Below are 57,671 nucleotides of genomic sequence, written 5' to 3'. Positions count from 1 at the left end.
CTTTAGGTAATTCTTCTTTTTTAACAAATCTTGAAGTTATAATTGCCATTATAATAATAGATATTGTAGTTAAACTCCATCGAATCACCATAAATTTAGGACCTAAAAACTTAGATTCATTTGCTAACATCGGAATCTTAATTACTGCCCAAGCACTTAAGATTATTACTATATTTGCTATACTGGCTCCTTTTTTTATAAGCATCTTACATACAGGAAAAGCTGCATAAATAGGACCTGCTGAAAAACTACCTAGTAAAAAGGAAAATATATATCCTTTAACCCCTGAACCTTCACCTAGTGCATTTTCTATAGTTTTTTTAGGAACCCATCCCTCAATGAGAGATGTTAGTAGAAGTATTACTGGCATTATTATAATCATTTCTTTCACATAATATAAGCTATTATTTAAAGCTATAATTCCTTTATCCGGCATAAAAATCAATAAAAACAAATAAGTTAAAATAACAAAAGTTAATAATATATTATCTTTTACTTTTTTAATAATTAAGCTCATATTATCACCCCCATGAAAAGTGCTATAACCACAGCAAATATAAAGCTTAATGAGTTTCTAATCAATGCAAACTTAACACCAAATTCTCTTTTTTCAAGAGGAAATGTAACAAAACCAACCATGGTAAGAGTTGTTAAAAATGCCACTATAGGAACTATACTAGCTCCTGCATTTACTAGGGAACCTACCAGTGGAAAAGCAACAAAAGCTGGTATTAAAGTGATGCTTCCTACAAATGCAGAAATAATTGTAGAAATAAAAATATTAGATTGCCCTAAATAATATTTAATTGTATCTGGTGGAATGAATGTAAGTATTAATCCTATAAGAAAAAGTATTCCTATAATTTCTCCTATCATGCTTTTCATTAGTCCCGTTGACATTTTAATGGAGTTAAAAGTTTTCTTTTTATCTTTAATTATGGACCAAATAAACCAAGTCAATGTAATTACCCAAAGAATTATTGTGAAAATATCCATTTTATTCTCTCCCTTCAACATCTTTACTTGTATTATAATTTGTTTTAATATTATAATCAGTTACCAAGGTAACTAATTTTGAAAAAGGGGAAATAATAATGATAGATTTTATTTCTATTCTTGAAAATACAGAATTATTTAAAGATATTTCTTTGAGCACTATTAATCATTTATTTGTACAAGATTCTTTCAATATAAAAACTTATAAAAAAAATTCCGTAATTTATTTTCAAAATGAAAAATGTGTTACTTTTGATATAGTCTTGAAAGGAATTGTCTCTGTACAAAGCACTGATGAGAAAGGAAACTATATTTCAATAAGTGATTTTACTATCGGCAGTGAACTAGGAGGAAATCTTCTTTTTTCCCATAAAAACTTTTATCCAATGATGGTTCTAGCCAAAACGGAAGTAACACTTATACACTTAAAAAAAGATTTAGTTTTAAGCCTCTGCCAAAGTAATACTACTTTTTTATCTAAATTTCTTCACTCCATCTCAGACAAAACCTTAATTTTAACAGATAAAATAAAAACACTTTCTCTTAAGTCTATAAGACAATGCATAATTGACTTTCTAATGTATGAAAGCTATGTTCAAAAGAGTAATATAATTAAACTAGAAGTAACTAAAAAGGATTTAGCAGAAAAATTCGGGGTACAAAGATCCTCATTATCCCGTGAATTAAATAAAATGAGAAAAGATGGGTTAATAGAATACGATGCATATTCTATTACCATAGTAAACCTTGATAAATAGATAAGTGGTAGACCTTTATATTTAAAAAGTCTACCACTATTTTTATTTTAGTATATCAATGGTATTTGCACTCGCAGCCTTATTAGCAGGAATTATACTAGATACTATACCTATAAATATGGAAATTCCTATAGCTACAGATGCAGTAAATAGACTTGGGATTATTGCCATATGCATAAAATAAGATATGATATTAGCAATTATTATTCCAAATACATATCCTATCACTCCACCAGTGACAGTAATAACAACTCCTTCTACTAAAAACTCTCGCTTTATATCTTTTCTTCTGGCTCCTATTGATCTCTTAATTCCAATTTCTAAAGTTCTCTCAGAAACAGAAGTATAAACCATGTTCATAACCCCTATTCCCGCAATAAATAATGATATTCCAGCAACTCCAGCAATAAATAAAGTTAATGTATTTAGTACTGAACCCATGATTTTTATTATTCCACTGGTATCCATCACCATATATTCTCCTTCAGCTTTTTTAGAGCCTTCCTCATTAAGGGTGTTTTCTATACTCTTAATAGTATCCTTAACATTTACTCCATTAACTAAGGTAATGCTCATGCCTTGAACTACATCACTAGAAGGGAAAAACTTATCATAGGTATTCTTTGGAATTTGAATATCTGGTTTAAAGCTAAAGCTAAATTCCTCATCTTCATCAGATTCTATAATACCTACAATTTCAAAGGTAATACCCTTTAAGGTTGCAATACCTCCAATTAACTCTTCTTTTTCTCCAACCTTATCACCAATTACGCTTTCTCTTAATACCATGGTTCTTGTTGAATTTTCATTATCTTTTTCACTTAAATTTCTTCCTATAATCTTTGGAGAATCAGTTTTTTCTACCTCTGAAGCCATTCCTTGAATGGTAGCTCCCCTCACCTGTAAATCTACAAGCTCACCATATTCATTGCTAGAATATATATACTCTACTGATTCAATTCCTTGTAATCTTTCTACAGCTCTTTTATCATTATTATTAAAACTATTTCCTGTAGCATTAATATGTTCCGCATTTGATGGAGTAAACATGGCATTTAATACAACTTTACCTTCGTTTTCCCCTGTAAAGTCTTTTATAGTTTTATTCTTATACCCCTCACCTAATGCAACTATGGTAATTACTGCTGCTATTCCTATTATTATACCTAACATAGTTAAGAAAGATCTTTTTCTATTTCTTATAAGATTTCTTAAAGCAGAAAAAATTAGAACACTAAGCTTCATCTAAAATTCTCCTTCCTTAAGCTCACCATCGAAAATAGACATTACTCGATTAGCTTGTCTTGCTACATTTATATCATGGGTGATTAAAATTATAGTAATTCCTTCATCATTAAGTTCTTTAAACATACCCATTATTTCCTTAGATGTATGGCTGTCTAAAGCACCTGTAGGCTCGTCTGCAATTATTATATCCGGATTATTAATTAATGCTCTAGCAATGGATACCCTCTGTTGTTGTCCTCCTGATAATTCAGTAGGATACTTATTTATTTTACTCTCAAGATTAACCTTTTTTAATAGTTCTACAACTCGCTTCTTGGTTTCCTTTATTCTATGACCTCTATAAAGCATAGGTATTTCAATATTTTCTTTTATTGAAAGCCTTTTTATAAGGTTAAAATCTTGAAATACAAATCCTATCTTTTCATTTCTAAACTTACTTAAAGCATCATCTGAAAAAGAACTTATATTTTTATCTAAAAATGTGTAACTTCCATCAAACTTTTTATCCAGCAATCCTAATATTTTCATAAGTGTTGATTTTCCTGATCCAGAGGGTCCCATTATTGCTAGAAACTCACCCTTATTTATCTCTAAATTAACATTCTTTAATGCCTGAAGAGTTTCATCCCCCGTAACATAAAACTTATTTATGTCTTTTAATTTAATCATAATTATTTGCTCCCTTCTAGTACCGTAGAAGGATTTTTAATCAACCTATCTCCTATCCCTATAGCTCCATCTAATAAATAATACTTATCATTTTCTAAAGTTGCTTTTATTTCTATATCTTCATAAGATTCGCCTTTTTCCTTAAGTATATGTATCTTAGAATCTTTTTCATATACATAATCTTTAGGTATTTCTATTCCTTTGTAATTGCACTTAACCTCTAAGCTAAACCCTATTCTGATACTCTTTTCTGGTTTTATGTAAAAATTGTATCCTGTTGTAGTTCTTCCTGGTTCTTCAATAGGTAGCTCGTCAATTTCAGTTATAGTACCTTTAATATATTCTCCACTACTAATAACCTTTAACATTACTTCATCATCTATTTTTAAATTCTTTACATCAAATTCAGAAACTTCTGCTTTAACTAAAGGCTCTTTAGATATTATTCTCATATAGGCTACAGTTGGATCATCTATACCCTTGCTATTTACTTTCACTACTCCATCTATATCTGCAATTATATCTTTACCTATTTTTTTCTTTAAAATATCCCTTTCAGTTACTATTGACTTGTTTCCCTCTTCATAACTTGCTACTTCAGTTTCTATGCCATTAACTTGACTCCTTAATATTTCTATTTGTTGAGAAACTTCTAGTTGCTTACCTTCAAGGACATCTTTTGTTTTCAATAATTCATTATATTGACTTTGAGCTTCTTTTTCTTGTGATGTACTAAGCTTAGATATTTCACTCTGAACTTTATTTAGTTCACCACTTATAGCATTTAAATCTCCTTGTAGCTTATTAATGCTTGAGTTAACTTTATCCTTTTCCTTCTTCACTCTAGATACTTTGCCATTATTTGAAGTTACTTCCCTATCATATTGTGCTATTTGATCTTCAACTGCAGTATTAAGATAAGAAAATAATACATCGCCTTTCTTTACCTCTTGTCCATCTTTAACTTTTATATCTTTTAATTCTCCTTGTGACTTATCTACAATAATAATTTGTTCATCACTTATAATACTAATACCATTAAATTTTAATGTTTCTTCTCCTTTGATTTCATAACTATCTTCATGAGTAATTGTTGTCTTCTCTTTTGGTCCTTTTAACTTTATAGCAATTATTACTGCTGAAAGTATTATAAATAATACTACTGCAATGACAATCAGTATATACTTTTTCTTCTTTGAAAGATTGAAATCCATCTTCAAATTCTTCACTCCTTGTCCTATTTTATAATAAATAAAGAAGATAGAACCTATCTTCTTTATTTACTACACACTAATTTTATACATTCATTGTATTTTCTACTTCTTCATTATATTTTATTTTTTTAAGTAGGCTGAATACTATTAGATATGATATTACAATGCTTATTATTCCACCAATTATTATACCTATTGCTATTGGTCCCATACTAAAATCTATTGTAATTAAATTTACTAGAAATGTCACGGGATAGTATACTGCCAAAGCATATACCGCCATCTTTTTCCACATAAAAATACCTATAGAAATAAGAATAATTATTATTCCCAATATAACTGAAAACACTACCATTCCATTGCTAAGGGCAAGTTCTGGATATATTTGGGCTGTATTCTTATTTGTAAGTGGAGTAAAAAGCGAATTAATTCCTCCAAGAATGTAAAGTACTAACACTAATGTAGTCCAAAATCCCCTTGTCTTTTTTTCCATTTTATAATTCCTCCTTATATAATTATATAAAATAATTTCTAATATTATTTTAACAGAAACTTATACTTTTTTATATAATTTACTTAAAATTACTATTTTAATACCTGAAATTATGAGAATGGGGATAATATTTATATTTTGGGATTTATGATAAATTTATATTTAAGGGATGAATAAATAATTTTTCATGAATTTATATAAACATCTAGTACCATTGATAGTTCTCCTTAATATAATAAATTATAACAATGATTTTTTCTCAAAGGAGGGAAAATATTATGGCAGATTCAGTGGAGCTTAATGGTATAAGAATAACATTAGTTGAAGGTTATCCAATATGTGTAAATAATGTTCAGACATGGAGGTATAGGGTTGAATTTGTTGCTTGTCCACCAACTCCTGGAATTAGCAACTTTGCTTTCCAACTTTGCAACCCACAGCATAATGTGATTAATTTCACTCCTATAGAGGGAGCTGAATATACTCCTAATAATGCTCAGCCATGTCTTTCTAATATAGGAGCAACAAGACAGATGAAGTGGAATAGAAATAATGAGAATGTTGTTGGTGAATACCAATTTTCACTACAGGGATGTTTTCAAACTACTCAAATAAATGTTGCAGTTCATGCTGGTAGAATTTGTGACTTTGGAATTATAACTGGACCTGATTGTGAATTGTTACCACCACCAAATGGTAATTCAAGGGGAATTGATTTTTCTATATTAAAAGAATCAATGAACTAATATTTAATAGAAAGTTCTCCCAACCTTGGGGGGCCTTTCTTTATTGAATCTTAAGTTATTTATTAAGAAATAATATAATACATAGTAGAATTCTATGTTAGGATAAAGCAATAGAAAGGAGGTATACAATTGAGTAATTGGACAATATTAATTTATGCTAATGGAAATAATGAACTTGAACCAGAAATATATGAAAGTCTAATAAATTGTGAGAAAGTTGGTTCAAATGATGATGTAAATGTTATTATGCAAATAGGAAGAGCTAACAGAAAAATTGCAGAGATAATGAGACCCAATGAAATTTTCACCGAGGAAAGTGAACAATGGTCTGGAGTTAGACGTTATTATATATCTAAATCAAATTCAAGACTAATTCAAGACTTAGGTAAAATAAATATGGCAGATCCCAATAATTTATATGATTTTATTAAATGGGGAATGGAAAGTTATCCATCAGAACATTATATGGTGGCACTTGGTGGACACGGAATATCTTTTGTTGGAAATACAACAGATTTAACTCAAGAGGTACCTTACATGATGGGTACTCCTGAAATGTGTAAAGCTATTGACTTAATAAAGAATTCTATGGATGTAAAAATTGACATTTTAGTTCTTGATATGTGCTATATGAACTCCATAGAGATCATTTATGAGTTTGGAAAAAGTAAAAATAACGTAGTGTCAAATATACTAACCTATATTGGCGAAGGTCCTTTTAAAGGATTACCCTATGACACTATTATTGAGTTAATACAAAATTACAGTGATTTTAATAATATAGAAAAAATTTTAGAAGATGTGATAAACATTCTGAATTTAGATACCATAGCATTTCAAATAAATCATGAAAATTTAGAAAGTATAAAGAATAGATTTAGTAATTTAGCATATTGCTATTTAATCAACAAGGATAAATATAAGCTAAATCCTTTCCACTTATTCACAAAAACCAATCCTAATTATCCATGGTATAATATAATAAATGAATTAAATGAAAGCTTAGCCTCAATAATTATTCATCATAAAAACAACAGCAATAATAAGGAATCCTTAATAAAAGTAATCTGCGAAGAACTTGGTAGCTTAATTAATATTTATAGTAAACTAGCCTTTATTAAGAATAACTACTGGATAAATCTTTTATCTAATAAAAAAATTGGTGACAAAGTAAACTACTATGATAATTTTGATTTAAAGCCTATGAAGTTATCAAAGGAAGGTATTTTATACTCAATATTAACAACTAACCCAACTCTAAGTATAGAAAAAGCAGAATCAATCATTAATGAAATTTTTTTCGTATAAAAAGGTTCATCCTGAATTTTCAGAATGAACCTTTTTTTAAACAAATAAAATATAATATAGAGGCAAGGTTCTTTTAAAGAATCTTGTCTTTATAAAAAACCTTATATAATTTTTTTACTCTTCATTACCATTTGGACATGGACAAACGTCATCTCCAGTACCTACATTATATAAAGCATTACCTAATTGTATCTTTTGAAAAATTATTGTCTCGATATCTCTAATTGCTTCGAATGCATCTGTTGCATCTCTATTTACTTGAATTAACTCAGCCGGTGTAATCTCTGGTGTATCTGCAACTAGTGGTACTAATGCCTCTATCTTTTCACTTTCTGCTTGAACAAATGATGCAAGTCCAGCTTCCATTAAAGCTCCTGATAACATTAATTTTTTTCCTATTACACAAATTGGTTCACAATTTAATACTGGTGCTCCCATTTTTTTACCCCCTAAATTTATCATAACTAGTTTTTTAATATGAAATTTACTGTTTATTATATTGTATAAACAATATATTATAAGTGTTACTCCATTGTAAAAATCTTTTAACATATATATTGCATTTTGCTTCTATTAATTAGAAAAATTACTAAAATAACATTAAGTATTAAATCATAGTTTTCATCATCACATGAGTTATTTGAGCTAGGAGGAATCGGGCAGTGGCAATTTTTCATTGACATCAACTCTTTTCCTACTTTGATTTTTTCAAAAATAGATTTTTCAATTATTGCAATATGACAAAGGGTACTCTTAATACATTTGTTAACTTCAATCAAATCCTTGCCAGTAATTTTATCACAGCAACAATGATTTTTCTTAGCCTTATCTATAAGACATTCAATCTTCTCACTTTCACATCTTAAAAATTGTGCAAGTCTTCCTTCCTCTTCCGCACCTAAATTGATTAATTCTAATCCTAATTCATAGGGTGTCTTTCTACAACATTTTTTACAATTATTCATATATATTATAAGAAAACTAAATATGAAAAATATACCTAACCCATTACCATCCTCTTGTAAAGCAAACATATACTCACTTCCTTTGTTTATAAACATTAGACTTGTTTATATATATTATGCAAATAATATTAGTATTGATACCTTGCAAACAGTATCTCTTTGCTTTACCATTTTATACTAAATAAACAGAGTTTTTTTCTTAGAAGGAGTTCGCAGGATAAAAAATGACTTGCAACTATAAATCTTACAGTTGCAAGTCATTTTTTAATATTATTTTACTATTTATTCTATGAAATAGACTTTAATGCCTTATCTAAATCATTTATTATATCTTCCACATTTTCAAGACCAACAGCTATTCTTATTAATCCATCACTAATACCAGCCATTTCTCTTTCTTCCTTAGTATATGGAGAATGTGTCATTGATGCTGGATGTTGAATTAAAGTTTCAGCATCTCCAAGACTTACTGCTATTGTACAAAGCTCTGTACTGTTTATAACTTTCTTACCTTCTTCGATTCCACCTTTTACCTCAAAAGCTATTACAGCTCCTGGTAAAGACATTTGCTTTTTAGCTAATTCATATTGTGGGAAGCTTTCTAAACCTGGATAATATACTTTTTCCACTGCACTATGTCCTTCTAAAAATTTAGCTACTTTCATAGCATTTTCACAATGTTTTTCCATTCTTATTTCTAGAGTTTTCATACCTCTAATGATTAAAAATGCATCAAAAGGACTTAAGCTAGCTCCTGTCATATCCTTTACACCAAATAATCTAACATTCTTTATAAATTCGCCACTTCCAACTACAAAACCAGAAATTACATCTCCATGACCATTTAAGAACTTTGTTCCTGAATGAATTACTACATCAGCTCCAAATTCTAATGGTCTTTGAATATATGGAGTACAGAAAGTATTGTCAACCATTACTATACAATCCTTATTCTTGTGAGCTATCTTACTTATAGCTTCTATATCTGCAACTTCAAGGTTTGGATTTGCTGGTGTTTCTAAATAAACTACCTTGGTATTGTCTCTCATAGCCTGTCTTACTTCTTCAAGTTTAGTAGTATCTACAAAAGTTACCTCAACCCCATATCTGCTTATTCCATGATTTAAATAAGCATAGGTACATCCATAAAGAGTTTTTGCTGCTACCACATGGTCTCCAGCTTTTAACACTGTCCAAAATGCTGATGCAACAGCTCCAATGCCAGATGCAGTAGAAATTGCTGCCTCTGCACCTTCTAGCATTGCTAACTTCTCTTCCAATTGAGTATTTGTTGGATTTCCAAGTCTTGAATATATATATCCACCTTCTTCAAGAGCAAATCTTCTACCACCTTGCTCTGCAGATTCGAAAGTAAAGGTTGCTGTTTGATGAATAGGAGTAGCTAAAGCACCAAATTGATCCTTAACGTGTCCACCATGAATTGCTCTAGTAGCAAAGCCCATTGTTTTTAAATTATTCCCCATTAATTTGACCTCCCAATATAAATATTTTCACAATAATATATAGCAATTCTAGTGCCAAATTAAAGGTAATTTAAGTGATACTTAGATCTAGGTGAATATAGTTTTACACAAAGCTTTAATAACAAGGAAAGGAGAATCTCATTTATTTTTATAATATGCAACTCTTAATATTTATACTAAGTTATTGTAAATATTTCTTTACTTATCAGAATTTTTTTGTAAATATTTCTTTACATCTGTAAATTAATTTTTACAGATGTAAATATAAAAATACTTAAATTTTTATATTGTATTTATTAATTTTATTCATTATTGTAGTATGAGAAACTTTAAGTACACTTGCAGCTTTTCTATAACTCTTGTAATTATCTATAGTTTTTTTAATAATTTCTTTTTCACATTTCTCCATTATATCTTTTAATGGTAGCTGCAAATATTCATCAGATTTTTTATCTATAATCTCTTTAGGACCATAGCTATAAATATCATTCTTAAAATTAATGAAAATGTCCTCTGCAGTTAATATATCCCCTTTGCATAAATTCATTGCTCTTTCTATAACATTTTGTAACTCCCTAACATTGCCAGGCCAATGATATTTCATTAACTCGCTAATGAAATCAACATCAGCGCCCTTTATATTTTTATTTAATTTATAATTTAACTTATCTATAAAGAACTGTACAAAAAGTGGAATGTCCTCTAATCGTTCCTGTAATGTTGGAATATACATAGGAACTACATTTAATCTATAATATAAATCTTCTCTAAAAGTTTTATCCTTAATCATGTCTTCAAGATTATTATTAGTCGCAGCTATGATTCTTACATCTATGGCTTCTTCTTTATTACTACCAATTTTTCTAATTTTCCCTTCTTGTATCACCCTTAATAACTTTGCTTGGATAAACATAGGCATTTCTCCTATTTCATCTAAAAATAAAGTTCCTCCACTAGCTTCTTTAATAATTCCATCCTTTCCACCTATCATTGCACCTGTAAAACTTCCTGGCTCATATCCAAACAATTCACTCTCTAATAAGGTTTCTGGTAATGCTGCACAGTTAATAGCAATAAAATTCTTATTACACCTAGGGCTTATATCATGTATTGCCTTTGCAAAAATTTCCTTACCTGTACCACTTTCACCTCTTAATAATACCGTTGAGTTGCTCTTTGCAATAGTCAAAGTCATATTTTTAACCCGCTCTATTGCCTTGCTTGTACCAATTATGTTCTTGAATTCCCTATCCTCTATCGAATCTATTATAGCTTTTAACTTTTTTTCTTTCTGTTCATAATATAATAACTCCATTTCTTTAACAGAAATAATATCTTTAATATTACAAATCTCTTTCATTAGTTCCTTCTTTAACCCATCTTCCATGTCCTCAACCTTTACACATACCTTTTGAAAAAACACTTCCATAGAAATTAAGTTAATTTTCCTATTGTAAATTTTCTCTAATATCTCTACTGTAATCCCCAATCTATCTCTTGTAATTATCTCAAATCTAATCATACAAATCCCCCTTTTGTAAGAAAGTGTTATGTTTAAAAGTGGCGTTACAAGACTTCTATTGTAACGCCACTCAAGCTATACCCTAAATTGTAAAACTTTCTTTTACTTAGATTAACTCTAAATTATTAATATCTAATTTATAAATAACATCTTTTCGTTCCACTATAACATTGATTTTATTCTTTACTTCTTCATTTTCTATTATCTTTGAAATTAGTTCTTTAGTTGGATTTATAGCATATGGATTTCCTACAGATTTAAACATAGTTAAATCCCCAGAAGTATCTCCGTAAGCATAACTTTTACTTAAATCTATATCATATTTTTCTTTTAACTCCATTAAAGCATTTTCTTTACTTATAGAATCCCACATTGGAATAATTTCACCTGTATATTTCCCACTGTCATCGGCTTTATAAATGGTACCCCTAAAATCGTCCATTTCATATTTTCCCGCCATCTCTCTTACAAGCTCTATAGGAGATCCAGAAATAGCAATTACAACATGGCCTTGTTCCTTATGCCATTTAATTTTATCCCTAGAAAATGTATATACCCTATCACCTTTCTGATTAATCACATTTCTAGCTATATGTTCTATATGTTCTTTACTCAAACCCTTAGTTGCCTCAATATAAACGTCAATCATTTTAAGTAAATAGGTATCATAATCCCCTTGTCTAATATCCCACTTGGAAAAAGCTGGCCTAACTTCATTATACCATTTATCTTCTTCAACTAACTCATATTTTATTATTTTTTTAAAAACTTCTGTTATTAAACCTTCTCTATAGATAGTTCCATCTATATCAAAAAATGCTGCAATCTTTCCCATATAAAGCCCTCCTTAAATGACATTTCACCTCTACACTTTTGTTAGTAGATTTACTTCTTCAAACAAATATAAGAAGAAGTTTCCATTATAATATTTTATCTACAATAACATATTTATGATTTAAAGTCTAGTATTCATGCTCGTTATACCCTTAACTTTATTATATTTATTATCATCTACCAATTAATTTTTTTACGAAATCAGTTTTAGGATTATCTATTATTTCAGCTGGTGGTCCAATTTGTATTATTTTCCCCTTATCCATGACAAGCACTCTAGTTCCAAGTTTTAATGCTTCTTTGATATCATGAGTAATAAATACAATGGTTACATTGACCTCTTTATAAATACGTAAGATTTCTTCTTGCAATAACTTTCTAGTTATTTCATCAACTGCACCAAAGGGTTCATCCATAAGTAATATCTCTGGTGATGCAGCTAGGGCTCTTGCAAGACCAACTCTTTGACGCTGACCTCCTGAAAGTTCACTTGGATAACGGTCTAACGTATCTTCACTTAATCCAACAACTTTTATTAGCTCTTCAACTTTAGACGCTATCTTTCTTTTATCATCTTTCTTTATTAGATTAGGTACATAAGAGATATTTTTCCTTATATTCATATGTGGAAATAATCCAACTCCTTGGATAACATACCCAACTCTTCGTCTAAATTCTATTTGATTCACCCTCGATATATCCTCTCCATTTACATGTATCTTTCCTGCCTCTGGTGTAAGTAATCCATTTATCAATTTTAGTACCGTAGTTTTACCACAACCTGAACTACCTATTATCGTTAAAAATTCTCCTTTATTTATCTTTAAATTAAAATCGTTTAATATCAAGTTATTACCATATGCCTTTGACACACTTTCAAAATGTATAATATCTTGTTTTTCCATACATTTCTCCCTCTGCTATAATTACTTTAATAATCCTTTATTTATTAGGAATTCTTTTGCCACTTCTCTTTCATCAAGGCCATTTCCATCTACTTTATGATTTAATTCTGCCATTTCTTTATCAGTTAGTATATTTTCCATTTTAGTCAGAACCGCTTTCAATTCTGGGTATTTCTCAAGGACCTCTTCACGTATAACAGTTCCGCAATAATAAGTTTGATAGAAGTTTTTATCATCTTTAAGTACTACTATATCTGAACTGGCAAGTTGGCCATCTGTTGTGAATATATTCATTACATCAATTTCCTTAGAATTTATAGCTTCATATTTAAGACCAATATCCATATCTAACGCCTTTTTAAACTTTAATCCGTAAGTAGAACATAATGCATCATATCCATCTTCTCTTTCATAAAAGTCATATTCAGCTCCAAATATAAGCTCTGGTGAATATGCTGCAAGATCAGAGTAAGTCTTAACATTATACTTTTCTGCAATATCTTTTCTTATTACTAGCCCAAAAGTATTATTAAATCCATACAATCCAACCCACTTTAAGTTGTACTGACTTTCATATTTTTCTGTAAGCTCCTTATATAAGGTTTCATCATCCGGAATTCTCTCTTCTTTTAGTACAAAGCTCCAACCAGTTCCAGTATATTCTGGGTAAAGATCAAAATCACCCTTTACAATGGCAGGGTGAATATTACTTGTGCCACCGCCTACTCCTTTAGTAATTTCAGCCTCCAAATCAGTATTATCTTCGATAAGTAATGCTAGCATCTCACCTAAGATAAATTGTTCAGTCATTGGTTTTGTTGCTATCTTAATGGTTTTGCTTTTACTTGAACATCCTACCATAGAAACTACGAAAATAAATAACAATAATAGAGAAAACTTTTTACAATATTTCTTTAAATTTTTCATGAATTATAATAACCTCCATTTCCTTTTAATAATTTTATCAATACTTCCAATAATAAAATCAAATATCAATGCTAGTAAAGCTATTAATAAACTTCCTGCAATAGTCATGGTTTTATTATTTGTAGTTATACCTCTATAAATTGCCACTCCAAGCCCACCTGCCCCAATAAATGAAGCAATACCGCCAAGAGCAATTGTCATAACTACCATATTTCTAAGTCCCGATAATATCACTGTAGTAGCAAGAGGAAGTTTAACTTTACATAATATTTCAAAAGGTGTACTACCCATTCCTTTTGCAGACTCAATTATGGAAGGATCTATATTTTCTATACCTGTATATGTATTTCTAACCATTGGTAAAAGTGCATAAATGGTAAGGGTTATTACTGCTGTAGTATTTCCAATACCTGAAAAAGGAATTAAAAAACCTAGAAGTGATATAGATGGAATTGTATAAACAAAATTTGTTATACCAAGAATAAATGGAGATGTCTTTTTATACTCACTAATAAAAATTCCTAATATTAACCCTATTATTGAAGCTATTAATATAGATATTCCTGAAATTTTCAAGTGTTCCATTGTTAGCTTTAAGAAAAATTGCCACCTATCAATATATAATAGAAATACCTCTTTTATCATTTCAACCTCCCCCAATTTTATTCTTTATTAATGCAAATTTAAATACACAAAAAACTCTCCTTTTTTATACATATTCTTCAAAAAAGAAAAAATTCTCTAAAAATATCTTTTAGAAAATTTTTAAATCTTATATTTCTTATATTTCATTTAATAACCAATAAAATATTTTATTAATATACTTAACTACTTTATGTTATATAAGCTTTTTTACATAATATTAAATCAATAACTGAAACTAAAATTGAAACTATTAATAAATTTAGAAATAATAATGACTTATTTAATCCATAAATATATGCAGAAACTATTGGTCCAAGTGCATATCCAAATGCTTCAAAGGCACCTACAACTCCAAATACAATTCCTTTTATATTATCATTATCACCAAATTCTGAAAGCAAACTTTGTAGCGCTGCATTTAAAAACGTAGCTCCCAGAAAGTATATTATAATTATTGAGGTAAATATAATTAATCCTCTTACAAAATATAACCCTAATAATGCTGCACTCATAATCATAAAAGAAATAAGTAATTGCTTTTTATTTCCTATCTTATCACTTATCCAACCAGCTATAGGTGCACCAAAACCAAATACAAATAAATACATTGATATTATTGCTGATGTATATCCAATTGATGCTCCTAATACCTGTTGACCATAAAAGGGAAAAACAGAGACTATGCAACCAAATATGAAATCTCCTAAAAATGCAATAGACCCTAATAATATAATTTTACATCCAAGTTTGTATTTTCTAATATCCTTAAAGATTACTTTAACTCTACTATTAACTTTAATACCTTTCTTTATAGGTTTATTTTTTTTTATTGTTCCACTAGATTTTTTTATTTTAAAAACTGCAAATACAACTGAAAAAAATATTCCGATTGACGTTATATAAAATACTATATTGTAGTTATTATATTTTGAAACAATAAATCCACCTACTGCTGCCCCAATTCCACCACCAAGTGTAAAAACTGCAGAGGCTAACCCTGTACATTCCCCCCTCTTTTCCTCATCTAGTGACCTAGATAATATTGAAAATGTGGCTGGAGCAGCCATTCCAAGTATTCCTCCTTGTACTATGTATATAGCGCTAGCTAATATTTGGGTATGCGAAATAGTATAGAAAAAAGGTACAAAAGTCATTACGCTTAATGATATTATTAACAATAACTTATCTCCTATTGCATCAGATACCATACCAAAAGGTATTTGCGCTAAAGCTTTACTTACTCCATACAATGACATTACTGTACCAATAACTACGGTACTAATTCCTATAGAATCAAAGAAAAGTGGTATTATGGGGATCATAAAACTATAGCTAATACCAAAAATAAATCTTAAATTACAAAACTGTCTCAGTTCTTTTTTATGAAATAAAACATTATTTTTAATATTCATAAATAACTCCTATAATATTTTACTAATATTATAGGCTATTATAAATATAGTATACCCCTTAAATGATTTTTATCTCTTAGCTTAAGGCTATATGTTAGCTTTTTTATATAGAAATAAATAAATAACTGAAACTAAAATTGAAACTGCTAATAATCCCATAAACAACCATGACTTATTTAACTGATATATATATGCTGAAACTATGGGACCAAGGGAGTATCCTAATGATTCAGATGCTCCAACAATGCCAAATACAATACCTTTTATCTTTAGGTTATCACCAAATTCTGAAAGCGAACTTTGTAATGCTGCATTTAGGAACGTAGCACCTAAGAAATACATAATTATTATCTCAGTAAAAATAATTATATCTCTTGTAAAAGTTAATCCTAGCAATGTGATATTCATAACGTTGAAAGAAAGAAATAACTGTCTTCTATTTCCTATTTTATCACTTACCCACCCAGCAATAGGTGCTCCTAATCCAAAAACAAGTAAATAAATTGATATTATTGCAGAAGTATATACAGTTGATGTACCTAAAATATCTTGTCCATAAAAGTGAAAAAGAGCTACAATACATCCATATATAAAATCACCTAAAAATGCAATAGTTCCTAATACTATAATTTTATATTTAAGATTATATCTTTTTATTTCTTCACCTATTACTTTGATTCTACTGCTATTTTTATTTGTATTAAATCTAACTTTACCCTGTGTTAAATTAATTTTACCTATTTGTAAGCCAACGTATATAAATGTAATTAGTATCCCAATTGATGATATATAAAATACCATATTATAATTTCCTAGTTTTGCTACAATACATCCACTGATAGCTGCACCAATTCCACCACCAAGTGTAAAAACTGCAGAGGCTAGTCCTGTACTTTCTCCTCTTTTCCTTATATCTAAGGATCTTGACAATATAGAAAAAGTTGCAGGGGCAGCCATACCAAGTATTGCTCCTTGTATTACATATATACAACTAGCTAATAGATGATTATTAGTTAAAGTATAAGCAAAAGGAACAAAAGTCATTAAAATCAATGCTAGCATTAGCGTTAATTTATCTCCTATTGTATCAGATACAATTCCAAAAGGCATTTGAGTTAATGTTTTACTTATTCCATATAAAGACATTACAGTCCCAATGGTTAGAGTAGTGATTCCTATAGAGTCAAAGAAAAGTGGTATGGTTGGAATCATGAGACTATAACTAATCCCAAAAATGAATCTATAAATACAAAAGTTATGTAATTCCTTTTTTCTAAAAAAAACACTATTTCCAATATTCATATTTATCTCCTATAACATAGTATTAATAAAATAACCCTTTATAAAATCAGTATTCATTATAATTTATTCCGTAAATTAAATATTATTATTCAAATCCAGTTAAATTATGAAATCTCTATGATAAAATATAATTAGGAAACTAAGGAGAATAAAAATGGAAATAAATAATGTAATAAAAGAAAAACTTTCTATATTAGCAGAGCCTAAATATCAAAAATTTTCTAGTGGCTTATTACCTGGTATTCACAACATCCTAGGTGTTCGTTTACCTGAGCTTCGAAAAATTGCTAAAAAACTTGCAAAAGGTGACTGGCAGTGCTATTTACAAAATGCATCTGATGACAGTTTCGAGGAAATTATGCTTCAAGGGATGACCATTGGTTATGTAAAATCTGAGCTTTCTGATATTTTGCCATACATCACAACCTTTGTTAATAAAATTGATAATTGGTCAGTATGCGATAGCTTTTGTAGTGGACTAAAACTTCCTAAACAATATCCAAAGGAAATGTGGGAATACTTGATGCCCTATCTTTCAGATACTGGTGAATATCATATGCGTTTTGGAGTAGTCATGCTTCTTTTCTATTATATAGATGATAATCATATTGATGAAATATTAAAACTATTTGATGGCATTAAACATCCGGGTTATTACGTTAAAATGTCAGTAGCTTGGGCTATATCTATCTGTTATATCAAATTCCCAGAGAAAACAATGGAATTTCTTAAAAATAATACTTTGGATGATATGACTTATAACAAAGCTTTACAAAAAGTTATCGAATCATTACAAATAGATAAGGATACTAAAAGCCTAATGAGAAATATGAAACGAAAATAAACAGAGTTCTTTGCTTCAGAGGGAGTTTTTACTCCCTCTGAAGCTTTAGAAATCGTTATCCAGGGACGTAGCAGCTCTTTACTCCCACTTTGAAGAAGATGGGAGCATTAGAGCTGGTAGTCATTGGATAAATCAAAAAAGTGACCTGTAGCAGTTTATAAACTGTTAGAGATCACTTTTAAACAATTCTTTCTTGGTGTTAAGAGTTTATATAATGCATGCCTCAGATTCTGTACATCACAAATTTATCTATCATTTATATCTTTATTAATTGGTCTTCTCATAGATAATAGCATTGGTGTAAAATGCTTTTTCCAAAACTTATTACCATATAGATTTGCTGTTTCAAAATCAACATGAATATATGGTACATTAAAATCCTTGCAATAATCATTGACGATTTTCAATAGCTCAATACCTATTTTTTTATTTCTATATTCTAATTTTATATAAGCACCAATTTCGTCGATTAAACCACAATTTTTTATAGACATATCTATAAAGTTATTGTTATCAGCAATACTTAAATTAATAAATCCCACCGGAATATCTTCGTGCCATGCAATAAACACATTTCTTTTTAATATTATTTCTTCAATCTCTTCTTTAGTAAACCTGTCTCTCTTAAGAAATAATGGTGCAGACGCATAATATTCATTGGATTCTTCTACAAGCTCATATAAAACATTAGCATTTTCCATGGTAGCTTTTCTAATATCACAAATAGATTTTTCACCAGACTCAATATTACAATCATTAAATGCATCTATCAAATATGACCCATATCCTAAATCAAACAATATGTTTTTTAAATTTATATCATTAAAAAATATTGTCCACATATGATTAAAAATATTTTTATTAATCCATTCCTGTGATATACTTTTATATAATTTTAAATATACACTTTCTTTGTATTCTTCAATAGCAGAATGTCCTATTGCTGGACAAAACACTGTATTCTCTCCATTGAAAGGAAATTCATCATATGCCAAGAATCCAACTACCATGTTGTCTAACTTTGCTACAACTGCACTTTGATTTTTAATTCTTTCAGCAAGAAATTTTTCTAATAATTCTGTATCTTGTTTCCAATGTAATGGGAATTCACTATTATCACAATATAGTTCAAATTGTCTAACCCATATCTTTTTCGCCTCATTTATATCTGAGTCTTCCATATTGGTTACTTCTATCTCTCTAATCATTTTTTTATCTCCTTTTCTATTTTGGTATTGTTTATATCATTTTGAAACTTCCTTCTGTAATCATCTATATGCTGTCCAGCTTTTTCATTTTTTCTCTTTCTCATCTCTCTTGCTACGATACTTTTATTAAGATTATTTGCCATTGCGGCCTCTGAGAAAGAGTACCCTTCCTCTACCATGTCTAATGCTCTTTTAAGTTCCGCATTTGTATATTTTCTAATCATTTATAACCTCCACATTATTTTTTTCTTAAAAATGGGCATAAAGATACCGTAGACAATCAACCCTTTGTACTTGGCTACTATCTACGGCTACAAAAAACACGACCTTCCTGTCGCGTTACTTATCCTTTATAGTCAGTATTATGAAAGGTTAACTACTCTCGCAAAAATGCAACACAAATAATAGACTATGTCTAAGGTTACATTTAAGCCCATTTTAAGTTTTATACTAAAATCACCTTTTTACTTGTATTCATTAAAAACATCTCCTTTCATAAAATATTATTAGTAAATAACTGTTCACCTTGATAATTATACTTTTTTATGAATATTTTGTCAATTGCAAAATGACAACTAAAGATCCAATCAAACATAAATACTTACATTTTGCTTGTGATATAATAAATATATACAAAAATAAAGTAACATCTGTTAATATAAATTATTAGAGTTACTGTATAAAATTTAAGAATATAAAATTCCTTTAACAATACTAATTTAAAATAAGGAGTGGCTTTATAAATGTATGAAAATGACTATATAATGAAAATGATAAAAACAGCCTTACAAGCAGTAGCTTCTATATTTAAAGGAAAAAATGCTATAGAAAATAGTATTGATGAAAACAGTGATGATATTACTATTGCAGAAGACCAGCTACTGGAAATAATGATTAGAAAATATATAATTGAAGGGGAAATCAATAAAGCTGAAAATATGCTGTTTGAAGCTATCGATTCTCATAAATCTCCTAAAAACTTAGAACTAGCACTATTTTTTTATGAAGAAATTAGTAAATGGACTGAAGATAAACTCATCAGTTGTAATTTCTCAAAAATAGAAATATTAGAAGGATTAAATGCTATAAAAAAAATATATAAAAGGAGTTAATAATCAAAACTTCTAAATAAGATTTACAAAATCAGAGAATATACCTAAATTTTTGGACATACATACCCTCTCATCAAACAAAATGAGAGTAGATAAATTTGTGTTTACACAAACTTATCTACTCTCCCTTTTTATCTATTTAACTTAATTCATCTATTATTTTCTTAGCTTCTTTATTGTTAGGATTCAACTCAAAAGATTTCTTATAACTAGCTAAAGCTTGCTTCTTATTACCTTTACATAAGTACATTTCTCCTAAACTATCATAAAGGTTAGCTGATCCTGGAAATATTTTAATTGATAAATTGAGCACATCTATTGCCTCTTTAATTCTTTTTCTCTCCAACAAGTTATAAGCAATAGCGTTAAATTCATCCTCATACACAAGATACTTTTCAATGGAATTTTCCTTTATTTTATTATATTCCTGTAGCGCTATTTCAGAATTATTGTTAAACATTGTTCTTACTATATGACTAGCAAGTGATCTTTTTATATAGTCAACTTCTTCCCCTAAGAGTATATCTAAAATACTCTCGCATAAAACTTTAGTTCCAATATAATCTGAATTAATCATAACAACAACTGCAATACCTCTCTCTGGCAATATTATTAAATTGCTTCTAAATCCTGTATCCATACCACTGTGAGATCTAACTTTATTTCCTTTATATTCTCCCAAAAACCATGCCAATCCAATTTCTAAAGTATAACCACCCCAACCTGTTAAGGCATATTTTCTCCAAAGTTCTAAATAGCTATGGGTTTCTAATATTTTATTTCCTTTAAATTTTCCTTCATTTATATTAGCAATAGCATAGTTGCACATTTCAACTACATTAGAACACAACGTAGAGCTTGGACCATGTGCACGATTATAGGGAAAAACTTCACTAACCGTAGCACCATAGCCATTCTTTGTATCTAAGATATGAGGACTTGTAAGTAGCTCCTTTGAAACTAAAGGTTTTAAAAAATTGCTTTCTTTCATTTGTACAACATTGAGAATATTTTCTTTCATATATTTCTCAAAAGACATACCTGAAACTTTTTCAATAACATTTCCCAAAATCTCATAAGCAATATTGCTATATGCAAATTTTTCTCCTGGCTCCCACATAAGTTCTCTTCCACTAATGCTTCTAACGTACCTTTCTAAAGCTTCTTCATCATATTGAGGTTTATCCCATTCATAATCATCTTCATCTGGCATACCTGATATATGAGTTAATAATTGCCTTATAGTTATTTTTTTATATCTATCATCTTTAAGCTTAAAGTAAGGTAAATACTCTATTAAATATTTATCTAAGTAAATTTTACCTTGCTGAACCAATTGCATTATTCCTGTAGCAACAAAAGTCTTTGATACTGATGCCATGTGAAAAAGGGATTTCTCATCAATAGGTTCTTTTGTATCTACATTTTTTACTCCAAAACCTTTTGTATAAATAACTTCATTATTGTATACTACACCTACTGATAATCCAGGAACAAATTCCCCATTAACATATTCATTTATTATTCTATCTAAATCTTTTATTATTCCTTCTTTAATATCCATACTGATCTCTCCTTTTAAGTGTTATTATATTGTTTAATGCCTATACCAAACTCAAAGCTCCTCCAAAAACCTAGAATTCTACTTATTAAGTTTTTTAATAAAACAAAAAAGACTGTAGAATTGATACCCTTCTTACAGTCCAAAATAAACATTATTTTACATTACAAAATACCCCTAAGAGTATAGGTTCTTATAAATATCTTATGTAAAATTAAGACTTAATTCTGGTTCTACAAAATGACTACCTCTACTTACTAAGTTTCAAAAGAAGCATACTAAAAAACCTAATTGAATAGGCACTTAAAATCTTCCTTTCATATAATTTTCAATTTAGAAAATTAATTAGCAAGCAGTTATTACCATCACATTGTACCTCCTTAATTTTACTAATACAATTATATACAATAAAGTATAATAAATCAACAATTATTTATATATCCCTGTTATTCCATAAAGTATAATGAATTTATATCTATCTCCAAAAATTATAATTTTTATATTAACTTTTGAACTTCCTCTTCTGTTAGCATTCGATAGTGGCCTTTTTCAAGGGTTTCATCTAAGGTTAACTCCCCAATAGAAATCCGCTTTAAATATACCACATAACAACCAACTGACTTTAACATACGCTTAACTTGATGTTTACGTCCCTCAGAAATTGTAAGATATCCACAGACAATAGGTTGATTATAATGTTTTGATTCTATATTATAGAACTTTCCAATATCAGTTTCCTTTTCTAACTCTTCATATTTCCCATATTTTATCACTTCGATTTTGGCAGGCTTTGTTAATGCTTCACCTTCTCCAATGGAAATTCCATTCTCTAATCTCTTCCTATCTTCCTCATCTAATGAACCCAATGCCCAAAAGAAATATTTCTTTTCAACATGCCTTTCTGGGCACATTAATTGATGATCAAAATCACCATCGTTAGTAAAAAGCAATAATCCTTCTGTATCTTTATCTAATCTGCCAACATGAAATATTCCATTTATATTATCCTCATGAAAAAAATCAAAGACTGTTATATTATCAGCATCCTTTCTTGCAGTAATACACCCTGCAGGTTTATGAAACATATAATACACCTTTTCTCTATAAGCAACTACTTTATCAAGATACTCAATAATATCAGTATTCTCCTTAATTTCTATTGCAGGTTCTGTTATCACTTCCCCATTTACTTTAACCTTACCTTCCTTAATATAATCCCTACTCTTTTTGCGTGTCTCGATGAATGATACAGCTAAAAATTTATCTAATCTCATGTTTATCCTCTTCTTTTCATATGTAAAATAATTTTAATTCTCTTTTCATAAGTAATTAATAACTATTTTAATATATAACAGTTTAGTCTATGAGTAAAGCTGTTCATTCCTTTCTTATTATTTTGCCACTCCTAAATATTCTTCTTTTGTAAGTAAATAATATAGTTCTCCATTATAGAAATCAAACTCTTCAGAAGCAATCTAGTGTTCCAATTTAAAAATTTATTGGCATAAACTCACCCCTTACAAAAAATAAAAAGGTTGTAATGAAATTAGATTTCATTTACAACCTTATTAAATTATATTACCTTACAAGGTTTAGAATTAGTTTTTTCATACAATTGTCCTCCTATAAATATATTAAGTATATTTTACATTATTATACTTATGTTGTAAGTAAGCTTGTACATTTAAGCTATATAATTCACATTGAATATGCATGACTATTATTTTGTATTTTCTTAGTTATTATATATAAAAGAGACTAGATTTCTCTAATCTCCATATAGCTAACTGATAATATTGACCTTATTTCTGTTATAAAACATCATTATACTTCTCAAAATAAAAGATATCTTGGTGTCTTATTTACATACTCATTATATTCCTTTTTAAATACTTCTTCCATATGATTTTCTTCTTGAAGTATTTGTAGATGTATACCAACTACAACTAATAAACCTACAATTACGATAATAAGATTTGCATAGGTAATTGCAGCTCCAATAAACATCAAGTCCATTCCAACAAAGGCTGGATTCCTACTGAATCTATAAAGTCCTGAAGTTATAAGTGATGTTCTTGTTGATTTATCTATACCAGCTCTCCAAGAAGTTTTCATGAAAACCATAGCCAATATAAAGAGTGAAACTCCTATTAATGTAATAACCACTCCAATAATGCTTACTGTAAAGCCTTTCCCAAGTCCAACAAACCACTTTTCTGTAAATGATGGAAATAAAGCACTAATAGTCCAAATCCCTATCCCTGCAAAAGTCATTGCTTTTAGAAACCTTTCAATAATAAGACTTTCTTTACTTTTAGTACCTTTACCAAAAACATTAGCTTTAATGTTGTTTTTCTTTGATAATATTATTAGTTTACCCATATATGAAATACCAAATATACATAGTAATGTAAATGAAACTATCTCTATTAACCCCATAATTATTCCCACCTTTAAAATTACTTTCTACTAATATCATTTATATGAATACTTATTCATATGTTCATATAAATATTGTATTCTCACCTCTAATTCATGTCAATAGACTTTAGCAAAAATTTCTTATATAAAGGAAAACACACTGTACAGCAATAGGCAAAAATATATATCATATTATGAAAGTAAGAGTTATTATTATTGTAAATCTTATGTTCATTTTTGCTGGCTGCTCCTAATTGGAATAATCCGAATAATTCTATCATCACCTATATTAGGATTACCTCTTCCATCTCTATTACTTGTTGTTAGGTAAATCGCTCCATCCTTCCCCTGAATAATCTCACGTAAGCGCCCATATCTATTCTTCAACCATGAATCTACGCTATTTACTTTCGTTCCTTTTCCATTCAATGAAATAGTAAGTAGTTGTTCGCCACGTAAAGTAGCAACTAGTAATTTCCCTTGCAACGGTCCTTGTTCTACAAAGGCTATACCAGAAGGCGCCCACGTTTCTTCTTCACTGTGTATTAATGGCTTTTGCACTATAACTTCCTTAGAGTCTTCATTTCCTTGAACCAGAGGCCATCCATAATTAGCTCCTGGCTGTATAATATTTATTTCATCATGAGTGGTCTGCCCATGCTCAGAGGCATACAATATATTTCTTGAATTCCAGGCTAAACCCTGAGGATTTCTATGACCTAAGCTATAAACAGGTGAATTTACATTTGGATTATCTTCAGGAATACTACCGTCTAATTCTATTCTCAGTATTTTCCCTGCTGTGCTTGTGATATTTTGTGCCAATGCAGAATTACCTGCATCCCCCGTTGTAATATACAATTTTCCATCCGGCCCTATCTTTATCCTACCTCCATTATGAATCCGCCCACCAGGAATTTTATCAATAAGCACTCTGTCAATAGATGCCTTGTTATTATTTTCAATCAATCTCACAACACGATTGTGAAGTTGATTACCTTCTGCATATGAATGCATAACATATATATAATGGTTTTGAGAATAATTTGGATCTAATACAATTCCCATCAATCCCCCTTCCCCTTGGCTTACAAAGGGTGCACTAAATCTAATCAGTGGTTGTGGCAGAAGTTTACCACCTTCAATGATTCTAACTGCTCCAGACCGCTCTGTAAAATATAATTTACCTTCATTGCTTATATCTATGGCCCAAGGTACATATAAATTTTCAGCAATAACCTCAACTTCATAGGGAAGTTCCCTTGAAATACCTACCTTTACTTTCACTCTAGATGGGTTATCTCCACGTAATATCATATTAGATAAAACATTGTAAATCTTTCTTTTCATGCTACTATCCTCCAAACTTAAATAAATCATATATCATTGCACGCTTTATTTATATTATTAAGTATTTATGTTAATGTTCCATTTTTACATAAATAAAAAGAACCCTATTTCTAGAGTTCTTCCTTTAATAATTTCAACATGATGTATTTAAAAATTACATTGCTCTTGATGGAAATATAGCATCTATTACACCAATTACTAAAGCTGCTAATATTGCACCTAGAAGAGATACCCTCATATTTGGCACTAAAAATTGTGCTACATATATTATTACAGCTGCAATAATAAAGCCTTTTATTCCTTTTCCAAAAGGTGATGCATCAACTCCCATGAATGCTTCTACGAAATAGTCTAATGCAGTTATTACAACTGCTGCAATTAGATATGACCATAATCCATAAATACTAAATCCTGGAGTTAAAAATGATGTTATACCTAAAATAATTGCAACTAATATCAATCTTCCTGCCCATCTTAAAATACTATTTCCACTAGAACCTTCTTTTCTTACCTCATTATTATCTGGCATAAGAATTCCTCCTTTAATAGAAATTTTAATTTCTTAAAGGTATTATGCCCATAAATTCCAAAAATATAATCTCCTATATACATATGAAATTATTATACTTTTTATATTATCTATTTTCTTCAACTACCTTCTTATAGGCTTTTGTTTCTACAAAAATTTCGTCTTTTAGTGGATTAAGTTTATTTTTATAAATCTTATTAAACTGATAAATTACTAATGCTACATTTGCTATTAAAGATAATAAACTTAAAATAAAAAACGCTTTTGGATTATGTGTAGTAGCTACAGGTGCTATACGATCTGCAAAGGAAGGTACTGTCATAACAAACATAATCCATAGGGCAAGTGTCTGTGCACGATGCTGTAACCATGCTCCTTTTTTGATAAAGAAAGCAGGTATGGTGCAAGAAAGTAACAGTGCCAAACCACAATAAAATGAATGGTCTGCTATACAATTATATGTATAGGCAAAATTCCACAAATCATATGCTATAATCCAAGGCCATATCATATCAGGCCATATCATATCCTTTGTTTTATCTTTAGAAATAAAAATACCAACCCATCCGCAAATGGCAATAATGTTTAGTAATCCAGCTATACCATTCATGATATTCCATGATCCTGACATTACCCAAAGATTGTCTACATATGCTCCGTTCCATGCACCATATGTAAAGCATTGAAAATCACGAATAGCTGCTTCGAGAATATTAATTGCCAAAATAAGTGGTGGAAAGCATAATACCCACTTCTTTTTAGCAAGTGATGGAATATAGCGAATAGCCATAAATCCAAGGCACCCTGCCAGTGCTGAGTAAGTTTTTACCCAGTTAAACCAAGTACCTGTTCCATATTCATTTCCTGGAGCTGCAGTTGTTGGCCAAACAAAAATAGTTAAACCTATAGGAACAATTAAAAAAAGTATAATTCCGCCCCATTTTGTTGAACGACCAAGCTCATTAAAAGCCATTAAGGCAAAAAGAATAAAAAGCCAAATAGCCCAACCTGTAAAATTCGTTGACTCATAAAAAAAGCCCATAATATTTCCCCCTAAAAATAACATTTGACATAATTCTATTATGTCTCTTTATAACAAGCAAAGATATGTATATATTTAAAGTTTAAATATATTTATCTGTTATCTTAGTAATTATATTACATATTGACTCTTTGGTCAAATATTTACAAAGCCCCCAAACCCCCATGAACAGCACAACTATTTAAATAGTTTTATATTTAAATAGTTCCCTATATAACTATTTTCCTATTTAAATATTTTCCTATTTAAATATTTATATAGCTATATAGTTTTATATATCCAATTTCTCTATAGATCTAGGCTTATATTTCACTATAATAATGTAAATGCTCAACACTATTACTCATAACTATTTTCCATTTTCCTTCTATATTCTCAATTTTGTGCATTCCAGTAGTTGATGTTTTAGATAGTTTAGGTGACTTATTTGTCCACTTTATATTATCTAATATATAGTATAAAACATTTATTACTCCCCCATGAGTAAGAATCATTACATCATCTTCTTCCATTTCCGTTGAAATATTGTTGCAAAGTTCCAGAAAAGCACTTTGTATTCTATTGTAAAACTCACTAGGACTTTCCCCATTTGGATATCTATCACTCATCTCTAGTGTATTAAAAAAGAGTCCAGGATATTTTATTAATGCATCCTTGTTATCCATTCCTGCCAGAACTCCATTATTTATTTCTCTCCAATCACTACAATACTTCACTGGTATATTTAATTTACTTTCAATCTCCTTAGCTGTTTCAACAGCTCGTCTTAAATCACTGCTTATAATTTTATTAATGCTGTACTTTTCTTTCTTATAAAAATATATAAAAAAGTACCTATAAGCTAAACACTTTTTGTGTATCTAGCCTATAAGTACTTTTATTCCATTAGTATTTTTATAATGAACTTTATAGAATTTTAAATTTTACCTTTTGCTTTTGTTTCTACTTTTTTTGCTGCTATTAAGAAAATTACCATTGCTACAATTGCACTTACAATTCCTATTGGATATGAAATACTTTGAGAAAGCTTAAAGCCTTCTGGTGCAATTAAAATGTAAGATGTACATACTGCTGTCATAAATGTTGCTGGGATAGTAGCAATCCAGTGCTTTTTACCTTTAGTAACTAAGTACATGCCTGATGTCCATAATACTATTGTAGCTAAAGCTTGATTAGACCATCCAAAATATCTCCATACTATTCCAAAATCCATCTTAGTTAATATGAAACCTATCACAAACAAAGGAATACTAATTATAAATCTATTTTTAATAGGACCTTGGTCAAATTTAAATATATCAGCTATAGTTAATCTTGCACTTCTGAAAGCTGTATCCCCAGAAGTTATAGGACATGCTACAACTCCAAGTATAGCTAGTAATCCACCAACTTTTCCAAGTAGGCTTCCACAAATTTCATTTACTACCCAAGCTGATGTATGACCTTCTATTGCCATAGTAGCATTTAATTCAGCTACTCCACCAAAGAAGCTCATTGCTGCAGCTGCCCAAATTAATGCAACTACACCTTCTGCTATCATTGAACCATAGAATATTTTTCTACCCTGTTTTTCACTAGTTATACATCTTGCCATTAAAGGTGATTGTGTCGCATGGAACCCTGAAATAGCTCCACAGGCAATAGTTATAAATAGCATTGGAAATATTGGGTTTTTATCTGGGTTTGAATGCATATTAACCAAATTAGCTGGTATTACTTCTGGTATATCAAATCCACCAAAAATTAATGCACCTCCAACTCCAATGGCCATAACTAATAAACAAACTCCAAAAATAGGATATATCTTTCCAATAAGCTTGTCTATAGGAACTATTGTTGCAATAATGTAATACGCAAATATAAGGTATATTAATAATGTAATGTTTAATCCTGTTAATCCTTTTAATATACTTGCTGGTCCAGTTACAAATACAACTCCTACAAGAACTAAAAGTATTACTGAGAATACTCTCATAAAGTTTTTGAAGCCTTTTCCAAGGTATTGACCTACAACTTCAGGAATACTTGTCCCATCATGCCTTACTGAAAGCATACCAGAAAAATAATCGTGAACTCCACCTGCAAATATACATCCAAATACAATCCACAAAAATGCTGATGGACCCCACATTGCACCTGCAATTGCACCAAAAATAGGTCCCAAACCTGCTATGTTAAGAAATTGAATTAAGAAAATTTTGTATGCAGGCATTTTTACAAAGTCTACACCATCCTCTAGCCTTACAGCAGGAGTTTGAATTTTTTCATCTGCTCCAAAAGCCTTTTCCACAATTGCACCATAAATAAAATAACCTATAATAAGAGCAATAATCGCTAAAATAAATGATACCATTTGGACCCCTCCTAATTAATTATTTGTTAACAAAATTATAATATGTTTTTTAGGGGTTTATACGGTTTCATACATGAAAAAACAAAAAAAGCACATCAAGTGCTTTTATATGCCCATTATATGCTTAAACTCACCTATATTATTTCTACTTACGGGTATATCAACTTTCTCACCTTGTAATTTTAACATAAAGGTGTTGTTAAACCACGGAACTATCTCTGTAATTTTATCAGTATTAATAATATATGATCTATGACTTCTATAAAAGAGTTCTTTGGGAAGTTTTTTATAAAATTCTGAAATACTACAGTTTACATTATATTGTACTCCATTAATATAAATTAAAGTTTCTCGTTCCTTTGCTTCACAATAGGAAATATCTATTATATTTTTTACAATCATCTTATTATCTTTCCAAAGGGTTATTTTATTATTTATACTCTTTTTATCTGAAAGTTTATCAATTTTCTTTAATGTACTAACTATTCGTTCTTCTGAATAAGGCTTTAATATGTAGTCATAAGCTTGAATTTCAAAGGCATCTACAGCATAATCTTTATGGGCAGTAATAAAAATTACAAGGGATTGCTTTGGAAAATGATTAATAATTTTACATAATGCAATGCCATCTAGTTTTGGCATATTAATATCTAGGAAAATAATATCTGGTTTATTTTCTTCAATATATTCTAAAGCCTTAATAGAATCATCAAACTCATTCACTATTTTTATATTACTGAAATTGTTTATAAAATATTTTAGTTCTTCTCTTGAAGGAGATTCATCATCAACAATAATACAATTCATACCATCACTCCCTTATTTTACTTACATTGAAACTAATTCTAGTACCGCTTTTCAATGTTTCTATCTTTAATCCTTCACCATAAATATATTTTAATCTATTATGAACATTTGATATGCCTATTTTATTTTCTTCCATTTTATCTTCATAGACTTTTTCTATAATATCTTCTGAAATTCCAATTCCATCATCTTCAATTGTTATCATAATGTTGTCCTTGGAAACTTTTTGAACTTCAATTGTCACTGTGCCTTCACCTTTACCTTTTAAAATACCATGTTTTATGGAATTTTCAACTATTGGCTGAATTATAAGACTTGGAATCTTAACATCTAAATCATCTTCAATATTATAAACTACATGAAGTTTCTCTCCAAATCTTGCTTTTTCTATTTCTACATATGCTTTAACCTGCTCTAGTTCCTTATAAATATCTACATGATTTTCGCCTATATCTAAATTATACCTTAAGTAGGTAGATAAATTAATAATTAACTCTCTTGCTTTATTAGGATTAAATCTAATAAAGGAAATTATTGTATTTAGTGCGTTAAATAGAAAATGAGGATTTATTTGGGATTGCAACGCCTTTATTTCAGCCTTATTTGCCATATTTTTCAGTTCTCCAAGCTTACTTATTTCTAGCTGGGTAGAAATAATTTGGGATAAGCCTACAGCTAAATTTATATTTCTAAAGGAAATGGCATTATCAGTGCAATAATATATTTTTAATGTACCTATTACTTCATCTCCTTCTTTTAAAGGAGCAATAATTGCAGATTTTAAACTACAATTCAAATTAGGACACTCTATCTGATTTGCATTTGTTAGAGAAAGTAAATTTCCTCCTTTAATAACCTTTTTTGTAGCCTCTGTTATAATCTTTTGACCCTTTATGTGGTGGTCAGCTCCTACTCCTACGTGAGCTAATATATTTTCTTTATTTGTTATAGATACTGCATCTGCATTAATTGATTCCCTTATTATTCCGCATATCTGCTCTAAGGAATTTTCATTCATTTCTCTAAAATACGGTAAGGTTTTATTTGCAATCTCCAAAGCGATTTGTGCTTGTTTTGCTGCAATTTCTTCCTTTTCTTTAAGTATTTTTTGAATTATCAATATTAGAATTGCAATTCCAATAGCATTAGCAAAACTCATAGGAAAATATATGCTCTTTACAATGGTTAAGGCATTGCTAAAGGGATGTGCCATTGTAAGTATTAGAATCATTTCTAAAATTTCAATTAAAAGTCCTCCAAATAACCCATAAAACCACTTGTTATTTTCATTTGATTTACTATATATTAAACCTGCAACTATTCCCGAAATTATAGTAGTTATTGTGCATGGTATTGATGTAATACCTCCAATATCTACAAGCAATCTATGAACTCCAGCTATAATACCTGCCATTGTCCCTACAAAAGGTCCGCATAGTATTCCCCCAGTCATTACACCAATAATTCTTGTATTAGCAATGGCTCCATTAACCTCTGTTCCTGTGTAGGTTCCCAAAATTCCAAAGGCTCCAAAAATTATTGAAAGCACAATTAGATCTTTCTTTTTAAATTTATCCTTTTGTACTATTTTCTTAAAACTCCCTAGTCTTGAAACAAAGAAAGCAATAAGGATTATATACCCTAAATTATTCGTAAGATTTCTCAGTAATTCAACCATTAAAATTAACTCCATTTCACTAAATGCATATTTTAAAAACATATATCGAATATTTTATCAGTTGTTTTTATATCTAAATAAGTGTCTATAAATATTATATATAAAATTCTAAAATATATAAACAAAGTTATTAATACTTGGGGTGTTAAATAAGAATGAGCACCCCTAAGAGTGCTCATCCTTAACTTAATAAATTATAATATAATTAACCTATTATAATAATTCAAAAGTTCCTTTTAAATCATCATATATCTTCTTATAAATCTCATAATATCTTTTATATACTAGGGAATTTTCTTCTTTTGGAAATTGTACACTATTTTCAGAAATTGCTATGCTACAAGCTTCATCTATATCCTTATATACGCCAGTTCCAACTCCTGCTAGTAATGCTACCCCTAAGGCTGGCCCTTCTGAAGACTTATTTGTAGATACTTTGCAGTTAAACATATCTGCTAATATTTGACGCCATAGTTCACTTTTTCCGCCTCCACCTGACACCATCACATTAGTAGGATTCATTCCTGTGTCTTTAATGATTTCCATGCAATCTAAAAGTGAATAGGATACTCCTTCAATTACAGCTCTTAGCATTTCATTTTTTGTATGAGCAGCTGAAAGTCCAAAGAATACACCCTTTGCCTTAGGATTTAAATGCGGTGTGCGCTCTCCCATGAGATATGGAAGATATATTACTCCCCTTGAACCTGCAGGCACTTTTTCTGCTTCTTTAGTCATAAGTACATATGGATCAATTCCCATACCTTTTGCTACTTCAATTTCATTAGTACAAAAATTATCCCTAAACCATTTTAAAGAAAGTCCTGCACCTTGGGTTACTCCCATCATATGCCATGCACCTGGCACTGCATGACAAAAGGTGTGTACTCTTCCTTTCTCATCAATTATAGGTTCATCTAAATGTGCAAATACTACTCCTGAAGTACCTATAGTGGAAGATATTTGTCCACTTTTTATAATGCCATTTCCTATTGCACCAGCTGCCTGATCTCCTGCTCCCCCAACTACTGGTGTATTCTCTTTAAGACCAGTAACCTCCGCTGCTTTTTTATGAACTTTTCCACTGACTACAATTGATTCATGTACATCTCCTAAATACTCTATAGGAATATCTAAAGCATTAAGGACTTCCTTAGACCAGCACCTATTTTTAATATCTAAAAGCTGCATTCCTGAAGCATCAGATACCTCTGTAGCAAATTCACCTGTAAGCATATATCTAATATAATCCTTAGGTAATAATATTTTCCTACATTTTTCATATATTTCAGGCTCATTATTTCTAACCCAAAGTATTTTAGATGCTGTAAATCCTGTTAGAGCAGGATTTGCTGTAATATCTATTAATCTTTTTTCTCCAACTTTTTCTGTAATCTCAACACATTCCTTAGCTGTACGTTGATCACACCATATAATAGATTTTCTTAATACATTTCCATTTCCATCTAACATAACTAAACCGTGCATTTGTCCAGATAAGCCAATACCACTGATGGATTCCGGATTTATATTACTATCTTTTATAACCTGATTAATTGTTATACATACTGCATTCCACCAATCTTGTGGGTCTTGTTCTGCCCAACCAATCTCTGGCTGATATAATGGATATTCTGCTGTAGAAGAGGAAATCGGATTTCCTCCCCTATCAAATAGCACTGTTTTAGTACCTGAGGTTCCAATATCTATGCCTAATAAGTACTTCATCTTCTAGCCACTCCAATCAAAATTATTAAAGCTTAATAACTGCCTTTACTACATCATTCTTATTTTCTATAACATAGTCAAAGGCTTCCTTTGTGTCACTAAAATCAAATTCATGGGTAACTATTCCATTAACATCAATTTTCCCATCAGAAATTGCTCCTATAGCTGCTGGATATATGTTTCTATATCTAAATACACTTTTTATTTCAACCTCTTTAGTCATAATTTGCATGAAATCAAACTCAATTATATCCTTCGGTGCAAGTCCTACTAATACAATAGCTCCACCTCTTTTTACTAAGTAAGGTGTCTGCTTTATTGTATGCTCAGATCCTGCTGTTTCAATAACCACATTTGCACCAGCATTGTTTGTAATCTCATTTATTACAGCTAGTACATCTTGATTTTTAGCATTTATAACTTTAGTTGCACCTAATTTTAGGGCATAGTCTAATCTCTTATCTATAACATCTACAACAATAACATTTGTAGCACCATATGCCTTACAAGCTAATAAAGTTACTAGACCTATACAGCCTGCACCTAAAACTACAACTGTATCCCCTAATTTCACACTTCCTTGTGATACAGCATGTAATCCTACTGCTAAAGGCTCAACTAGAGCACCCTCCTTAGTTGATACATTGTCTGGTAGTTTAAAACACATATTTTCTGGATATGTTATATAGTTCATTAACGAACCATGATATGGTGGTGTTGCTAGGAACTCAACCTCTGGGCATAGATTATATTTACCACTTTTACAAAATTCACATTGACCACAAGTTTGACCTGGTTCTAAAGCAACTCTATCTCCAACTTTTAAATTCTTAACTCCAGGGCCTACTTGAACTATTTCTCCGGCACATTCATGACCTAAAATAAAATCTCCATCTACTATGAAGTCTCCTATTCTACCATGCTCATAATAATGTACATCTGAACCACATATTCCTACATATTCTAATTTTATAAGTACTTCTTTATCCTTTGGAGCTGAAACCTCAATATCTCTTGTTTCCATATTATGAGTTCCACACATATATACTGCCTTGTTTATCATCTTTATTCCTCCTAAATTAAGTTCAATTATAGACCTTGCACAAAACTGTACAAGGTCTATCTTTTTATTAGTCTATATTACCTGCTTTTTTATGAATTTCTATAAACTCATCAGCATTATCCTTTGTTATTAATGGACAATCTACCATTATAGTATCACGCTCTACTTTACCAGTCATAACATCATATGTTAACTTAACAGCTTTTTCTGCAAGCTCGTAAGCACTTTGAAGAGTAGTTGATGTCATTTCACCATTTTTTATAGCTAAACAAGCTTCTGCTGTTCCATCAACACCATATGATAATATATTTGTCTTTCCTGCTGCTTTAGCTGCTTCAAGAGCTCCTACACACATGTTATCATTCATAGATATTATTGCATCAATTTCTCCATGAGTTTGAATCCAGTCTTCCATTAATCTCATCGCTTCATCTTTATTCCAATTTGCAATTTGCTCATCTAAGATTTTAACGTCTGGTCTCTTTGCAAAGAATTCTTTTTCCCATCCTTCACGTCTCTTATCAGAGTGCATATTACCTGCTGGTCCCATAAGAACTACAACTTTTCCATTTTGAGGAACTTGCTCTAAAGCAAGTTTTGCATTTTTAGCAGCTTGATCAACTGGGTCTGCATCTACTGCAGCTGCTCTATCATTATCATTAATACGGTTGTTTACTGTAATAACCTTAACCCCTTTATCCATAGCTGCCATAGCTGGTGCTACTTGTGCTTCAGAATCAAATGGTTGAAGAAGAATTGCATCATATTTCTTTGTAACCGCATTCTCAATGTGAGATGCTATAACTTCATTCTTGCTATCTCCATCAAATATATCTACCTGTACATCCTTATAGTTTGCAGCTACTTCATCCTTTACTGCATTTGCAAGCCAAGCAGCAAAAGAATCTCCTTGTGCTCTTGCAATATATGCAACTTTATAAGTCTTTTCACCTTCTGCAGCTGGTTCCTCCTTTGAAGTATTAGTACATCCCACAGTAAGTGATAATGCTAGTAACGATGACATGGCTAAAGCTAATATTTTCTTTGTTTTCATATCATTTTCTCCCCCTAATTATATTATTTTTATTATATTTTGATTTTTACTTAACTTGATTTAGTCTAAACAGAACTTCCTTTACTTTCCACTAGTGTTTTGTCTTTAGTTTTATCAGTAATACTACCTAGTTTTTTGCTTTCTCTTTTGTTCTTAGATTTTATATCGTAAATTACTGCAAATGCAATAATTACTCCCTTTACTACTTGTTGCATATAAGATTGTATTCCTACTAGGTTCATTATATTGTTTAAGAATCCCATAATGAACGCTCCTGCAAGGGTTCCACCTGCACTTCCAATTCCACCAGTGAAGCTTGTTCCACCAATTATTGCAGCGGTCATTCCTTCAAATTCTGCTCCTATACCAGCATTAGGAAGCCCAGCATTAACACGAGACATAAATAACACACCTGCGATTCCAACAAATATACCATTTATAAGATAAGCCTTCATCTTAGTTTTATTTACATCTATTCCAGAAGCTCTTGAAGCCTCTTCACTACCACCTACAGCATAAACACATCTACCTAGCTTTGTATGTTTTAAGATGTACCAAGTTAAAAGAGTAATTCCAGTCATGAATATTACAGGAATAGGAATAAATCCTATAGAGTTTTGTCCTAGTACAATAAAGTCTCCTATTTGATAAATATTTTGACCATTAGTAAATAATAAGGCTGCACCTCTTGCTACAGTTTGCATAGCTAATGTGGCAATAAATGGAGGTGCTTTAAACTTAGTTACCATTATCCCATTGATAAAGTTACAAATAACACCTACAAGTACTCCAACTAGCACTGCTATTTCCAAAGAACCTGTAGCCTTAAAGGCTGCAACAGAAAGCAGACCTGATAAAGCCAGAACTGAACCTGCTGATAAATCTATAAGTCCACATATAATTAAAATTGTTTCACCAAAAGCAATAATAGTGGTTATTGATATTTGTCTTGATATATTTGTTAAGTTTTCTCCTGATAAAAATACAGGACTGATTAAAGAACATGCCATAAACATAGCAAGTAATACAACGTAAATACTATATTTACTTGAGGTTTTTGACCATTTATGTCTAATATCTATCATCTTCATCCTTCTATTCCCCCCTTGTAGCTAACTTCATAATAGCTTCTTGTGTAGCCTTTTCTCTATCTATTTCTCCAGTAATTTTTCCAGATGCCATAACATAGATTCTATCGCACATACCTATGAGCTCTGGTAATTCGGAACTTATTATTATTACTGCTCTATTTTCTTTTGCAAGTTCTGTAATAAGTTTATATATTTCGTACTTTGCTCCTACATCGATTCCCCTTGTTGGCTCATCAAGTATAAGAACATCTGGATTTCTAAGCATCCACTTTGCAAATATTACCTTCTGTTGATTTCCTCCGCTTAGAGAATCAATAGAGGTTTCTAAATTAGGACATTTTACCTTCATTCTTTCACATATATTTGATACACTACTAATCTCTTTTTTACTATGTAGATGACCCTTATAAAAGAATTTCTCTAAATTAGATATGGATACATTTTCAGTTATACTTCTAATTCCTACTATTCCATATCTCTTACGATCTTCTGATAGCATAACTATTCCATTGTTAATACTATCTTTTACATTTTTTATTTTTACTTCCTTACCCTTAACTTTAATCTCACCTGATAGGTATGGGTCTAGTCCAAATATTGTTCTAGCCACTTCACTTCTACCTGCTCCCATAAGACCTGCAAAACCTACAATTTCTCCTCTTTTCACATTGAAATTAATATCCTCAAAGTGTTTTCCATCAGTTAGTTCTTTAACCTCTAACATGGTTTCTCCGATTTTAATATCTTCCTTAGGATATGCATTGGTAATTTTACGGCCTACCATAAGAGAAATAACCTTGTCTATATCTAACTCACTAGCTGGCTTAGTATCAATAACAACACCATCTCTTATAACTGTTATCTCATCAGCTATTTTAAAGATTTCTTCCATCTTATGAGATATGTATATTATACTTACACCCTTACTTTTTAATTCAGCAATCTTATCAAAGAGAATTCCTACCTCTTTTCTAGTAATTGCAGATGTAGGTTCATCCATGATAATAACCTGTGAATTATAAGACATAGCCTTTAGTATCTCTAGCATTTGTATATCTGATACTGTAAGATCTTTAAATTGTGTTGTTGGCGAATAGGGTAAATTTTCTTGTTTTAAAAGTTCTTCTGTATCTTTTCTAATCTTCTTCCAATTAATTTTCCCTAATTTATTTACAGGCTCTCTTCCTAAAAATATACTTTCTTCAATAGTAATCTCAGGTATATAATTTAGCTCTTGAAATATCATAGATATACCATGCTTACGAGCTTCAATAGGATTCTGTATCTTAACTTCTTTTCCATCTATATGAATACTTCCACCATCAGGCTGATATATACCATTTATTATCTTCATAAGTGTAGACTTACCAGCTCCATTTTCTCCACAAAGTACATGAACCGTTCCCTTTTTAACAGAAAAACTTACATTAGCTAAGGCAGTTACTCCTGGGAAAAATTTCTGTATACCTTTTAATTCTAGCTTTGGTATATTGCTCTCCACCTTTATCCCTCCTTGTAAACTTTTAATTTCATTCTATGGCATAATTATAATAAAAAAATTATTAACCTATAATGGAAAATAACCTTAGTTTTGTGTAAATTATTCTCGCCTAATTTTTCACAAAGTTCTTTGTGTAATATATTAATATTTTTGTGTAATATATTAATGTATTTGTGCAACACAATTATATATCTTTCTACATTTTTTTCATTTATCTTAATTTTATATAAAAAAAATACTACTTAACATAGTTAAATAGTATTAATGTGCTACACTTTATTTATTTTTGTATGGTATCTTTATATTGACCTACAGTTAATCCTGTTACTTTTTTAAAAGTCTTATAAAAATACTGTTGATCTGTAAATCCTACCCTTTGATAGATAACTTTCATACTATCTTCACCTTTATTAATCATTTCCTTTGCTTTTTCTATACGCAGATTAATAATATAAGAAGAAATATTTATTCCTGTCTCTTTTTTAAATAAAAATGATAGGTATTGTTTAGATAGATTAATATGAGTAGCGATATCTTCTAGGGTAACTTTACTTGAATAATTTTTTTCAATGTACTCCACAACTTTATTTATAATATATTTAGAATTCTGATCATCCCTTATTCTTAGAACTAACTGACATATCTCATCTAAAAATTTACACATTAGTTTTGATATAAACATAATTCTTGTAGAATCCATAATTTTATTGTAATACCCCTGATATAAGGTATCATAATCATTACCTTGAAAATATTCTTCATACTTTTCTAATATACTAACAATAATATTACAATACATAAGCTTACATGTTAACTCTGATATTTTACAACCATTTATTTTCTTCTCTATATTCTCTATATGACTTTTTCCACCCTCTAGATTTCCTTCTTCTATAAAGTTTATAAGAATACTCTTAGATTGTTTTTCGAACTTCAGCATATTTATATCCTGCAATTCTTTATTTTCTCTAGTTTCCACCACAGAACCCAAAGGCAAATAAAATATATCTTTTGTTCTTTCTATATATTCCTTAAAATAATTTGGAAATTCTCTAAGCTCACTAAACATAGGTGTATATATTACATCTAACTTAATATTAAAATATTGAATTACAGTGGTCTTTATATATTTAATTACCTCTTGTACTTCACCATATTTAATATCTTCCTTGGATATAAAATATATAAGTCCATCCTCCTGTTCCTTCAGAAGACATTGTATTTTTTCTTTAGAAAATATCCACGTTATAAGCTCTATCATAGCATTTTTCACATTTTCATTTTCTCTTTCTTTAATGGATGTAATAATATCATTAGTTTCAGGGAAGAAACCTAAAATAGAATATTTCCCTCCATAAATATTAAAGTCTACCTGTTTAAACCCCTCAAAATCTACTTCATCAAAGGAACTTGAACCATCTATAAGATACTCTATAAGCTGATTTTTAGTCTTCATTAAGGTTTCACTAGTCTTGTCCTTACCTAATGCATCCTTATCCATATTGTCTAAATTTCTTTTTACCTCTAACATGGTACTTATAAGTTCCTCATCCTCTACCTCTGATTTAAGAATATAATTATTAGCTCCACATTTTAGAGCTTGTCTTACATTTGTAAAATCATCATAGCAGGTTAATACCAGTATTTGAGTTAAGCTATCTTCTTTTCTTACTTCTTCAGTTAACCATAAACCATCCTTCTTAGGCATTTTTATATCTGTTATAATTACATCTGGGTTATATAGCTTATACATCTCATAGGCCTTTTCACCATTTGGAGCCTCACCTATAACTGTAAAGCCTATGCTATTCCAATCTATTGTGGATTTTAATCCTACTCTTACAAGAACCTCATCATCTACAATTAAAACCTTATAAACTTTCATCACCCTCTTTATCTACTAAAAAGTCACCAGTAGGTTTCCTCATTATACCCCTAGGAATCGTCACCTTAACATAGGTACCTATTTCACTTCTATTTCCTATCTTAATTCCATATTCTTCACCACAATAAAGCTTTATTCTTTCATTAACATTGTTTAATCCAACTTTACTAAATTTATTTACATCCTTTTCTTTAGTAAAGATTTTTTCTAAATCCTCTTCACTGATACCAGGTCCATTATCTTCTACAAGAATAATTAAGTTTTCACCTTCTATACATGCCTTTATAGATATTTCCAATGGTTCCTCTTCTTCATCTTCCCTAATTCCATATATCAAAGAATTCTCCACAATAGGCTGTAAAATCAATTTCGGTATTGAGCAATTAAGGCAGTCTTCATGAATATTATAAATAATGTTAACTTTTTCATTGAATCTTAGATTTTGTATTTTAATATAATTCTTAACGTAATCTACCTCATCTTCTAGAGTAATCATTTCCTTTCCTAAGTTTATACTCACCCTTAGAAGTTTTATCAGTGAAGTTACTGCATTACTTACAGATTTATCTCCTTGTATCTTTGCCATCCACTTTATAGTATTTAGTGTATTATACAGGAAGTGTGGATTAATCTGAGCATGCAATGTCTCAAGTTCTAACTCTTTTTTTATTCTTTCTTCTTCTACTAGCTTATCAACAACTTCATTCATCTTCCCTATCATATTATTAAAGCTGTTTCCAAGTTCCCCTAACTCGTCAATTCTATCTATATTTATGCGCACATGTAAATCTCCATCTTCAGCCTTCTTCATCATATTTCTCATACTCACCATGGGTTTTGAAATTTGAGACGAAAAGAATAAACAAATTATTATAGTTATAACTATATAAATTATTACACCTATTAACATATATCGTTGCATATTTGTAATTTCTTTGTATAGATACTCTTTAGTTACTATCTTTACAATCTTCCAATCTGTTGATGTAATATTAGAGTATATACATACCTTTTCAACATTATCATCAGTAAACTCTATTGAACCCATATCTATTTTAGCTGATAGAACTTCTTTTGCATAATTTTTTTCTTCTATATTCTTTCCTATAATTTCTTTATTAGGATGGCTAATTATTTGACCCTTTTCATTACAAATAAATAATTCACTATTCTCCTCTGTAATTAGACTTTTATAAGAATCCTCTAATATGGTTTCATCTACATCAATAAATATTGTTCCCATATCCTTTAAGCTATTTAAGTCTATTATCTTTCTTCCTAAAGAAAAATAGTTCTTAGGAATTTCTCCCGACAATATCTTAACTTTAACAGGAATTGTATCAAACCAAACTAACTCACCATGAGTCTTATCGATATCATTAATATCAATTCCCTGTTTAACATAGGTTTTGCTAGCCCCTACATTATAAATGTTATGTTTAGTTGTAAGGTATATACTTTCCACCTCTTCATTTGTAGTACAAAAATTTCTCAGTATATTATTTAATTCCTCATGACTTTCAGTTGATGAGCTTTTCAAGCTTTCAATAAAATCTCTATTGGTAACAACCATGTCTGACAGGTCAGCAATGCTATCAATTATAAAATCAATATTGCTTCCTGCCTCATATACAGATTGTTTTGCAGATTCACTATACTTTGTAGTAATAATTGATTTCATTACATTGTTATAAATAATATATATAAATCCAATAGGTATAAATATTAATAGAATAAAAATAACTAGCAATTTATTTCTAAAGCTCTTTCTAATCCATGAAGTTCTCATTTTATCCCCGCTCTTCATTGTAGTAAACTCAACTCTTTTAAAATTTTATCTGCTACTACCTTAGGATCTAAATCATTCTTAACCATATCTCTTACATTATTAATAATTATTTGCTCTACAAAATAGAAATTACTAATCTTAGATCTAAAATATACATTATCCTCTTTCCAGACTTCTAATAGTGCAGGTAAGTGGTTTAAATTACTTATTTCAGTTGTATTACTTTTTACATTTTCTATAATGTCTTGTACATCCTTGCTATTATATACAGATTTTCTCGGTGGCATGCTTCCACCTTCTGGTTCCCATAAAACCATGCTTTGAGTCTGAGGTGCAGTTGCCCAAACTATAAATAACCAGGCAGCCTTCTTTTCAATTTCTGAAGCATTACTATTAATTCCTATTCCTGCTCCTCCATATATATTGGCACTTCTCACATTTCCATAGGGCAAGATGCTATAACCAACCTTACCTGCCACTTTAGATAAATTAGGATTTTCTACTACAGCTCCATTTTCATCCCAGTTTGCCATCATTGCAATTTCACCATTTTTAAAAGCTTCCGCAGTATCCGTCCAATTCCAATTAATACTATCTGGTGCACCCACTTCTACCATCTGCTTGTACATACTTAATCCATCTTCAAGGTTATTATTTTTAACTGAAACCATTTTTGGTTTTTCTACTCCTAATGTATTAACATAGGGATCATCAAAATAATCCCCTCCATAGGATTCAAGGACATTAGAAAAATCGCAATATACTGAATTATGTAATTGAGCCATTTGTGCACTTCCATATTTAACTTCTTCATCTGGAACATTTTCATCAATCCATTTTGAAACAATACAATACCTTTCCCAAGTAAAATCTTTCTGTCCTGGAGTCCAATCAAATCCATTTTCAGCCATAAACTGTTCTCTATACTTTTCAAAAATATCCTTTCTATAGAAGAAAATCATAGTTGTAGTATCAAAAGGTATAGCATATAACTTAGTTTTATCTCCAAAGTAGGATAAAATATTTACCTGATCATCAAAGAAATCCTCCATACCACCTGGTATATGAGGCATTCTAGGATCATTATTATATAAATTTAAATCCTCTAGATTGTTATGAAACCTGTTAAGAGTTTGATATGGATCTACATAAACAAGTTGAAACTTTCCTCTTTCAGATATAAAATCGTTATTTATCTTATTTATCATTGTACTATAATCCATCGGTCTAATGTTTACTCTAATACCAGTTTTCTCAGTAAAATTTCTACACTCCCTAGAAAGAATATTAGCATTTATATTATTTTCTACCACAAAATTAAGGGTAGTACCTTGAAATTCCCTCCATTGAAATCCCTCTGGTGTTTCTATATTGGGTAATTCATTATCCCATGGATAAAAAGGCGCTTTAATTTTATTACTAATTAATTCATCATCTTTAGACTTAGCCATTATTATGTTTTCGCTATAAGTAGTTAAACAAAGCATCATTACAGCCATAATTACAATGAAAATATAAATTATTTTACTCCTAATAATAATCACCTTCCTCCTTTGTTTTTATATAAAATACTATTCCATTTAGCTACATTATACATAATAATTCTACATATTTAAATGATTAAATCACTATTTTTTCATTAAAATGCTACTCTATTAAAAAAAATAAAAAAAAGAACCCTCATAATGAGAGTTCTCCAATCAACTTATTTTTCTTTTATTTAAGAAGTGCATTAGCTATTAATTTATCCAATTTACGGATATCTACTCCCTTTTGTAGATTTACTTTGATTTGACCTGCTCTAGTCCATAATTCAACTTCTGCACTAAGATCAAAAAGCTTCCCAGCATTTTCAGTAGACCACATGTTAATAGAAGAATATGGTAAAGAATAGACCTCTACTTTCTTGCCTGTAAGTCCTTGTGCATCTCTTACAATTAGCCTTTTATTAGTAAAAATTGCACTATCTCGGAATGTTTTATAAGCAGCAATCGCTACTTCTCCTTCAACCAATAAATCATTAACGTCATTTGGAATTGGACATTCAGATACTAGTGTCCATGTTAATATACCTTGCGTTTCTGCCATTTCATTTACCTCCTATAAGTAAATCCTTGTCTCTATTTACTATTCTGCATTTATGTAGAAAAACCTTCCTCAATAAATGATTTTTTTGAAGCTCCACAGATTGGACAATTTTGAAGTGAAAGAGGTATTTCTAATCCACAATCATTTAGTAAATCCGCGTTACTTAAAATATCCACTGTGTTTCCGTCTGCAGCAATTTCACCCTCTTTTATCACAATAATTCTTTTACAAGTATCAAATACCATATCTAAATCATGACTAGTTATTATTTTTGTGTGCTGAAAGCCTTTTAATAAATTGATTAATCTTCGTCTTGATTTAGGATCTAAAGCTGATGTTGGCTCATCCATAACTAATACATCTGGTTCCATTGATAGAACCGATGCAATTGCAGCAGCTCGCTTTTCTCCACCTGATAATTTAAAGGGTGCTCTATCTTTCAAGTGAGATATTCCTACTAACTCTAAAGCCTTTGTAACTTTGATTTCAACTTCTTTTTCATCAAAATTATAATTTCGTGGTCCAAAAGCCACATCATCATATACAGTTGTCATAAACAACTGATCATCAGGATCTTGAAAAACCATTCCTAACCTCTGACGAATCAAGGGTAATGTTTTTTTTGATACATACACATCTCCTATGACCACCTCTCCGTTACTTGGAAATAGAACTCCCATCAAAAGCATTAATAGTGTGGACTTTCCTGCACCATTGGCACCAATAATTCCCACAGATTCACCGTGATGGATTGTGAATGATATATCTTTTACTGCTACATGTCCATCAGGATAGGAAAAATATAAGTTCCTTACCTCAAGTTTATGACAACTCATCTATTTAATCACCCCCGTAATTAATGAACCTATAAGCATAGGTATATTATAAATTCTTGCTAAAATGAAAAATATACTCCAACCTGCTAAATATGCAAAATCACTAAAGCTTAATTTTTCAATATTTCCTGTATTATACTCACCTGTAAAGCCTCTCATATTCATAGATTGATATACCCGTTGTGCCCTATCAAATGTCCTAAGTATCAACTGTCCTGCAAAAGAACCCCAAACATTTCTATGTATGCCCTTTTGTCCAGGCGCCCTAAGGAAATATGCTCTCATCATTCTAGAAACCTCTTCTATAAGCACAGATATATATCTATATGTTAATAATAACTGTAATACAAAGATTTTAGGAACTTTCAGCATACGCAATGCTACAGCCAATTTATCCATTCCTGTAGTTGCAATTAATAAAATACTAACAGTCACCGTTAAACCACATTTTATAAAAATAGATAAAAATATTACCCATCCTCTTGAAATAACAATACCTCCTAGAGCCATTGTATGATGATTAAATAAGGGGTTTAATATACCAATTCCAATAATAAAAGGCTCTACAAGCAATAGTCTTTTAAGGATTGGAACAACTGGCAGCTCTGCTAACACAAAAATAACCACAGGATAGAAAATAAAAGACAAAAGACTACTAATTTCATATCTTCCAAATGATACAACTACAGTTAGATAAACAATTGTAGTTAATAACTTTGTAATGGGATGAAGCCCATGTATTGTGGTTTCTTTCCCTGCTAAATCATCTAGAAGTCTCATATTATAAAGAGAATTTATTACTTTTGCCATGTAAAATCAAATCCTTATTGTAGAATTTTACTGGTGGTTTCATTACCACCTAACTTATTTTTATTATTAAACTTTTCTTTTCTTTTTTTAACTAAGCTGATAACAAATCCTGTGAATGCTGCCAGTGCAAGTGTCAATATTCCACCAACAATACCTGAAACACTTGTTCCAGCACTAACTGCAGGCCATTGCTCTTCAACTTCTACAGCTGCTTCTTCTTCACTTTCATCATCCTTTGCCTTAAAACTGTAATCAGGCAAAAACGCTATCTTACTTTGTATTTCTGATAATGTATTATGAATTCCATCTGGTGTTTCAAATTCTGCTGTTCCTGAAGTTTTTTCCATAGCCCATTCCAATCCATCAGGATTTGAAGAGGCAAACCATGAAAGCGTTCCGCCAACTAAAACTACTCCAATTACCAGGCTAGTAAGTATCTTTTTCATAGATATATTACCAAGAGCTTCTCCTTTAGTTGCCTTTTCTAAAATTTCTGGTCTAGCCTTCCATACAAAAGTAACAATTGCTGATGTAACAAACCCTTCAGCTACTCCGATTGCTAGATGTATTGGTTGCATTAACAATAAAAAGGTTCCAAAAGGCAATTCAGTCTTTCCTGACAAAAGAGTCTGAAGTACAACGCTAAAAGCTCCTATTTGAAGACCAACTATAGTGGATGCCATTGAGGCACCAAAGATCTTCTTAGTTGTAATCCCTTTACGTGTAACCCATTTATAAATTAAAGGGTATGCTATAAAACAAGTATAAAATCCAAGGTTAAATACATTACAACCATAGGCAAGTAACCCACCATCTCCAAAGAACAGTGCTTGAATTAACAAAACAGAAGCCATAGTTAAGAATCCCGCATAGGGTCCTAATAATATTGCAAGTAGTATTCCTCCTCCAATGTGTCCACTAGAACCAGTACCAGGGATTGAAAAATTAATCATTTGTGCAGCAAAAACAAAGGCTCCCATTACCCCCATTAAGGGAATTTTCTTTTCATCAATATCATTCTGTATTTTTTTAATTGAATAAGCTGTAATTCCAGTAGTAGCAGCCAACATAGTTCCTCCCACCACTGGTGAAATCAAAGCATCAGCCATATGCATAATATCCACTCCTTTACAAAATAAAATGCTCCCCAAAGTCAAGCATTTAAAACCATCTATTTTATCTCCTCAGTTGTAAATCGAAACGCAACCCTTTCGACACCAATAGGTTGTATTAATAATAAATATTTATCGTAAATCAATAAATATTTATTGACAATTCCACTTTCCAAGTATAAAATGATATTAAAAGGTACAGAATTTATAAAGTACTTAATTGCAAACAAAAATTAATCTGAAGTACAAAAATTTATAGGAGGAAAATTAAAAATGAAAAAATATTTATTTAGTATTCTTTTAGTAGTAGCTAGTATAGCGTGTTTTACGATATTTAATGTAGTTGGTTCCGAAGTCTTGCCAGATGGAACTCTATCTGAACCATTCTTTCTTATACCAATAGGATTTTTATTTGCTGGCATAGCTATTATATCAGCAATAATAATTTTTGTAGTATCTAAATTTGTAAACAGCAATAACCATTAAGTGTATAATCTATTATTTTCAATTAATAGATACGTATTAGAACTTAATTATTGTATATTGTGTTATCTTAATAGTTCTAGATAGCAAAAATAGGCCTATAGGCCTATTTTTTTGCCTTCTATAATCATAATATATCGCTTTACATCATCATTTTAATTTCTTTAAACTCATCAAGGTCAGTATAAAGTTCTCCCTTGTATGGATTTCTCTTAGTTTTCCTTATTTTATATATCATATAAACAAATACAGCTATATTACTTGCAAGAGCTATTGCTCCTAAAATTGTATAAATAGTAGTATTGTAAGTTGATTTAACTACAAACATTCCTGTATCCTGGAAATTTGGAAAAGTTTGAGCAAACATGCACCATATAGCTAAGGTCTGAGCTCTATGCTGTAGCCAAGCACCCTTTCCAACAGTAAATGCACAAAGAGTTGGCGCAATAAGTAATGCTAAGCCTGCGTACCAAGAATGAGTAGGTATGCAATTATAAGTGTATACAAAATTCCATAAATCATATGCAATAATCCAGAACCAAAGCATATCAGGCCATAGCATATCCTTACTTTTGTCCTTTTTAGTTTGTTTTCTAATTACTATTCCAAACCAACCAGTTATAGCAATGATATTTAGTATACCAGCCACTGCATTCATATAATTCCATGGACCACCCATTACACCTACTACTTCTCCTTCAATAGCTCCTGAATTCATCATCCAATAAGTGGATCCAACTTCAATATCTCTTGCCACTGCTTCTATAATGTTAATAGCTAGAATCAACGGTGGAAAGCATAGTGCAATTTTATTATCCGCTAGTCTCCAAACAACCTCACCAGTAATTTTATCCTTTTTCTCGATATGACGAATACACCAAAATCCAATACATCCTGCTGTTGCAGAATAAACTTTAGCTAGATGGAACCAGTCAGTATAGGTAACATCCTTTAAAACAGTCATCCAAACAACTGTTAAAATAATTGGCAAAATAACAAAACTAAAAAATCCTGCCCACTTCTGTCTTCTAGAAAATTCATTGAATAAAAACAAACCTGCAAATACTACAAACCACATTCCCCATGCAGAAAACATTGTTGCTCCTTCAACATAATTAAATTCAAACATTTTATTCACCCTCTACCCCTATTTAAATTTAAAATTACTTTATAAAATCTTTTATAGTTAACTAAGTTATTTAAAAAGTTTCTTTACTTTTTTAGTTGTAATTTTCACTTTACGTTTAAGAATTTGCTTTATAACTACAGGTTTTAGATCCTCATAGGCTACACCCTCACCATCATACTTTCTTACAAGGGAAATAGCATCAAACTTACATTTAGTGGTACATTGGCCACATCCTACACACAGGAATTCATCTACAACCGTTGCACCACAGCTAAGACAACGTTCTGTTTCCCTTTTTATCTGGTCTTCAGTAAATGTTTCACGCAAGTCTTTAAATGTTTTCCTTGATTTGCTTCCATCTACATGACCTACACTCTGTCTAGGAGTGCTATCATATCCTTGAAGTTCTATATTTTCCTTATCTAATGCATGATACTCTTTTCTATCTCGACCAATAATCAAACTTTGTCCTGGCTGAACATAACGATGAATTGAAATTGCACCTTCCTTACCTAAAGCAATAGCATCTATTGCAAACTTAGGTCCTGTTAATGCATCACCACCAGCAAAAACATCAGGCTCACCTGTCTGTAATGTAAATGGATCTGCTTTAATAGTATTATTTCTGTTTAGTTCAATTTTGCTATCTGATAAAAGTCCTCCCCAATTCATTCCTTGACCTATCGAAATCAGTACAGTATCAGCCTTAACTATGATAGTGTTATTTTCATCATAAGATGGATTAAATCTTCCACTTTTATCAAATACAGAAATACATTTCTTGAACTCTACTCCTGTAGCACGACCATTTTCAACAATTACTCTCTTTGGTCCCCAAGAATTATTAATTTCAATATTCTCTGATAATGCTTCCTCAATTTCCTCTGGAAGTGCAGGCATTTGTTCACGACTTTCCAAACAGTACATTTTAACTTGTGTATTTCCAATTCTAGTAGCTGTTCTCGCAACATCTATAGCAACGTTACCACCACCGATTACGATTACATTGCCCTCAAGTTTTAACTCCTTATCCAAGTTAACATCTCTCATAAAATCTATACCGGTTATAACATTTTCTACATTTTCACCTTCAATGCCAAGGTTCCTTCCCATACATGCACCGATTGCAATATAGAAGGCTTTAAACCCTTGATCCCTTAATTCATTAAGACTTATATCTCTTCCAACCTCAACGCCTGTCTTGAATTCAACGCCTAATTCTTTCAGTATGCCAATTTCAGCATTTATAACATCCTTTTCAAGCCTGAATGAAGGTATTCCTAGAGTTAACATTCCACCAAGAACCTTTTCTTTTTCAAACACAGTTACTTTATATCCATCAATTGCTAAGTAGTATGCACAGCTAAGACCTGAAGGCCCTGCTCCCACAACAGCAATTTTTTTACCGTACTCGTGCTTACATTTAGGCACATATCTATGATCAGTATTTAAATCTTGTTCAGCAATAAATTTTTTGATTTCATCAATAGCAACTGGATCATCAATATCTCCTCTAGTACAATCAGTTTCACACTTTCTTGGGCAAATACGTCCACATACTGCAGGAAACGGATTTTCTTGTTTAATAAGTTCAAGAGCTTCCCTATATCTTCCTTGAGAAGCAAGTTTAACATAACCTTGAACTGCAATATGAGCTGGACAATTGGTTTTACAGGGACTTGTACCTGTATCAACTACATCTTTTCTATTGGTTCTATAATCAGGATTCCATTTATCTGGACCCCACTCAGTATCTCGTGGAGTATCAATTCTCTTTATCTCAGTAGTTACTGGTGTTTTTGAACATAACTTTTGCCCCAATTGTAGTGCATTAACAGGACAATTTTGAACGCACTCTCCACAAGCAACACATTTCTCTTTGTCCACTTTAGAAACATAGTTTGAACGTACCATGTCAGCGTTAATAAACATACTAGCAGTTCTTAAAGCCAGACAAGAACATCCACAGCAATTACAAATAGCATGGGTTTTACCAGAACCATCTAAGTTAGGTATTTGATGCATTAAGCCGTTTTCTTCTGCTCTCTTAATAATTTCAAAGGCTTCTTCACGAGTAATCTGTTTGCCCCTCTTCGTACGTATATAGTATTCTGCTGCGTGACCCATCTGAATGCACATGTCTTCCTTAAGATGACCGCAGCCTTCTCCCATAGCTTCTCTTGCTGTACGGCATGAACAATCAGCAACTGAGAAAATATCATTATCATTAAGATACTTAGAAACTTCCTCATAGGATGCTCTTCTAGTTTCACCTTCAATGGCATGTTCTATAGGTATAACACGCATAAGACCTACTCCTACAGGAAAACTTCCTGCTGTCTTAGGTCCTCTTACTCTTCCATAGGCTTCAAAAGCCCTAGGAATCTGAGGATACTTTTTAACATTCTCCTTATTGTTAACCATCATTTCCATGATACCTGGAACCCAGGTCTCATACCAAAATGTATCTACTCCATCAATTTCATTTACAAAACAAACCCCTGCATCCGCTAATTCTAACAAAAGTTCTGTTGTTCTCTCTACAGATTTGCCACATAAAGGAGCAACATCTTTAGCAGTAACCTTTTTACGTATTTCCATACAAAGTACCACTTCAGCCATTTCTTCTGAAACAACAGGTTCAAGAATCATATACTCGGGATCTGTAGCTTTGATTTCATTTTTCGAGCCACGTTTCTTATTACTGATGTGATTTGCAAGATCAAGTACCTTTTCCTTGACCATATATTATCCCTCCCCAAAATAATTATATGTCATCATAAACAAAACTATAAACACCAGTGTTTACAATGAATTGCAAAGATGGCAAGACTCATTATTATTATTAACTATATTAAAATAATCAGCACTTTTAGGTTTTATTAAGTTATTAAAACAAAAGTAACCGAAAGAAGCTGATTATTATATATAGTCAAAATATTTTAAAGTAAGTTTATAATATTTTTAATGTTATGAATTATTGAAAGTTATTTATTTTTCCAATTATCTATTTGTCCACGTATCCAGTCAGCCCATTCTCCAATTCCTTCTCCAGTTTTAGCTGAAATTGGAATAACTTTAATATTTGGATTCAGTTTTTTTACCCTCTCTTTTACTGCCTCCATATCAAATTCAAAATAGTCCGCTGCATCTATTTTGTTTACTAATAAAACATCAACTATTGAAAACATTAAAGGATATTTTAAAGGCTTGTCATCTCCTTCTGGTATGCTTAAAATCATAGCATTTTTTGATGCACCAGTGTCAAATTCTGCAGGACACACTAAGTTCCCAACATTCTCTAATATTGCAAAATCAATGTTATCTGTTCCAAGACCTTTTAAACCTTGTCTAGTCATATCAGCATCAAGATGACACATTCCTCCTGTATGCAGTTGAATTACTTTAACTCCAGTCTGTGAAACCTTGTATGCATCCACGTCTGAATCAATATCAGCTTCTAAAATACCAATGTTCATTTCATTTTGCAGAGCTTCAATTGTTCTTAAAACAGTTGTTGTTTTCCCTGAACCAGGTGATGACATAAGATTTAATAAAAAGACCCCATCTTTTTTCAATTCTTCTCTAAGTAGCTCAGCCTGACGATCATTGTTGTCAAAAACACTTTGCTTAATTTCTAAAACTTTAAATGCCTCCATGTAAACTCTCCCCCATTTCATATTTAATTTAGGTTACTTTATTGAAGTAGGTTACAATATATTATTACCAACCGTTCCACAATATAACATAACAGTTGTTATGTTTATAATATAATACGCACCTATCTTTGTCAATGAATTAACATTCGAAATAATAAATATGTTATGAAAATGCAGACTATTATGTCTTTAATATAATAGTCCTATGATATGTGAACCATGATGTTGTAAAAATATGATATACTATTTTTAAATGGGGTGAATAAAATGAACACTAATGAACCTAATGAAAAAAAGCAACATATTTTAGATGCTGCAATTGGTGTATTTATAGAAAACGGCTTTGAAGAAACAAGTATGCGTCAAATAGCCTCAGCTGCTGGGCTTACTACTGGTGCAATATATCATCATTTTAAGAATAAGGACGAGCTATTCTACCACGCAGTAAAGGAAGCTATGTACTTTGCTCAAAAACTTTCTGAAAAAGATGAAAGTAGTAATCTTAAAAGCACTGAAAATATGTTAAATGAAATTAGTAATAAAGTTAGAGAACGTATGTCTAAGGTTAATGAGCAACGCCTTTTAGTTTTATTAATAGGCTACGTATTATCCAAAGGTGGCTCTCTTAGTGAAAGCCTTAAACAAGATTATAATGAAATAATAAATAAAGTAGCAGATATGTACTTTTACGCATTTGGTATCGAAAATAAAAATTGCAAAAAAAGTCTTGCTACTATTTTAATAGCAGCTCTAGATGGTGTTGCAATGCAATATTCCTTAGGGGTTTTAAAACAGGAAGATCAAGAATTTAAAGACACCTTTGTGAGATTTTTTGCAGAAAGTATTCCTGCATTTATGGAAAAAAATAAATCCTAAGCTAAGTTACATAAAACAAGGATACTTGTAATTTTTACATAGCATCCTTGTTTTTATATTGCTAAAATAAATAATATATGTGTGATTTTTATAATGAAAACTCTAATTGGTAATCTCTTGGGTCATTTTCATATAGTTCTTTATTTATTTCCACTGCTTCTTTACAGCCTAATGAAAAATAAAAAGCAATTGTTTCTTCAGCAGAACCTGCACAAATATAAATTTTATCTGCTTTCCACTCTCTTGCAACATTAGCAGAAAGTACGAATAAATTTTTTCCTATTCCTTTATTTCTACATTCTAAGGTTATGAAAAGTTGATCTAATAAAACATAATTAAATTTTTCACCAAAAAACTCACGATTAACTGTTGAAAACCCCAGTAATTTATTATTATCATCAAAAGCAGCAATGGCACTTCCACCACTTAAAATAGTTTTCTTCAAATTTCTTAGATGATATTCATAGCCGTTTGGCCAATCACAATCTTGGTAATTTATTTCTACTAATTTACGTTTGCCACCCACATCTCTCCATGCTTTTCCTATATATTGAGATGGATTCATTTTGTTTATATACTCACATTCCTCTAATTCTAATTGTCTATATATAACATCTCCCATACTTCTACCTCCAAATACTCATGCAAAATAATCCTATTCTATAACACTTTGAACGCCTTAGAAATTTTCTCTTACCACTAACTTTTTACAGTAACTTCACTTTTATATTTACTATTTAAATAATACACATATTCTAGTAAAAATCCACTAACTCTAACATCAGTAAATTCTGTATTCTCAATTAAATTTTTATTTTCAATGAATAATTTTAGAACTGTTATCTCAAAATAGTATAGAGATATGTGGTGGCATCTTTCCATAATGCTTGAAAAAATTTTTTTCTTGCAATTTAATAGATTTTATCAATATTAAAAATTATATTTATACAACCCATAAGTTAAGTGTTTATAGGACTTAAGATATATTTTCAAAACAAATTATATTTTCAAATTGTTTATTATATAGGTTATTTATGTAAAGGTGACCATTAATTAATTGAAAATTCATTATGCTTTTCCACTTCACATTAGTGAAGATTCATGATAAACTTATTTTTACCAAAGAATTTCCTAGTAACAAATTTAAAGCCACAGAAACTTATTTTTTTATTTAACGTTATAGGAGGAAAATATTATGAAGAATCTAATGAAGAAATGGAATGGATTAAGTTTAGTAAAACGTATAATCATAGGTTTAATCATAGGTATTATATTAGCCGTAACCATTCCTAATGTAGCAAAACCATTATCAATTTTTGGATCTTTATTTGTAGGTGCTTTAAAAGCCATTGCACCTATCCTAGTCTTATTTTTGGTAACCAGTGCTATTTCCCAACACAAAAGTGGTCATGAAACCAATATGAAAACCGTTATTATTCTTTATCTTTTAGGAACATTCTTAGCTGGACTTGTAGCTGTTATTGCAAGCTTTATGTTCCCGGTAAGCCTAACCCTTGTAGCTGGTGTAGAAAACATTACTCCTCCTGGCGGTGTAGTAGAAGTTCTTAAAGCATTACTATTAAACCTAGTTGATAATCCAGTAAAGGCTCTTTTTAATGCTAACTACATTGGTATATTAGCTTGGGCAGTAATTCTTGGTTTTGCCTTAAAAAATGCTGCAAGTTCTACAAAATTAATAATTTCCAATGTTTCTGATGCATTATCTCAAATGGTTGTATGGGTAATAAATTTTGCACCCTTAGGAATCATGGGACTTGTAGTTGATACTATCGTTACAAGTGGAATAGCTTCACTTCTTAGCTATGGAAAATTACTTTTACTTCTACTTGGAAGTATGATTTTTGTAGCTCTTGTTGTAAATCCAATAATGGTGTATGTAGCTATTCGTCAAAATCCATACCCACTTGTATTTAAATGCTTAAAAGAAAGTGGAATTACAGCATTCTTTACACGTAGTTCCGCTGCTAATATTCCTGTAAATATGAGTTTATGTGAAGAACTTGGATTAGATAAAGATACTTATTCAGTATCAATTCCTTTAGGTGCCACAATCAACATGGCTGGTGCAGCTATTACTATTTCTGTTTTAACTCTTGCAGCTGTTCATACTCTTGGTATCCAAGTAGATATTGGTACAGCAATAATTCTTAGTGTACTTTCTGCGGTAAGTGCTTGTGGAGCTTCTGGAGTGGCTGGAGGTTCACTATTGCTTGTCCCTCTAGCATGTAGCTTATTCGGAGTACCAAGTGACATTGCTATGCAGGTAGTTGGTGTAGGTTTTATCGTAGGTGTTATACAAGATTCTGCTGAAACTGCACTTAACTCATCCACAGATGCACTTTTCACAGCAACAGCTGAATATAGTAAGTGGCGTAAAGAAGGTAAAAAAATAAATATTTCTAAATAGAAATTAAATACTAGTGTAATTCTTATATAAATATATAAATATAAAAGCCCCCAAGGATAGCTTATAAACTATCCTTGGGGGCTTTAAACCTTTATAACCACTATAAAAATTAGAATCTAATTTTGTATATCACGGATATACAAAAGGTGATGAAAAAGTTCATCACCTAAATATTACTTCTTAAATATTCCAAAAGGTTTTCCAACAGGTAAGAATACTCTTCCAAAGTGAGTATTTAATACTGCTGCTGCTGAACCATAGAAAGATACTAAAGCTATTGCTAACTCAGAATAAGCAGCTAGCATATGTGTTCCATGCTCCATTATTCCAAAAGTTGTTAGTGTTAATCCTAAGAATAGGAAATCTATCAATAGGAATATTGTAAATAACACCTTATGAGTTTCCATTGCACCTATAGTCATAAATATTGTAAAAATTAAATACCCTAAATAAGCAACTCCTAATTGATTTATGTCAGCTTTAGCTGCTAGGGCTGGTCCAAATACTCCATTTTGAATTAACCAAGTAAAACCAACACCATACCAAAAGAATGCATAAGCACCAAAAGCAGTTGCTCCAAAAGTGTTGTTATGCTTAAAATCATTTAAACAAGCCAACAATTGTGCTGTTGCTCCTAAAAATATTGCCCATGGTAATACTAAAGATACTCCCTCTGTTAATCCTAACTTTTGAGATGATGCTACTAATGTTACCATTGCTAGTCCAAATAAACCTATTGCCGACGGATCAGCTACTACTACTTTAACCTTTGTTTCTTGCATAATATCCTCCTAATATAAGTTCACACAAATTTCATACTTTTAAACAATAACAAAAATATTATCCATTGTCAATAAAAATTATAATGTTTACATATTTATAAACCATTACTTTGAATTATATAAAGAACTATATATTGATATTAATATGCAAAATAAAAAAACCGCCACAATAAGTGACGGCTTACAACTAATAATTTTCTTTTCTAACTTCGAAATAACTTTGAGAATATTTACATACAGGACAAACTTTAGGAGCCTTTTTTCCCATTACAAGATGTCCACAAACACGACATTCCCACATAGCTTCTTCACCTTTTTCAAATACCTGCTGCATTTCAATATTTTTTAGTAATTTACGATAACGCTCTTCATGAGATTTTTCAATAGCAGCCACTCTACGAAATCTTTCAGCTAACTCCTTAAATCCTTCCGCTTCTGCATCCTTTGCAAAACCATCATACATGTCTGTCCACTCATAGTTTTCACCTTCAGCTGCATGTAAAAGATTTTCAGCAGTATTTCCCAAATTACCCAACTCTTCATACCATATACGAGCATGCTCTTGTTCATTTCTAGCTGTCATAAGAAAAATTTCAGCTAATTGATCATATCCTTCTCTTTGTGCAATATTGGCGAAGTATGTATATTTGTTTCTCGCCTGACTTTCACCTGAGAAAGCTTCCATCAAATTCTTTTCTGTCTTTGTTCCTGCATAAATATTTTTAGTTTCTTTTTCTTCTTCAATTTTAACAAATACTGAGGCTGGTTGTTTACATTTAGGACATCTAAAACCTTCTGGCAACTCCCCTTCATGAATATATCCACATACTGAACAACGATATCTTACCATTTTTTTATTCCCCCTAATTTTAAATTCTTTATTTGAAATTTTAATTATTTATTTTTTCACAATTCATTCCTACTATTTCTTATTATACCACATAATATTTAATTTCCCAATACTAATTAGGTTCTCGAAATTTTATAATAGAGGTATATCGTGCGTTTCTGTTACCAGTAAATT

The 57,671-nt window shown here is 30.6% G+C and carries 54 protein-coding genes (1 of these 54 running past the window's edge); 8 read left to right on the top strand and 46 right to left on the bottom strand.

Features of this window, described 5'->3' with window-relative positions:
- Together IO99_RS04275 and IO99_RS04270 are read right to left on the bottom strand one after the other, a co-directional pair.
- On the bottom strand, positions 1-517 hold the 5' portion of the coding sequence (locus IO99_RS04275) for a permease (protein ID WP_035130714.1). 209 nt of this gene lie to the left of the window's left edge; 517 of the gene's 726 nt are visible here — the first part of the coding sequence; it begins with the start codon at positions 515-517; the stop codon falls past the left edge of the window.
- Positions 514-996 carry a permease gene (locus tag IO99_RS04270; RefSeq protein WP_035130713.1) on the bottom strand — a complete coding sequence of 161 codons (483 nt, stop codon included), beginning with the start codon at positions 994-996 and terminating at the stop codon, positions 514-516. The genes IO99_RS04275 and IO99_RS04270 overlap by 4 nt, the downstream gene beginning before the upstream one ends.
- Positions 997-1,094: 98 nt before the next feature.
- On the opposite strand from IO99_RS04270, the gene IO99_RS04265 reads away from it, so the two are divergent.
- Complete coding sequence (locus IO99_RS04265) at positions 1,095-1,754, top strand: Crp/Fnr family transcriptional regulator (protein WP_198028556.1); 660 nt, start codon at positions 1,095-1,097, stop codon at positions 1,752-1,754.
- A 42-nt stretch (positions 1,755-1,796) separates the two neighbouring features.
- On the opposite strand, the gene IO99_RS04260 is transcribed toward IO99_RS04265, so the two are convergent.
- The 4 genes from IO99_RS04260 to IO99_RS04245 form a co-directional block, all read right to left on the bottom strand.
- Complete coding sequence (locus tag IO99_RS04260; protein WP_035130711.1) at positions 1,797-2,999, bottom strand: ABC transporter permease; 1,203 nt, start codon at positions 2,997-2,999, stop codon at positions 1,797-1,799.
- A complete protein-coding gene (locus tag IO99_RS04255) occupies positions 3,000-3,671 on the bottom strand; it encodes an ABC transporter ATP-binding protein (RefSeq protein WP_035130710.1) in 672 nt (223 codons plus the stop codon).
- A 2-nt stretch (positions 3,672-3,673) separates the two neighbouring features.
- Positions 3,674-4,891 carry an HlyD family secretion protein gene (locus IO99_RS04250; RefSeq protein WP_035130709.1) on the bottom strand — a complete coding sequence of 406 codons (1,218 nt, stop codon included), beginning with the start codon at positions 4,889-4,891 and terminating at the stop codon, positions 3,674-3,676.
- A gap of 76 nt (positions 4,892-4,967) precedes the next feature.
- Positions 4,968-5,378 carry a hypothetical protein gene (locus tag IO99_RS04245; RefSeq protein WP_035130708.1) on the bottom strand — a complete coding sequence of 137 codons (411 nt, stop codon included), beginning with the start codon at positions 5,376-5,378 and terminating at the stop codon, positions 4,968-4,970.
- 278 nt (positions 5,379-5,656) lie between these two features.
- Here IO99_RS04245 and IO99_RS04240 point away from each other — a divergent pair, with 278 nt between their 5' ends.
- Positions 5,657-6,124, top strand: coding sequence for a hypothetical protein (locus IO99_RS04240; RefSeq protein ID WP_035130707.1), 468 nt, complete (start codon positions 5,657-5,659; stop codon positions 6,122-6,124).
- A 129-nt stretch (positions 6,125-6,253) separates the two neighbouring features.
- A complete protein-coding gene (locus tag IO99_RS04235; RefSeq protein WP_051823912.1) occupies positions 6,254-7,432 on the top strand; it encodes a clostripain-related cysteine peptidase in 1,179 nt (392 codons plus the stop codon).
- A 114-nt stretch (positions 7,433-7,546) separates the two neighbouring features.
- Here IO99_RS04235 and IO99_RS04230 read toward each other — a convergent pair whose 3' ends face one another.
- From IO99_RS04230 to IO99_RS04185, 10 genes are all read right to left on the bottom strand, one after another.
- Entirely contained in the window at positions 7,547-7,870 is a 324-nt protein-coding gene (locus IO99_RS04230; RefSeq protein ID WP_035130706.1) for an alpha-helical endospore appendage domain-containing protein, read from the bottom strand.
- Positions 7,871-7,977: 107 nt separating this feature from the next.
- Positions 7,978-8,466 (bottom strand): alpha-helical endospore appendage domain-containing protein, encoded by a 489-nt coding sequence (locus tag IO99_RS04225; RefSeq protein WP_035130705.1) that lies wholly within the window; start codon positions 8,464-8,466, stop codon positions 7,978-7,980.
- A gap of 218 nt (positions 8,467-8,684) precedes the next feature.
- Positions 8,685-9,881, bottom strand: coding sequence for a methionine gamma-lyase (gene megL, locus IO99_RS04220; RefSeq protein WP_035130704.1), 1,197 nt, complete (start codon positions 9,879-9,881; stop codon positions 8,685-8,687).
- 274 nt (positions 9,882-10,155) lie between these two features.
- Positions 10,156-11,403, bottom strand: coding sequence for a sigma 54-interacting transcriptional regulator (locus tag IO99_RS04215; RefSeq protein ID WP_035130703.1), 1,248 nt, complete (start codon positions 11,401-11,403; stop codon positions 10,156-10,158).
- Between the two features lie 106 nt (positions 11,404-11,509).
- Complete coding sequence (locus IO99_RS04210) at positions 11,510-12,238, bottom strand: HAD-IB family hydrolase (protein WP_035130702.1); 729 nt, start codon at positions 12,236-12,238, stop codon at positions 11,510-11,512.
- A 172-nt stretch (positions 12,239-12,410) separates the two neighbouring features.
- On the bottom strand, positions 12,411-13,142 hold the full coding sequence (locus IO99_RS04205) for an ATP-binding cassette domain-containing protein (RefSeq protein WP_035130701.1): 732 nt from the start codon (positions 13,140-13,142) through the stop codon (positions 12,411-12,413).
- 21 nt (positions 13,143-13,163) lie between these two features.
- Positions 13,164-14,069, bottom strand: coding sequence for a glycine betaine ABC transporter substrate-binding protein (locus IO99_RS04200; RefSeq protein WP_035130700.1), 906 nt, complete (start codon positions 14,067-14,069; stop codon positions 13,164-13,166).
- Between the two features lie 3 nt (positions 14,070-14,072).
- Positions 14,073-14,714 carry an ABC transporter permease gene (locus tag IO99_RS04195; RefSeq protein ID WP_035130697.1) on the bottom strand — a complete coding sequence of 214 codons (642 nt, stop codon included), beginning with the start codon at positions 14,712-14,714 and terminating at the stop codon, positions 14,073-14,075.
- 188 nt (positions 14,715-14,902) lie between these two features.
- Positions 14,903-16,126 (bottom strand): MFS transporter, encoded by a 1,224-nt coding sequence (locus IO99_RS04190; protein ID WP_035130695.1) that lies wholly within the window; start codon positions 16,124-16,126, stop codon positions 14,903-14,905.
- An 87-nt stretch (positions 16,127-16,213) separates the two neighbouring features.
- Complete coding sequence (locus IO99_RS04185; protein WP_035130693.1) at positions 16,214-17,428, bottom strand: MFS transporter; 1,215 nt, start codon at positions 17,426-17,428, stop codon at positions 16,214-16,216.
- Positions 17,429-17,588: 160 nt separating this feature from the next.
- Here IO99_RS04185 and IO99_RS04180 point away from each other — a divergent pair, with 160 nt between their 5' ends.
- Positions 17,589-18,272 carry a DNA alkylation repair protein gene (locus tag IO99_RS04180; RefSeq protein WP_035130725.1) on the top strand — a complete coding sequence of 228 codons (684 nt, stop codon included), beginning with the start codon at positions 17,589-17,591 and terminating at the stop codon, positions 18,270-18,272.
- A 245-nt stretch (positions 18,273-18,517) separates the two neighbouring features.
- On the opposite strand, the gene IO99_RS04175 is transcribed toward IO99_RS04180, so the two are convergent.
- Positions 18,518-19,480, bottom strand: a complete 963-nt coding sequence (locus tag IO99_RS04175) for a GNAT family N-acetyltransferase (protein ID WP_035130691.1) — start codon at positions 19,478-19,480, stop codon at positions 18,518-18,520.
- Positions 19,477-19,704, bottom strand: coding sequence for a hypothetical protein (locus IO99_RS04170; RefSeq protein ID WP_035130689.1), 228 nt, complete (start codon positions 19,702-19,704; stop codon positions 19,477-19,479). The genes IO99_RS04175 and IO99_RS04170 overlap by 4 nt, the downstream gene beginning before the upstream one ends.
- 519 nt (positions 19,705-20,223) lie before the next feature.
- Between IO99_RS04170 and IO99_RS04165 the strand changes: the two genes are divergently transcribed.
- Positions 20,224-20,592 carry a DUF6483 family protein gene (locus IO99_RS04165; RefSeq protein ID WP_035130687.1) on the top strand — a complete coding sequence of 123 codons (369 nt, stop codon included), beginning with the start codon at positions 20,224-20,226 and terminating at the stop codon, positions 20,590-20,592.
- Between the two features lie 139 nt (positions 20,593-20,731).
- Here IO99_RS04165 and IO99_RS04160 read toward each other — a convergent pair whose 3' ends face one another.
- The 22 genes from IO99_RS04160 to IO99_RS04055 all read right to left on the bottom strand — a co-directional run bounded on the left by IO99_RS04160 (position 20,732) and on the right by IO99_RS04055 (position 47,293).
- Entirely contained in the window at positions 20,732-22,156 is a 1,425-nt protein-coding gene (locus tag IO99_RS04160) for a serine hydrolase domain-containing protein (protein WP_035130685.1), read from the bottom strand.
- Between the two features lie 494 nt (positions 22,157-22,650).
- The gene (locus tag IO99_RS04155; RefSeq protein WP_035130683.1) at positions 22,651-23,427 is read right to left on the bottom strand and encodes a pseudouridine synthase; all 777 of its coding nucleotides are present in this window, start codon (positions 23,425-23,427) and stop codon (positions 22,651-22,653) included.
- 559 nt (positions 23,428-23,986) lie between these two features.
- The gene (locus IO99_RS04150) at positions 23,987-24,592 is read right to left on the bottom strand and encodes a methyltransferase family protein (protein ID WP_035130681.1); all 606 of its coding nucleotides are present in this window, start codon (positions 24,590-24,592) and stop codon (positions 23,987-23,989) included.
- A 213-nt stretch (positions 24,593-24,805) separates the two neighbouring features.
- Entirely contained in the window at positions 24,806-25,924 is a 1,119-nt protein-coding gene (locus IO99_RS04145; RefSeq protein WP_035130679.1) for a PQQ-dependent sugar dehydrogenase, read from the bottom strand.
- Positions 25,925-26,078: 154 nt separating this feature from the next.
- Positions 26,079-26,453, bottom strand: coding sequence for a phage holin family protein (locus tag IO99_RS04140; protein ID WP_035130676.1), 375 nt, complete (start codon positions 26,451-26,453; stop codon positions 26,079-26,081).
- Positions 26,454-26,559: 106 nt separating this feature from the next.
- Positions 26,560-27,495, bottom strand: coding sequence for a DUF5692 family protein (locus IO99_RS04135; RefSeq protein ID WP_035130674.1), 936 nt, complete (start codon positions 27,493-27,495; stop codon positions 26,560-26,562).
- 302 nt (positions 27,496-27,797) lie between these two features.
- On the bottom strand, positions 27,798-28,289 hold the full coding sequence (locus IO99_RS04130; protein ID WP_278245222.1) for a histidine phosphatase family protein: 492 nt from the start codon (positions 28,287-28,289) through the stop codon (positions 27,798-27,800).
- Positions 28,290-28,411: 122 nt separating this feature from the next.
- Complete coding sequence (locus IO99_RS04125) at positions 28,412-29,848, bottom strand: carbon starvation CstA family protein (protein WP_035130672.1); 1,437 nt, start codon at positions 29,846-29,848, stop codon at positions 28,412-28,414.
- Between the two features lie 105 nt (positions 29,849-29,953).
- On the bottom strand, positions 29,954-30,655 hold the full coding sequence (locus tag IO99_RS04120) for a LytR/AlgR family response regulator transcription factor (protein WP_035130670.1): 702 nt from the start codon (positions 30,653-30,655) through the stop codon (positions 29,954-29,956).
- 4 nt (positions 30,656-30,659) lie between these two features.
- Positions 30,660-32,333 (bottom strand): sensor histidine kinase, encoded by a 1,674-nt coding sequence (locus IO99_RS04115; protein ID WP_035130668.1) that lies wholly within the window; start codon positions 32,331-32,333, stop codon positions 30,660-30,662.
- A gap of 213 nt (positions 32,334-32,546) precedes the next feature.
- Positions 32,547-34,061 carry a xylulokinase gene (gene xylB / locus IO99_RS04110; RefSeq protein WP_035130666.1) on the bottom strand — a complete coding sequence of 505 codons (1,515 nt, stop codon included), beginning with the start codon at positions 34,059-34,061 and terminating at the stop codon, positions 32,547-32,549.
- 25 nt (positions 34,062-34,086) lie between these two features.
- A complete protein-coding gene (locus tag IO99_RS04105) occupies positions 34,087-35,124 on the bottom strand; it encodes an NAD(P)-dependent alcohol dehydrogenase (RefSeq protein ID WP_035130664.1) in 1,038 nt (345 codons plus the stop codon).
- Positions 35,125-35,191: 67 nt separating this feature from the next.
- Positions 35,192-36,178 carry a sugar ABC transporter substrate-binding protein gene (locus IO99_RS04100; RefSeq protein ID WP_035130662.1) on the bottom strand — a complete coding sequence of 329 codons (987 nt, stop codon included), beginning with the start codon at positions 36,176-36,178 and terminating at the stop codon, positions 35,192-35,194.
- A 65-nt stretch (positions 36,179-36,243) separates the two neighbouring features.
- Entirely contained in the window at positions 36,244-37,269 is a 1,026-nt protein-coding gene (locus IO99_RS04095) for an ABC transporter permease (protein WP_198028555.1), read from the bottom strand.
- 4 nt (positions 37,270-37,273) lie between these two features.
- A complete protein-coding gene (locus IO99_RS04090) occupies positions 37,274-38,770 on the bottom strand; it encodes a sugar ABC transporter ATP-binding protein (protein ID WP_035130660.1) in 1,497 nt (498 codons plus the stop codon).
- A gap of 280 nt (positions 38,771-39,050) precedes the next feature.
- Positions 39,051-40,655: a response regulator transcription factor gene (locus IO99_RS04085; RefSeq protein WP_035130657.1), complete on the bottom strand. Its 1,605-nt coding sequence runs from the start codon at positions 40,653-40,655 to the stop codon at positions 39,051-39,053.
- Positions 40,642-42,444, bottom strand: a complete 1,803-nt coding sequence (locus tag IO99_RS04080) for a sensor histidine kinase (protein WP_198028554.1) — start codon at positions 42,442-42,444, stop codon at positions 40,642-40,644. The genes IO99_RS04085 and IO99_RS04080 overlap by 14 nt, the downstream gene beginning before the upstream one ends.
- A gap of 14 nt (positions 42,445-42,458) precedes the next feature.
- The gene (locus tag IO99_RS04075) at positions 42,459-43,988 is read right to left on the bottom strand and encodes an ABC transporter substrate-binding protein (RefSeq protein ID WP_051823910.1); all 1,530 of its coding nucleotides are present in this window, start codon (positions 43,986-43,988) and stop codon (positions 42,459-42,461) included.
- 172 nt (positions 43,989-44,160) lie between these two features.
- Positions 44,161-44,532 carry a PH domain-containing protein gene (locus IO99_RS04070; protein WP_035130653.1) on the bottom strand — a complete coding sequence of 124 codons (372 nt, stop codon included), beginning with the start codon at positions 44,530-44,532 and terminating at the stop codon, positions 44,161-44,163.
- A gap of 50 nt (positions 44,533-44,582) precedes the next feature.
- Positions 44,583-45,368 carry an energy-coupling factor ABC transporter ATP-binding protein gene (locus tag IO99_RS04065; RefSeq protein WP_035130651.1) on the bottom strand — a complete coding sequence of 262 codons (786 nt, stop codon included), beginning with the start codon at positions 45,366-45,368 and terminating at the stop codon, positions 44,583-44,585.
- On the bottom strand, positions 45,369-46,178 hold the full coding sequence (cbiQ, locus tag IO99_RS04060; RefSeq protein ID WP_035130649.1) for a cobalt ECF transporter T component CbiQ: 810 nt from the start codon (positions 46,176-46,178) through the stop codon (positions 45,369-45,371).
- Between the two features lie 14 nt (positions 46,179-46,192).
- Entirely contained in the window at positions 46,193-47,293 is a 1,101-nt protein-coding gene (locus IO99_RS04055) for an energy-coupling factor ABC transporter permease (protein ID WP_051823909.1), read from the bottom strand.
- 270 nt (positions 47,294-47,563) lie between these two features.
- On the opposite strand from IO99_RS04055, the gene IO99_RS04050 reads away from it, so the two are divergent.
- The gene (locus IO99_RS04050) at positions 47,564-47,776 is read left to right on the top strand and encodes a DUF3955 domain-containing protein (protein WP_035130647.1); all 213 of its coding nucleotides are present in this window, start codon (positions 47,564-47,566) and stop codon (positions 47,774-47,776) included.
- 139 nt (positions 47,777-47,915) lie between these two features.
- Here IO99_RS04050 and IO99_RS04045 read toward each other — a convergent pair whose 3' ends face one another.
- The 3 genes from IO99_RS04045 to hypB form a co-directional block, all read right to left on the bottom strand.
- Entirely contained in the window at positions 47,916-48,902 is a 987-nt protein-coding gene (locus tag IO99_RS04045) for a DUF5692 family protein (RefSeq protein ID WP_035130646.1), read from the bottom strand.
- A 66-nt stretch (positions 48,903-48,968) separates the two neighbouring features.
- Complete coding sequence (locus IO99_RS04040) at positions 48,969-51,647, bottom strand: FAD-dependent oxidoreductase (RefSeq protein ID WP_035130643.1); 2,679 nt, start codon at positions 51,645-51,647, stop codon at positions 48,969-48,971.
- Between the two features lie 242 nt (positions 51,648-51,889).
- Positions 51,890-52,561: a hydrogenase nickel incorporation protein HypB gene (gene hypB / locus IO99_RS04035; RefSeq protein ID WP_035130641.1), complete on the bottom strand. Its 672-nt coding sequence runs from the start codon at positions 52,559-52,561 to the stop codon at positions 51,890-51,892.
- Positions 52,562-52,828: 267 nt separating this feature from the next.
- Between hypB and IO99_RS04030 the strand changes: the two genes are divergently transcribed.
- A complete protein-coding gene (locus IO99_RS04030) occupies positions 52,829-53,437 on the top strand; it encodes a TetR/AcrR family transcriptional regulator (RefSeq protein ID WP_035130639.1) in 609 nt (202 codons plus the stop codon).
- Positions 53,438-53,525: 88 nt separating this feature from the next.
- On the opposite strand, the gene IO99_RS04025 is transcribed toward IO99_RS04030, so the two are convergent.
- On the bottom strand, positions 53,526-54,059 hold the full coding sequence (locus IO99_RS04025; RefSeq protein ID WP_035130637.1) for a GNAT family N-acetyltransferase: 534 nt from the start codon (positions 54,057-54,059) through the stop codon (positions 53,526-53,528).
- A gap of 573 nt (positions 54,060-54,632) precedes the next feature.
- Here IO99_RS04025 and sstT point away from each other — a divergent pair.
- On the top strand, positions 54,633-55,865 hold the full coding sequence (gene sstT / locus IO99_RS04020; RefSeq protein ID WP_035130635.1) for a serine/threonine transporter SstT: 1,233 nt from the start codon (positions 54,633-54,635) through the stop codon (positions 55,863-55,865).
- A 173-nt stretch (positions 55,866-56,038) separates the two neighbouring features.
- Here the strand turns inward: sstT and IO99_RS04015 are convergent, their stop codons facing one another.
- Together IO99_RS04015 and rbr are read right to left on the bottom strand one after the other, a co-directional pair.
- Positions 56,039-56,647: an acetate uptake transporter gene (locus IO99_RS04015; RefSeq protein WP_035130633.1), complete on the bottom strand. Its 609-nt coding sequence runs from the start codon at positions 56,645-56,647 to the stop codon at positions 56,039-56,041.
- Positions 56,648-56,834: 187 nt separating this feature from the next.
- Complete coding sequence (gene rbr, locus IO99_RS04010) at positions 56,835-57,497, bottom strand: rubrerythrin (protein WP_035130631.1); 663 nt, start codon at positions 57,495-57,497, stop codon at positions 56,835-56,837.
- Positions 57,498-57,671 lie beyond the last annotated feature (174 nt).

Origin of the sequence: Clostridium sulfidigenes (assembly GCF_000732635.1) — a bacterium.
In the GTDB taxonomy this organism is placed as follows: domain Bacteria; phylum Bacillota; class Clostridia; order Clostridiales; family Clostridiaceae; genus Clostridium_J; species Clostridium_J sulfidigenes.
Note: the sequence above shows the minus strand (reverse complement) of the source record. Positions and strands in the feature narration are given on the sequence as shown.

What these genes read in the sequence shown, in the direction of transcription:
- IO99_RS04065 (WP_035130651.1), bottom strand. Translation starts at nt 45,368, where the DNA reads ATGAGTTGTCATAAACTTGAGGTAAGGAACTTATATTTTTCCTATCCT.
- IO99_RS04225 (WP_035130705.1), bottom strand. Translation starts at nt 8,466, where the DNA reads ATGTTTGCTTTACAAGAGGATGGTAATGGGTTAGGTATATTTTTCATA.
- IO99_RS04165 (WP_035130687.1), top strand. Translation starts at nt 20,224, where the DNA reads ATGTATGAAAATGACTATATAATGAAAATGATAAAAACAGCCTTACAA.
- megL (WP_035130704.1), bottom strand. Translation starts at nt 9,881, where the DNA reads ATGGGGAATAATTTAAAAACAATGGGCTTTGCTACTAGAGCAATTCAT.
- IO99_RS04270 (WP_035130713.1), bottom strand. Translation starts at nt 996, where the DNA reads ATGGATATTTTCACAATAATTCTTTGGGTAATTACATTGACTTGGTTT.
- IO99_RS04160 (WP_035130685.1), bottom strand. Translation starts at nt 22,156, where the DNA reads ATGGATATTAAAGAAGGAATAATAAAAGATTTAGATAGAATAATAAAT.
- IO99_RS04145 (WP_035130679.1), bottom strand. Translation starts at nt 25,924, where the DNA reads ATGAAAAGAAAGATTTACAATGTTTTATCTAATATGATATTACGTGGA.
- rbr (WP_035130631.1), bottom strand. Translation starts at nt 57,497, where the DNA reads ATGGTAAGATATCGTTGTTCAGTATGTGGATATATTCATGAAGGGGAG.
- hypB (WP_035130641.1), bottom strand. Translation starts at nt 52,561, where the DNA reads ATGGAGGCATTTAAAGTTTTAGAAATTAAGCAAAGTGTTTTTGACAAC.
- IO99_RS04210 (WP_035130702.1), bottom strand. Translation starts at nt 12,238, where the DNA reads ATGGGAAAGATTGCAGCATTTTTTGATATAGATGGAACTATCTATAGA.
- IO99_RS04190 (WP_035130695.1), bottom strand. Translation starts at nt 16,126, where the DNA reads ATGAATATTAAAAATAATGTTTTATTTCATAAAAAAGAACTGAGACAG.
- IO99_RS04100 (WP_035130662.1), bottom strand. Translation starts at nt 36,178, where the DNA reads ATGAAAACAAAGAAAATATTAGCTTTAGCCATGTCATCGTTACTAGCA.
- xylB (WP_035130666.1), bottom strand. Translation starts at nt 34,061, where the DNA reads ATGAAGTACTTATTAGGCATAGATATTGGAACCTCAGGTACTAAAACA.
- IO99_RS04080 (WP_198028554.1), bottom strand. Translation starts at nt 42,444, where the DNA reads ATGAGAACTTCATGGATTAGAAAGAGCTTTAGAAATAAATTGCTAGTT.
- IO99_RS04260 (WP_035130711.1), bottom strand. Translation starts at nt 2,999, where the DNA reads ATGAAGCTTAGTGTTCTAATTTTTTCTGCTTTAAGAAATCTTATAAGA.
- IO99_RS04155 (WP_035130683.1), bottom strand. Translation starts at nt 23,427, where the DNA reads ATGAGATTAGATAAATTTTTAGCTGTATCATTCATCGAGACACGCAAA.
- cbiQ (WP_035130649.1), bottom strand. Translation starts at nt 46,178, where the DNA reads ATGGCAAAAGTAATAAATTCTCTTTATAATATGAGACTTCTAGATGAT.
- IO99_RS04135 (WP_035130674.1), bottom strand. Translation starts at nt 27,495, where the DNA reads ATGGGCTTTTTTTATGAGTCAACGAATTTTACAGGTTGGGCTATTTGG.
- IO99_RS04140 (WP_035130676.1), bottom strand. Translation starts at nt 26,453, where the DNA reads ATGCCAGATAATAATGAGGTAAGAAAAGAAGGTTCTAGTGGAAATAGT.
- IO99_RS04125 (WP_035130672.1), bottom strand. Translation starts at nt 29,848, where the DNA reads ATGGTATCATTTATTTTAGCGATTATTGCTCTTATTATAGGTTATTTT.
- IO99_RS04230 (WP_035130706.1), bottom strand. Translation starts at nt 7,870, where the DNA reads ATGGGAGCACCAGTATTAAATTGTGAACCAATTTGTGTAATAGGAAAA.
- IO99_RS04040 (WP_035130643.1), bottom strand. Translation starts at nt 51,647, where the DNA reads ATGGTCAAGGAAAAGGTACTTGATCTTGCAAATCACATCAGTAATAAG.
- IO99_RS04265 (WP_198028556.1), top strand. Translation starts at nt 1,095, where the DNA reads ATGATAGATTTTATTTCTATTCTTGAAAATACAGAATTATTTAAAGAT.
- IO99_RS04120 (WP_035130670.1), bottom strand. Translation starts at nt 30,655, where the DNA reads ATGAATTGTATTATTGTTGATGATGAATCTCCTTCAAGAGAAGAACTA.
- IO99_RS04255 (WP_035130710.1), bottom strand. Translation starts at nt 3,671, where the DNA reads ATGATTAAATTAAAAGACATAAATAAGTTTTATGTTACGGGGGATGAA.
- IO99_RS04185 (WP_035130693.1), bottom strand. Translation starts at nt 17,428, where the DNA reads ATGAATATTGGAAATAGTGTTTTTTTTAGAAAAAAGGAATTACATAAC.
- IO99_RS04205 (WP_035130701.1), bottom strand. Translation starts at nt 13,142, where the DNA reads ATGGAAAAACAAGATATTATACATTTTGAAAGTGTGTCAAAGGCATAT.
- IO99_RS04085 (WP_035130657.1), bottom strand. Translation starts at nt 40,655, where the DNA reads ATGAAAGTTTATAAGGTTTTAATTGTAGATGATGAGGTTCTTGTAAGA.
- IO99_RS04030 (WP_035130639.1), top strand. Translation starts at nt 52,829, where the DNA reads ATGAACACTAATGAACCTAATGAAAAAAAGCAACATATTTTAGATGCT.
- IO99_RS04050 (WP_035130647.1), top strand. Translation starts at nt 47,564, where the DNA reads ATGAAAAAATATTTATTTAGTATTCTTTTAGTAGTAGCTAGTATAGCG.
- IO99_RS04015 (WP_035130633.1), bottom strand. Translation starts at nt 56,647, where the DNA reads ATGCAAGAAACAAAGGTTAAAGTAGTAGTAGCTGATCCGTCGGCAATA.
- IO99_RS04115 (WP_035130668.1), bottom strand. Translation starts at nt 32,333, where the DNA reads ATGGTTGAATTACTGAGAAATCTTACGAATAATTTAGGGTATATAATC.
- IO99_RS04200 (WP_035130700.1), bottom strand. Translation starts at nt 14,069, where the DNA reads ATGAAAAATTTAAAGAAATATTGTAAAAAGTTTTCTCTATTATTGTTA.
- IO99_RS04215 (WP_035130703.1), bottom strand. Translation starts at nt 11,403, where the DNA reads ATGATTAGATTTGAGATAATTACAAGAGATAGATTGGGGATTACAGTA.
- IO99_RS04150 (WP_035130681.1), bottom strand. Translation starts at nt 24,592, where the DNA reads ATGGGGTTAATAGAGATAGTTTCATTTACATTACTATGTATATTTGGT.
- IO99_RS04055 (WP_051823909.1), bottom strand. Translation starts at nt 47,293, where the DNA reads ATGCATATGGCTGATGCTTTGATTTCACCAGTGGTGGGAGGAACTATG.
- IO99_RS04245 (WP_035130708.1), bottom strand. Translation starts at nt 5,378, where the DNA reads ATGGAAAAAAAGACAAGGGGATTTTGGACTACATTAGTGTTAGTACTT.
- IO99_RS04175 (WP_035130691.1), bottom strand. Translation starts at nt 19,480, where the DNA reads ATGATTAGAGAGATAGAAGTAACCAATATGGAAGACTCAGATATAAAT.
- IO99_RS04195 (WP_035130697.1), bottom strand. Translation starts at nt 14,714, where the DNA reads ATGATAAAAGAGGTATTTCTATTATATATTGATAGGTGGCAATTTTTC.
- IO99_RS04240 (WP_035130707.1), top strand. Translation starts at nt 5,657, where the DNA reads ATGGCAGATTCAGTGGAGCTTAATGGTATAAGAATAACATTAGTTGAA.
- IO99_RS04045 (WP_035130646.1), bottom strand. Translation starts at nt 48,902, where the DNA reads ATGTTTGAATTTAATTATGTTGAAGGAGCAACAATGTTTTCTGCATGG.
- IO99_RS04025 (WP_035130637.1), bottom strand. Translation starts at nt 54,059, where the DNA reads ATGGGAGATGTTATATATAGACAATTAGAATTAGAGGAATGTGAGTAT.
- IO99_RS04070 (WP_035130653.1), bottom strand. Translation starts at nt 44,532, where the DNA reads ATGGCAGAAACGCAAGGTATATTAACATGGACACTAGTATCTGAATGT.
- IO99_RS04170 (WP_035130689.1), bottom strand. Translation starts at nt 19,704, where the DNA reads ATGATTAGAAAATATACAAATGCGGAACTTAAAAGAGCATTAGACATG.
- sstT (WP_035130635.1), top strand. Translation starts at nt 54,633, where the DNA reads ATGAAGAATCTAATGAAGAAATGGAATGGATTAAGTTTAGTAAAACGT.
- IO99_RS04105 (WP_035130664.1), bottom strand. Translation starts at nt 35,124, where the DNA reads ATGATAAACAAGGCAGTATATATGTGTGGAACTCATAATATGGAAACA.
- IO99_RS04095 (WP_198028555.1), bottom strand. Translation starts at nt 37,269, where the DNA reads ATGAAGATGATAGATATTAGACATAAATGGTCAAAAACCTCAAGTAAA.